Raw genomic sequence first — 57,671 nt, forward strand, 5'->3', positions numbered from 1 at the left:
CGCATGTGGCGACTCAGTATTGTAACAACCCGAACCACTTGTTTGAGGTAACCACCACGACCTGCGATATGGTAGCCGGAGGCGGCAGTTTTGGTGCCGGCGCCGGACAATACTCCGGTGGTGACGGTATGGGCGGTACCGGAGGTGGTGGCGGTGATGGCGAACCCGGAAATGATGATGTACTGACGCCCTCAAATCCTTGTCCGCGTTGTCCTGATTTTACAACGGTGCCGGTGTTGGAAGAGGAAGAAGAAGTACTTTCTAATTGTAAAAAAATCAATAAGCAATTGGCAAAATTTCCGGAATTAAAACAGAAATTAATAAACTTGGCAGGGACTACCTCGGAAAATCATGAAAACGGTATTTTTATAGATAAGAGTGCTACAGCGACTTCTGTAAATCCAATTCAAAACATACCATCAGGAACTGCAGGAATTATTAATATTGATATAAACCCGGCATATAAATATGAAATGCTGGCACATACTCATGATGCTTATGGTCCCGATGGCAATGGCACATATTCTGTTTTTTCTTGGAATGATATTGCTACAATTAGTAGATTAGTGCAAAATAATCATATTGATGCTAATGAATTTGTTTTTTATGTATTTACAGCTGATGGTACGCGATATGCAATGACTATAGATTGTGTCTCTTGTCTAAAAGAATTTCATTATTATCCATTTGATCAACCAGTAGGAACCGTTGTTGATACAAAAAGACTGATGAAAATGAAGATGATAAAAGATAAGTACTATGAAATTGAAGAAGGAAGTATAAAAGTAAATAGTAATCCTAATGACGATAAAAAAGCATTTTTGAATTTTATAAAAGAGGCAAATTTAGGAATATCATTATTTGAAATAAATGCAGATTTTACAACCTTAGAAAAACTGGAGGTTGATTCTAAAGGAGTCGTGAAAAATAAACCATGTACAGATTAAAAAATAATATATTATGAAAAAGATATTAAAATTATTTGTATTGTTGTTTGCTTTACAATTTTGTCATGCACAGCAAGAGAAGATAGTAGAGTTAAAACAATATTATAATCCTAATAATAAAGAAGGGAATTTATTCACATATTATTATAAAGATGTAAATAATTATTTTACCCCATTTATAGGTACATGGATTTATCAAAATGGTAATCAAACTTTTGTATTACAGCTATGGAAGAAAACGAAAGTTGAATATCCGGCAACAAGTACTACAAAAAAAATGTTTCATGATGAATTAAGTGGCCATTACAAAATGATTCAAAATTACGGACAACCTAATGAAACTGTTTTATATACCTCACAAATTAATATAGGTAGCTCTTCGACACCATGGCCAACAATTATTGCTGCTGGAAAAGCATTGGAGAATTATAAGATGACAGGAACAATATTTGATGTTGCTGGGCCATTACACCCTAATTATCAAATGGGGATAGAAGGTAATCTTGTATTTACAATAAATGCGAATTCTAATCCACTTACAGCAAAATGGAAAGTAACTTTACCTATGGGAATGCGGGGGGCAGATGAACCGAGTACATTCACAATTCCAACCGATATAATATTGACTAAAGTGAATTAGTAACGATGGGAATCTATATAGCAATTATTTAAGGGCAGGAATGAGTATAAATATTATGTTGTGAATGGCGTCAAGAAGTTAAAAGTAGGATTGCCTGACAGGAAGCGGTAATGCTACAGCCTCACAGAACAATCTCTTTTGAAGCGATTATACAAAATCGGATAGGTTATAAAAACAAAATCGGGGCAATTGCCCCGATTTTAATATTATTTTACCAACTTCCGCCGGCACCGCCGCCGCTAAATCCGCCACCGCCGAAGCCGCCACCGAATCCACCGCCGCCAAAACCGCCACCGGAGCTTCCTCCTCCAAAACCGCCGCCACCGCCGCGACCCATACTGCTCAGGATAATCATGTCCAGGATGCTTGGTCCGCCGTTAAAGCCGCCGTTTCCACCACCGCCACGATTGTTTTTACTACGGGCAATAATGATAATGATGATGATGACAACGAAAATAAAAAAGAAAATACCACCGATACCGCTGTTCGACTGATCCGGTTTGCGGGTACCTTTATATTTTCCTTTCAGTACCTCAATGATGGTATCTGTTCCTTTGTCTAAACCGTTGTAATAACTACCGGCTTTAAACTCCGGAATAATAACATTACGCGTGATTTCACCCACTATACCGGCTGTTAAGCGGTCTTCTACGCCATAACCCGGAGAAATCCAGATACGGCGCTCCTTTTGAGCCAGCAGGATAAAAACACCATTGTCTTCCTTCGCCTGTCCGATGCCCCATTGCTGTGCCCATTTTGGCGTCAGGATACCGATGTCCTCTCCCTGCAGGGAAGCAATCGTAACCACAACGATTTGTGTGGAAGTAGAATCCGAATACCGAACGAGTTTTTCTTCCAGACTTTGCTTTTCCTGCGGACGCAGCATGTTCGCATAATCGTAAACACTCGTTTGTAAACTCGGTTTTTCCGGGATATTAAATTGTGCAGCAACCGGCTGCAGCAGTAAAAAAAGTACCGGCAGCAACAGGTTTCTGATGATTTTTGAAATAAAATGTGTCATTTATCCTTTGGATATTTCGTTCGATAATTCATTGGTATCGTCACTTTCAAAAGGAAAATATTTTTTCAAACGTTCTCCGGCTCTTATGATACCATCCACAAGACCTTCTTTGTATCGTTTGTTTTTGAAATGTTCAATTACAATGTCTTTGGTGCAGTTCCAAAAGTCTTCTTCCACCATATTGTGAATGCCTTCATCCCCAATGATAGCAAAAGTATGATCGGATACTCCCACATAAAACAATACACCGTTACGGGCTTTTGTCTGATCCATGCCTAAAGTATAAAAAACCTCCTGAGCCCTTTCGAGCGGAGGTTTTTCAGTATGATTTTCGATATGAACCCTAATCTCGCCGGAAGTGTTTAATTCTGCAAGCTGAATGGCATTTACAATGGCATTCTCCTCATCGGCGGTTAGAAAATCTTCGGTTACAGACATGTGTTAGAATTTTACTTCAACAGGTTTCTCTGCACCTTCAACAGCATTGAAATAAGCTTTTTCCTTAAAGCCGAATATCCCGGCAAAAATGCTGTTAGGGAATGTTTTGATATGGCTGTTATACGCTTTAACCGATTCGTTAAAACGGGTTCTTGCCGTTAGGATCTGATTTTCAGTGCTGGCTAATTCGTCCTGTAATTTCAGGAAGTTTTGGTTTGCTTTTAAATCAGGATACTGCTCTACAGTTACCAGTAAACGGGATAAAGCCGAAGAAACACCGCTTTGCGCTTTGTTGAACTCTGCTAATTGTTCCGGTGTAATGTTGGAAGGATCAATGGTTGTTTTCGTAGCTTCCGAACGTGCTTTGATCACTGCTTCCAATGTGCTTTTTTCGAAATCGGCAGCACCTTTTACTGTGTTAACAAGGTTGCCGATAAGGTCGTTTCTTCTTTGGTAAGAAGTCTGTACATTACCCCATGCTTCTTTGGAAGTCTCATCCAGAGTTACAGCAGTGTTATTGATACCTTTTGCCCAGCTGTATAGAATAACGATGATTACAACAATTATACCTACGGGAATTAACCATTTTTTCATATTTCTCTAAGTTTAAAGTTTTTTATTGTTTTAAGTGATTATTTTTTATTTGTTCCGGCAGATGAAGTCACTACCTCATTTGCCCATTACCCTTTGCCCATTACCCTTTGCCCATTGCCTCTTGCCTTTTACTCATTGCCCCTTGCTTATTACCTTCCCCCAACTACAACTCATTTTTCATATTACCGAGCTGCACTTTGATTGCTTCTAATTTACGAATGATTTCGAATTTATCGAGTGTTTTTTTCTGCCCTTCCTTTAAATGGATTTTAGCGCCTTCCAGTGTAAACCCTCTTTCTTTAACCAGATGGTAAATTAATTGCAGGTTTTTAACGTCTTCCGGGGTAAACATCCGGTTGCCTTTAGCGTTCTTTTTGGGTTTCAGAATATCGAATTCTTTATCCCAAAAACGAATTAGCGACGCATTCACATCAAATGCCTTGGCAAGTTCGCCTATACTGTAATATCTTTTTTCAGGTAAGTCTAAATGCATTAGTCGAGCGATTGATTTTCTTGATTAGCTAATTGTGAAATTAAAACATATTCTTTGGCAGATATCGAACCGTAATAGAAATTTAACGGATTGACCACTTCACCGTTTTTGTGAACCTCATAGTGTAAATGGGGAGCTTCCGAACGTCCGGTACTACCCACATAGCCTATAATATCCCCTCTTTTAACGCGCTGCCCCGGCCGTACATTGTATTTGCTTAAATGGGCATACAGTGTTTCATAGCCATAGCCGTGGGTTACTTCAATATGATTTCCGTAACCGGATAACGAATTGTCTGCTCTTTTTACCACGCCGTCACCGGTAGCAAAAATAGGCGTGCCGGTTTTAGCGGAAAAATCCATTCCGGCGTGAAACTTACGCACTTTTGTAAACGGGTCGCTTCGGTATCCGAAACCGGAAGCCATATGCTTTAAATCTTCATTTTTAACCGGCTGTATGGCAGGAATAGCCGATAATAACTTTTCCTTGTCTTTGGCCAGTTTTAATATTTCATCCAGTGAACGGGACTGAATTACCAATTGTTTGGTAATAACATCTACCCGTTTGGTCGTATTCAGGACCAGTTCCGAATTGTTAAAACCTTCCAGTGCCTTATAGCGGTTAATTCCGCCAAAACCGGCTCTGCGTTGTTCGTCGGGTATCGGCGAGCTGTTAAAATAAACACGATACAAATTGTTGTCACGTTCTTCCAGATCACTTAAAACCTCGTCCAGCTGGTCCATTTTTTTATTTAGAATGGAATAATTAATCTTTAAATTTTCTATTTCCCTTGCCTGTAACTTGTCCTTTGGTGTTTCAAAAAACGGCGTATTGATCAGGACAATAAAACACAAAAAACCGAATAAAGCAGCGGAAACAATAAACAGTCCTGCATACCCTAAACGACGTCCTTTTTTAGGTTTTATTTTCTGATAGGCTAATTTTTCAGAATCGTAATAATATTTTACCTTCGACATTTTCTAAAATATGCTATTTTTGCACCTTATAAAAAGTTAAATGGCAACCTTTTGTAAGGTTAGACGAACAAATTTAATAAATGTTTCATTAAATTGTTTTTTTGTAGGGAAACATTTAGCTTATTTATTGGTAGTTAGGGTAGGGTATGTTAAGTGTAAGTTCATGATAACGAGGATGCCCGGCATGGAAAAGCCTTATTTAACGGTTGTAAATAAATTAATAAAATACGGGCGAAAAGCAATTCGCATCAATAATAAATGCAGTATATGAAATCACAAGACGTCAGAAAACAGTTTCTCGACTTTTTTCAAAGCAAAGGACACTTGATTGTGCCTTCGGCTCCTATCGTTTTAAAAGACGATCCTACTTTGATGTTTAACAATTCCGGAATGGCTCAGTTTAAAGAGTTTTTTCTTGGAAACGGAACACCAAAAAGCGCCCGTATAGCCGATACGCAAAAATGTCTGCGTGTATCCGGCAAGCACAATGACCTGGAAGAGGTGGGTATCGATACATACCACCACACCATGTTTGAGATGTTAGGGAACTGGAGTTTTGGAGATTACTTTAAAAAAGAAGCGATTAACTGGGCTTGGGAATTACTGACAGAAGTTTACAAAATCGATAAAGACATCTTGTATGTTACCGTTTTTGAAGGCAGTAAAGAAGAAAACGTGCCTTTCGACCAGGAAGCGTATGATATCTGGAAAACCTTAATTGCAGAAGACAGGATCTTATTGGGAAATAAGAAAGATAACTTCTGGGAAATGGGAGATCAGGGACCATGCGGACCGTGTACGGAAATTCACGTCGATATCCGTTCGGCGGAAGAAAAAGCATTGGTTCCCGGTAAAGACCTGGTAAATGCCGATCACCCGCAGGTAGTGGAAATCTGGAACAACGTATTCATGGAATTCAACCGTAAAGCGGACGGATCCTTAGAAAAATTACCGGCACAGCACGTGGATACCGGAATGGGATTTGAACGTTTGTGTATGGTATTGCAGAACGTGAAATCCAATTATGATACGGATGTTTTTACGCCGCTTATCCAAAAAATTGAAAGCCTTACCGGTGGAAAATATACAATTAAAGCTAAAGACGAGGAAGAAGAGAAAGTTAATATCGCGATTCGTGTTATTGCCGATCACGTACGTGCGGTAGCGTTTGCAATTGCTGACGGACAATTGCCGTCCAATAACGGAGCCGGTTATGTGATTCGCCGTATTTTACGTCGTGCGATTCGTTATGCCTTTACTTTCCTGAACAAAAAAGAACCGTTCATTTACGAACTGGTAGCGGTATTAAGCGACCAGATGGGGGCTTTCTTTCCGGAAATCACCTCTCAAAAAGGATTGGTTACCAATGTGATTAAAGAAGAAGAAGCTTCTTTCCTGAAAAAGTTGGATCTGGGATTGCAATTATTGGAAAATGTAATTGCAGGAACGGAAGGAATCATCGTTTCCGGAGCAAAAGCATTTGAATTATACGATACTTTTGGTTTCCCGATCGATTTAACAGCCTTGATTTTAAGAGAAAGAGGTTATAATCTTGACGAGGCCGGATTTGATGCAGCCATGCTGGAGCAAAAAACACGTTCCCGTGCCGCTTCAGAAGTTTCAACAGACGACTGGACTATATTAGTAGAAGGTAATATTGAAACATTTGTTGGATATGACCAAACGGAAAATGACGTGAAAATCACCCGTTTCCGTAAAGTAGACAGTAAAAAAGATGGTAAATTATACCAGTTAGTGTTAGATAACACCCCGTTCTATCCGGAAGGAGGAGGACAGGTTGGTGATAAAGGTGTTTTGGTGTCGGCAAACGAAACGATTGAGATCGTGGATACTAAAAAAGAAAACAACCTGATTTTACATTTTGCGACCACACTACCGGAAAATGTGAACGCTACCTTTGTAGCGAAAGTAAACAACGATTTGCGCTTACATTCGGCAAGTAATCACTCGGCAACACACTTGTTGCACCAGGCATTGCGTTCTATATTGGGAACACATGTGGAGCAAAATGGATCGTTGGTAGCGCCAAATTATTTGCGTTTTGACTTTTCACACTTTGCAAAAGTAACCGATGAGGAATTGAAACAGGTTGAAGATTTTGTAAATGCAAGAATTCAGGAGCAACTGCCGTTAATTGAAAGAAGAAACATTCCTTTTGCGCAGGCAATTGAGGAAGGTGCTATGGCTTTGTTCGGTGAAAAATACGGCGATAATGTTCGTGCGATTAAATTTGGCGACAGTATGGAGTTGTGCGGTGGAATCCACGTGAAGAATACGGCAGATATCTGGCAGTTTAAAATTACCAGTGAAGGCGCTGTTGCTGCAGGAATCAGACGTATTGAAGCGATTACAAACGATGCTGTAAAAGCGTTCTATGCTTCACAGGAAAATACGCTGAAAGAGATCAAAGAAAAGTTGAAGAATCCGCAGGATACAATTAAAGCGGTGGTTTCTTTACAGGATGAAAATGCCAAACTGAAAAAACAGGTTGAAGCTTTGTTAAAAGAAAAAGCGAAAAACTTAAAAGGAGAACTAATTTCCGAAATACAGGAAATCAATGGAGTGAAATTCTTGGCAAAACAGGTTGACCTGGATCCGAACGGAGCAAAAGACCTGGCTTATGAATTGGGGAACATCGGAACAAATCTGTTCCTTCTATTGGCTACAGCCGAAGAAGGGAAGCCGATGCTGACCTGTTATATTTCTAAAGAACTGGTTGCCGAAAAAGGATTGAATGCCGGTTTAGTGGTTCGCGAACTTGGAAAATATATCCAGGGCGGCGGCGGCGGACAGCCGTTCTTTGCAACTGCCGGTGGTAAAAATCCGGGAGGAATCAACGAAGCTTTGGAAAAAGCAATTGACTATGTAAAATAGACAGAACCTAAATAAGATAGAGAACCCAAAGTAATTTTGCTTTGGGTTTTTTATTTAAGAAATAATTGTTTTTTTTGTGGGAAAATTAATCCACTGAATTATGAAGAAAATTATTGCCGGAGCACTTACCTGTTTGTTGGTGCTCGCATCTTGTACAAGCGAATCAACAAGTGAATCAACGCCAGAAACACCACAACAAACAGTATTGTTAAAAAAGGTTATCGCAACATATAATAACGGGCAAAGCATCACATTTAACTATACTTATAATGGGAGTAAGCTTGATAAAATTACGGCAACAGATGGTTCTGTTGACAAATATTCGTATGAAGGGGATTTGATAAAGAAAGTCGAGTTTTTTAATCCTGATGGATCTCCTAACAGTACAGAAAGCTATCTGTATAATACCGATAACAAGCTTATTAAGAAAGTTAATTATTCGTATGATGTAAATGCTACACAGGAAACGAGTTATATTTACAATAACGATGGAACGGTTACAAGTGAGCTTCCTTATTCTGCACAAACAATCAGAAGAGAAAAAATGACTTTTCTAAATGGAGAAGTGGTTAGTTTGCAGGAGTATAGTCATCTTGACGGGACACCTTCATTTAGCTGGAATTATAGCTATGATAACGGGAATAAACCAACAAAAGGGATTCGTGGTTTTGATAAAATATTCTTTAAAAGCTTGTCGCTAAAAGGATGTAACAGAAATCTGGTTTCTGCAGTCCGTACAGATGGAGTTAATAGTATTCAGAATGAATATACCTATTATCCGGATGGTTTTGCGAAAACGCAAAAGGAAACGTATAACAGTACCGTAACGAATTATCAGTATTTCTACGAATAAAACCAGTCTGAAAACGGTTTTTGTTCAGTTAAGAATGAATTTGTAAAGAGTAGTAAAACATGCTATGTTATAACAACCCAAAGTAATTTTGCTTTGGGTTTTTTATTTAAAGCGGGACATTCTTCAAATAATAAAATCCCTAAGTTTGTAAAAACAAACGGATCATGCAGTTCAGAACCCAAATACCTGTTTTAAAAAGTAAAAATCCAATAGATTATACTTCCGGAGTAGTGTCTTTGGGTTCCTGTTTTGCGGTCAATATGAGTGAGAAACTCGACTATTTTAAGTTTCAGCATTACTGCAATCCGTTTGGAATACTGTTTCATCCACTGGCCATTGAAAAACTGATTGACGTTGCTGTTTTCAGGAAAGAATTTACAGCGGAAGATGTCTTTTTTCATAACGAACAGTGGCATACATTCGACGGGCATTCCGATTTGAGTGAAACCGATCGGGAAGTGCTGCTTCAGAACCTGAATGCTATTGCCGCAACAGCGCATGATAAAATAGCGGCAGCAACCCACGTTATAATCACTCTGGGAACGGCCTGGGTGTATCGAAAAACAGAAGATGGTAAAATAGTGGCGAATTGTCATAAAGTCCCGCAAAAGCAATTTAATAAAGAATTATTGGGTATTCCGGCTATAAAAGAAAGTCTTGCCGGTATTATCTCGAAAATTCACCGGCTGAATCCGGAGGCGCAGCTCATTTTTACCGTGTCGCCGGTGCGCCATATTAAAGATGGTTTTACGGAAAACCAATGGAGTAAAGCGAATCTGATCACTGCGATTCACCAGACCATAGCCGAATTTTCGGAAGAAGCTGTTTTTATAGACTATTTCCCGAGTTATGAGATCATGATGGACGAACTACGCGATTATCGCTTTTATGCAGAGGATATGATCCATCCCAATGCGGTAGCGATAGAATATATCTGGAAGCGTTTTTCCGAAAGCAGGATTGCCGAAACCGCTTATCCTGTAATGGATGAGGTGGAAAGCATCCGGAAAGGACTGGCACACCGCTCTTTTAATCCCGATTCGGAACAACATGCAAAGTTTTTAAAAAATCTACAGCTAAAGATTGCTACATTAGCAGTACAATATCCCAATATCACTTTTTAATATGGCAAGGAAAACATCGGACGAAACGAGTATCAAAAACATGCTGGTTCCGGTAGTGCAGGCACTGGCGCGTTCCGGAAAAATAATCTACCTGCTGATTTTTGTAATCATCGGGTTTGTGATTTATAAGTTTGTGACTTCCGAAAAAGCAACAACCACTACGGAATACAATACCGATCTGATCCAGCAGCAAATCAGGAATGTGGGGAAACTGGTGGTGACCGAAGGACATTATGCGCAGGTAATGACCTATAAAGACCAGCAGAAATACCTGATGGATTTGCTGACATTTGAAAAGAAAGCGCTGATTATCATCAATGCCGATGTTACGGTAGCCTATGATTTACGGCAGATAAAATATGATATAGACGAAAAAAATAAAACAATTACCATTCTGAATATTCCGAAAGAAGAAATAAAAATCAGTCCCGATATTCAGTTTTATGATGTAGATCAAAGCCGTATGAATCCGTTTACAGGCGATGATTATAACAAGATTAATAAAAAAGTAAAAGCCGATCTGGCTCAGAAAATTGAAAAATCAGCATTAAAAACGAATGCTAAAAACCGCCTGATCAGTGAGCTTTCGAAACTATTGATCCTGACCAATTCGATGGGTTGGAAACTGGAATATGAAAACCGGGTTCTGGATAACGAACAGGCGATAGGAGAGCAGCTTAAATTATAAAAACAAAACCCGCTTTATGCGGGTTTGTTTTTTTATGATAAGCATACATTCGGACGGTCTAACGTAATGACTTCGTCAATGTTGTATTCGTCAAATAAATCCAGTAAGGCATCGGCACCTTCAGTCATTTTGTATTCCATTTCTTCTTTATACAAAGGTACCAGGGCATAAAAGTTAATCAGGTTGCCGTCTTCGGCCTTAAATTGTAAAAACTCCTCATTAAAGCTAACATAAGGCGGAAGTACCATCATGCATCCTAAACGAGTGTTTTCGGCAAAAGGATAGGCCTCTTCTCCGTTCGGAATTGTATGTCCGTAGCCAACCCAGGTGTTGTATTGATGCGGTAAGCGGGCAATCAGTTTTAAAAAATGAACCGGCCAGTAATTTTTGTCATCCTCAAAATCTTCATCACTGATTTTCCAGTCAGCCGGAAGAATAACCATTAATTCGCCATACTGCCAGTTTTCTTTTCCTTCAATTCCATCCGGAAGATGCATCGGTTTGTCGCTCATCCCGGAAGTAACCAGTACATTGTAAGGATAATCCGCTGTAGGTTTGATCCAAAGAACATCTATATGAACAAATTCGGAAATTATTTCGTGAAAAATCAGGTGAACATCCCCGATATGGTTTTCTAAATGTGCTGTGATTTCGTCTAAATAGCGACAGCTGCTGGCCACTCCGGAATCGTCACTTTCCTGGGTATGCCGGTAAATAGGATTGCCTTTTGCATCATAATCTTGTTCCTGGTTCATGAGTTGGTGTTTTAAAAATTATAGCCAACAATATAAGAAAAGTAACAGAAAATGAAAAAAAGATTCGTGTTAAAATAAGGCTGTCCGGATGTTTTTTGTAGTAGCAATGCTGTTACAGTTTGCTGTTCAGACTGCTCCAGCCGCCACCGTTCAGGGCTTCAATGCCGTGCTGTTTTAGGATAGTGGCAGCCTGTGCGCTCCGCATTCCGGAATGGCAGCAGGTAATGACCGGTTTGCCCAGCTTTTTGATATCCTGGATTTTGCCGGCAATAGCATTGAGCGGAATGTTTTTAGCGTTTGTAATATGTCCTTCGGCAAATTCACCGGGAGTTCTCACATCGATGATAATTGCTCCTTTGGCAATAAACGCTTTAATGTTTTCCGATTTGTTTCCAAAACCTAATATATCTAAAAGTCCCATAACTTTAATTTTTATCAAAGGTATGGGACTTGCTAAAATATGGTTGTAACAATTGTTACTGATTTGTATTATTTGTTTACGCTTTCGCTTTCGAAAATAAGCTCCAGTCCGCCGGATATTAAATGGGCAACTTCCGGACGTATCGTTTTTAGTTGTTGCAGATAGGAAACAACAGCCGTTTCCAAAGCGTGATTGTTGTTTTTATGAGCCAGTTCGGCAATTTCTACCGCTAACAGCCAGTCTTTTGGATGATCGGCTTTTAACGTTTCAAATACTGATTGTAAGGTATCCGGAGCATTGTTGTCGCGAATGGCTCTTACGCTATGGTACAACTCTTCCAGTTTAATTCTTTCCGGTGTTTTTTGCGCCTTAATGGTTTTTGAGGTCGGAACATGTGTGATCAGGTCAAAGCTGCGCACATCGGCCGGTCCTGAAAAAGCGGAAATCGCTTCTTTTCCGACAGCCATATCATAAATGCCCCATTCCGGCTGGAATAAAACAGTGTCTTTATGGGTTACGGTACAGTTTTTAAAGCTGATGGTGATGATTTTGCCCTGTAAATTACGGGAACCGGTAATGATTTCCCCGGAAACGGTAATGTCTCCTTCAAATTCCAGGGTAACGGTTTCTCCTTCAAAAATAGCATACGCTCTTAAGTCTCTCGGACTCATGTCCTCAATAGCAAGATTGATGCCTTTTAATTTTCCGATCGGGCTTCCGAAACCTTCGGCATGATAAGCGGTGCTGTGGCCTACTAATTCTTTTTCTCTATAGGAAAGTGCCGTTTGGCCGGTTGTCTGGATATAAACCGGTTTTCCTTCGTGTTCGATGACGTTGGTAAACACTCCTGAAATCTGAATACCGGTGCTTAGTTCTACCGTTCCCAATGCTTTGGAATGGATCAATTTCCGGATTCCGGATAATCCGCCGGTACGCAAGGCCATTTTGTTCGCAAACTCTTCCAGTACAAGGCTCAAAAGTGCAAAATCGGGTGTTACATACAGTTGCGGCTGCGGTTTTGTAATGTCGAAACTTTGGTTGGCTGCAGAGATATCATACGGGATTTTCTTTACATTATCGGTCATACACCAGGCGCTTTCCCCGATAGAGGATAAAAGTCCGGCGCCGTAAATTTTAGGGTTTTCAACAGTTCCGATCAAACCGTATTCCACTGTCCACCAGTGCAGGTTCCGGATCTGTGCCATTTCCGATAATTCGCCCATATCGTTTTGCAGTTCGTCAACACGTTTTTCGGCAGCTTCAATTTCATCCTGAGGAGTACCTTCGGCTTCTTTTAAAATGGAAAGCAGACGAATGGCTTCATACATTTCGTAATCTCTTGCAGAGGAAATGGCTTTAGAGCCTATTTCTCCAAAACGGCGCAGGTATTCTGCATATTCCGGATTGGCGATAATGGGTGCATGTCCGGCTCCTTCGTGGATGATATCCGGTGCCGGGGTATATTCTATATGTTCTAACTGACGGATGTCGGAGGCAATAACCAATACGTTATAAGCCTGAAATTCCATAAAGGCATTTGGCGGAATAAATCCGTCAACAGCTACTGCTGCCCAGCCTATTTCTTTAAGGATACGGTTCATTCCGTACATGTTGGGGATGCTCTCGATGGAAATCCCTGTTTGGCGTAAGCCGTCCAGATAAGAACTGTGGGCTACTTTTCCTAAATAATCCACATTTTTACGCATCACATAGCGCCATACAGCCTGATTAATCGGAGTATATTCGTCATAATCCTGCGGTTTGATAAACTGCTTTAAGTGTTTCGGTAATCTTTCTAGTAACGGATTCGTTTCAAACGATGCATTCATGATTCTTTATTGTTGCTGTTTGCTGTAAAATTACGAAATCTTTAGGGAGTTAGCAATTGGAATTTCAAATCGGCGGTTATATTTGGTTATTTTTAATGTATTCTATTTTATGATGGAACATTTCTGCCATTTTAGCAGCTCTTTGCTTGGCTTTGTCTGCAACAGGTCCGGTAAATAAAGCATCGGTTGTTCCGGTAAAGAGTTGTATCCAGCGGTTAAAATGGTTGCTGCCTACCGGTAAAAAGGCATGCGGCGGAAAAGGCCTGCCGGAATAAGTGTGGTTGTCCAGCAGTACGGTTTCCCAGAACTGATACATTTTTGCCAGATGTTCCGGCCAGCGATCCTGTATTTTTTCATTGAAAACAGGGCCGATCAAAGTATCCTGCTGTACTTTTTGGTAAAAGGTGTCCACCAGCTTTTTGATGTCTTCCAGTGTGCTAATGTCTTTCATGATGTTTGAATAAAAAAAGCCTACGCAAAGGTAGGCTTGTAGTGCTTATGATAAGCCGGTAATTTATTTTTTTTGTGGCGGAAACTGCATCAGGATTTTCGTAACGAATTCATTGATGCGTTCCTCTTTTTTTTCACGGTTCTGAGTCAGTACTCCGGTTCCGGTTCCCTGCCAGATCAATTCATTTTTACGGGCATCGATGATGTCGATATACAGCGTACCTTCGGTGGTGGTACTCACGGAGCTGTAAGTAGGGCCCCAGCCGTATCCCCAGCCCCAGCCACCACCATAACCCCATCCGGCGTTAAATTGGTTTACGCTGACCTGTTCTCTGGATTTGGTAAAAATATTTACCAGAAGTTCCGGCTGGTCACTTTTGCTGAATCCTTTTGCCGAGAGCTGATTGTCTATGGCGCGAAGGATGCGTTTTTTATCTAAATCGGAAATTTCAACTTTGTCAATTCCGTCCTTATGAAAAGCGTATGTTTTGTATTGACTAAAGTCGGTTCGGTTATCAAAATCGGAAGCTACTCTTACGGAGCTGCAGGAGCTGATAACGAAGAGCAGTAGTATCGGAAGGATTTTTATAGCTTTCATAATTAATAGGTTTTATATTTAACTAAAGTAAGGTGTCATCTACGATATTCGGAATTGTCACTTTTAGTAAAGGCTGCGTTTCCATTGCTCTTTTAATTGCAAAAACGGCTCCTTCATTACGTGCCCAGCTTCTTCTGGCAATTCCATTGTTGACGTCCCAGAAAAGCATTGATTCCAAGCGTCTTGAAGCTTCTTTAGTACCATCAAGAACCATACCAAAACCACCGTTTATCACTTCTCCCCAGCCAACGCCGCCACCGTTGTGAATGGAAACCCAGGTAGCGCCACGGAAGCTGTCTCCGATCACGTTATGGATAGCCATATCGGCAGTGAAACGGGAACCGTCATAGATGTTTGAGGTTTCACGATAAGGAGAATCGGTACCGGATACATCATGGTGGTCACGTCCTAAAACAACATAGCCTATTTCGCCTTTGGCAATTGCCTGGTTGAAGGCTTCTGCTATTTTGGCTCTTCCTTCTGCATCGGCATACAGGATACGTGCCTGTGATCCTACGACCAGTTTGTTTTCCTGAGCGCCTTTGATCCAGCGGATATTGTCGGCCATTTGCTGTTGTATTTCTGCCGGGGCGGTTTTCATGATTTCTTCTAAAACCTCGCAGGCAATCGCATCTGTTTTGGCCAGATCTTCCGGTTTTCCGGAGGTACAAACCCAGCGGAAAGGCCCGAATCCATAATCGAAACACATTGGTCCCATAATGTCCTGAACATAGCTCGGGTATTTAAAGTCAATACCGTTTGGCGCCATAACATCGGCACCGGCTCTGGAGCTTTCCAGCAGGAAGGCGTTACCGTAGTCAAAGAAATAGGTTCCTTTTGCGGTGTGTTTGTTAATTGCTGCGGCATGTCTGCGTAATGTTTCCTGAACTTTTTCTTTGAATAATTCCGGATTGTTTGCCATCATGTCGTTTGCTTCTTCAAACGAAATCCCGGCCGGATAATAACCACCTGCCCAGGGGTTGTGTAAGGATGTCTGGTCGGATCCCAGGTCGATATATATGTTTTCGTCATGGAAACGTTCCCAAACGTCTACAACGTTGCCCAGATAGGCAATGGAAACCACTTCTTTATTTTCTTTTGCTATGCGAACACGGGCTACCAAAGCATCAATGTCTTCGATAACTTCGTTAATCCAGCCCTGACTGTGGCGGATATGTGTTATTTTCGGGTTTACTTCGGCACAAACGGTAATGCATCCGGCGATATTACCGGCTTTTGGCTGCGCACCGCTCATGCCTCCCAATCCGGAGGTTACAAACAGTTTTCCTGCCAGATCTTCTCCGTTTTTGGCAATTTTTCTACCGGCATTCAATACGGTAATGGTGGTTCCGTGTACAATTCCCTGCGGACCGATATACATATAGCTGCCGGCTGTCATTTGCCCGTATTGGGTTACGCCTAAAGCGTTGAATTTTTCCCAGTCGTCCGGTTTGGAGTAATTAGGGATCATCATCCCGTTAGTGACAACCACTCGCGGTGCTTCTTTGTGGGAAGGGAATAATCCCATCGGATGTCCGGAATACATCACCAGCGTTTGTTCTTCGGTCATTTCTGCCAGATATTTCATCGTCAGGCGGTATTGTGCCCAGTTGCTGAAAACGGCTCCGTTTCCGCCATAGGTGATTAATTCGTGCGGATGTTGTGCCACAGCATAATCCAGGTTGTTCTGGATCATCAGCATGATGGCTTTTGCCTGCTCCGATTTTCCCGGATATTCCGAAATAGGGCGGGCATACATCCGGTAATCAGGACGCAAACGGTACATGTAAATACGGCCGTATGTTTCTAATTCTTCCGAAAATTCTTTAATTAATTCTGCGTGATGTTTTGGTTCGAAGTAGCGCAGGGCATTTTTTAAAGCCAGCTTTTTTTCTTCGTCACTTAATATTTCTTTACGTTTGGGAGCGTGGTTAATAGTGCTCTCGTATGGTTTAGCCTGTGGTAAAACGGAAGGAATCCCTTCTAAAATTTGTTCTTGAAAAGTCATGATTGTTACTGCTTAGAATTGAAAAATAAATAAATTGAAGCGTTGCCTCGCTAAGGATAACGAATATCTGACCTGTGATAGGATTTATGGATTTTGATTCTGTATTTTAATAAAAGGACGTCCATTTCTATTTGCGTATCGTTCCGGTGTTTTTATTGTAGCCGTATGGACAGTGACGGCAGCCGTTTTTACAGCAATATCCTCTTTTTAAGTGGAATTGTTCGGTAAAAACCTTGTAACCTTCCGGGGTGAGATAATAGTCTTCTCCAGGGATTAATTTATTTTTAGTATTTTGGTTGTCCATACGGACAAATTTAGGAACTTTAAGGTTAATGATCGTACTTGTATTAAAATATTTAACGCCCAAAGGTTTTAGAGGAATCACTTTATTCCCTTTTGTGTTCCTGGCGGATGTAAAAGATAAAAAGGATCCGGTTTTTTTAAACCATGAAAAAATTCATATCAAGCAGCAGTTAGAGCTGCTGATTGTGCCTTTTTTTATCTGGTACGGGCTGGAATATCTGGTTCGTTTGTGCCAGTATCCGGACAAGCATACCGCTTACCGGAATATCAGCTTTGAGCGGGAAGCTTACGGCAATGAAAAAGATCGGGAGTATTTGTCGGGAAGACCGTTTTATGGTTTTGTGCGTTACCTGCGAAAAAAATAAAAGCCCTTGTTCAAACAAGGGCTTTTTTAATAATAGCGTTTTTCAATTTTAGAAAATAGTCTTTCTGTCTACAACAGCACCGTTTTCTAAGGTTATTTTTAAAAGTACTACGCTGGTTGATTTTTTTACATTTTTAAGTGTAATTTCATTTTCATCAGCATTTTTGTACTCATCTATTTTTCTGCCTAATACGTCGAAGGCAACGATGCTTTTAATTCTTTCAGAAGAAGAGTGAACTGCTAATTCATTTCCTCTAAGTATTTTAATTCCGTTTTCATTTGTGAAATCTACGTTTCCTAAATTTCCGTTTGAGAAACGCAATACAAAACGGTCGTTAAATGTTCCTGCAGCAGAAGTAAAGCTGTATGGCGCTGTTCTTAGGTCGTGGATCACATTTAGTGTTTTATCTTCTAGGAAAATCGCATGTGTATCGAATACTCCGTCCAGGTGGTCAATTCCGATCTGGTAAGTATCCTGAGCATTAGCGTTAAATCCTAAAGCTACTTTGTCGTCTTCATTGAATGGTAACGGACGTGCCTGAATGGTTAGGTTCATTTCCGGAATAGTAGAGTAGAATGTTACTCCGTTTCCTCCGAAAGCCTGACCGTCTAATCCTCTGTCGAAGTCTAAACTTGCTCCTTCAGCATATCCTACCAGGATCTGGCTGAACGCTCCGTTAGCATTCGCTAAGTTTAACCAGATGCGGTGTTTTTCAAGTTCACCTGAATTCACGGCCTGTGTTTCCGGGTTAATTTGTGCAGCTCCGCTTTTCAGGAATGTATTGTTAGATCCGCTAACTCTCATACTGTTGATGAATTTAGCATTTCCGTTTGCAATTCCTTTTACAAAGAAAGCCTGACCGGAAGCGATATAACGGCTTGGTTGTGTGCCTCCTGAAATTGCTGTTGCTGTAGCCCCGAATTTGTTTACAGTAGCATAATCGGAAGAGGTATAGTTATAAGAATAGTTTCCGTAAAAAGGATTTGCTGTTCCGGTTTGTATCGGAGTATTGTGTGTCCATACGTATACGGTTCCGTCCAATAATGTTTTATTCGTTGTTTCGTTTAAGAAAGATACCACGTCAATTGCTGAAGCGTAAGGGTTTCCGATAAGGTTCCACTGGTCGTCATCAGCGGTTACTCCATTACCAACGTTTGCATCTGTACCGATAGCGATCGGAATAGTGATGTCGCCATTATTTGGTGTTCCAACAAAAGTTGCCGTATAGGTTGTTTTATTTGCCGGATTTAAATCAAATGATTGCGGTGCTCTCACGATATAGCCCATTCTCGGATCCATAGCTGTTGTGGTTGCATTTACACCAATCCAGTTTCCGTAACCTCCGTTGATTGTTGGCTGCCAACGATAGTATTTGTCAGACAAAGTGTTTGGTGATAAAGCGCTTAAAGTAAAATTAGAAGCCAAGGTTACCGGTGAATTCCAGTACGTAAAGTCATAACGATACATTGGTTGTGTCGTACGTTTGATGTTTACAATTCCGGAATTGGCAACATTATCTGTCTGGATAATACTGGCGCTGTTCGCTAAATTGAAAGTACCGTTGTTTTGTACTGTAATTTTGTTAACCACGTTTACACCGTTTCCTGTTGGAACTTCAAGACGGGCATTTGTTCTTACGGTTAATGTTTTTGCTAAACCTACATAGTTGGTTCCGTTTACATTAGCATAATTTGTAGCCGGTTTGATGATTACACAGTTGTCTGCTGCTGGTACTCCTACAGGAAGCCAGTTGTTAGGATCATTCCAGTTACCGTTGTTACCCTGCCAAACTTTAGATTTGTTTGTAACGTTAACTAATTTTGAAGCAGTACAGCCATTGGTTAATTGTACATTGGCAGTAAACGACCAGTTGTTTACTTCTAACTGAGCAGTAGAAGGTTTGATGTAAACGACGTTTACAGCCTGGTTGGTATATGGTACTGTTCCGGCAGCATCAGTATAGGCATCAATCGTAGCTCCTGTCCAGGTAAAGTTTGATGTTAACGGTCTTGTTCCGCTTAAAACAACATCATCAATAGCCCATCCGTCAGCATAAACTGCGGTATATAGGAATCTTAATTTCAGGTTTGCAACTCCTACATAGCTGTTTAACGGAATAGTTACAGTTGCGAATTTACCAGGTGATCCCTGACTTGAGGTGAATGTTTGTACCGCTGTCCAGGAAGTACCGTTATCCGTTGAAACTTCAACGATAGCCTTGTCTCCGTTTCCATAACAAGAGAAATACTGTCTGTATGTCAATGATAAATCGATGAAATTTGTAGTGTTATAGCTGTTTGTTGTTTGTAATGCTAAATTTCTTGTGTTGGTAATACTATAGTCAGAAGTCGTAAAAGCAAATTTGTTGCCAATCGCTCCGGAGCTGATTGCCGGTTTCCAAACACCGGAAACAGTTTTGTAAACACTGGTTTTTTGCTGCCATTCTGTTGCGGCATCACCATTGGCGATATTTGCTTTTGTAAAAGCGCCAAGTCCTGATGTTTCAAAAGTCTCATTTAATAAATCGACTACTTCTGTACTTCCTGCTGCAGAGATCTGTACTAAATCTTCTTCACCGCATATTTGAGGAGAAGCAGGAGTAATGGTGATATTAGGAACCGGTTTTATTTTTGCGATAATCGGCGTACGAACCAGAGATTCGCATGATCCGTTTAAGGCTGTTACATAATACGTTGTTGTAGCCGATAAGGATGGCGTAGTGTATGATGCTGATGTAGCACCGGCTATAGCTGTTCCTCCGCTTTCGGTAGTGTACCATTTGTATGATGTTACTCCGGAAGTACCGGTTACTGTTAAGGTTACCGTTCCTGTTCCACACTGTTCAACTGTTGGAGCACTTGCTATTTTTGCAGAACAATCCTGAATTACACGTATTGTATAGTCTTCTGTCTCACCATCGGAATTAGATCCGCAGGCAGCAGTAGATTTTGTACGGATACGCATTCTGTAATCGCCAGGAGCTGTTCCTGTTGGTACCACAAAACCAAAAGTATTGGAAATAAAGCTTGTATTGGTAGTAAAAACGATTTCTGAAGCATCTTCAAAAGTGTTGTTTTTGTTCCAGTCTACCCAAACTCTTGCGGTTTGTACTCCTCCGGACAAAACAAGGCTAACATTGATTCCGCCACCCGGAATTTGTTGTGCCGGTGTTAGAGCAGTATAATCGCCATATCCGGAAGTGCTGTATCCTGTTGTATTTGTAGGAGCATCTACTACAGCTCCGGTTGTTTTATAGCTGGAGATATAAAAGGTACTTGATGAAGATGAAGGGATGCAAATTGCAGATGGTGTCCAGGTGTATAATAAGTTTGTATTTGGATATGAACTATTAGAGGAATTTCCTGATCTTGTTCTGTTAGTATCGTTGTTGTTTGTACCATCATTAGTGTTACCCATCCATTTTCCGTTAGAAGGTTGTGATCTGTTGTTGAAGTCGCTGTTTGAACTTCCTCTAAGACCTACCTGAACAGATATAACACTATTGTCTGATGGCTGGCAGCTACCGTATGAAATGTTAACGGTATTGGAAGTTTCGTTTAAACGAATCTGAAAGTTAAAATCTCCGTCTTTAGCATTTCTTTCGGCATCAGTCCATTGTACCACAAAAACGCGGTTAGGAGCATTTCCTATAGTTTTATAGGTTATGGCAGAACCGTTACTTCTTAAATTTACTCCCAATGCACTGATCGCTCCGCTATAGGCAGTTGATGAGGAAATCGGGTTGTATTCGTTATTGTTGGATAATGTGCTCCCGAAAGTTATAAATCCGTTAGTATTTACCGAACAAGTACTATAGTTTGTACCGTTATAGTTGAAGGTAAACCCAATTGCAATATTATTTGGCGTTGTATTATTGTCCCAGCTATCATTAAAAACAATTGAAGCTCCGGTAATTGCGGTATAATTTGAGGTTGATTCAGAAAAAATATAATTGCTAACCTGTGCATAACCGGTATTGTAAATGAACAATGATAAAAAGGCTATCACATTTAAAAAGGAAAGGTTTTTAAGATTAAACGGATTAAAATTAAAAACGTTGATAACTTTAAAAAAGTCATCAGATTTTCTGTTGTTTTGGGGGCTGGTTAACATACTATAAAATCTTTAGGGGTTAATTTTACAGTACGAAAGTATGTACTAAGAATCACACGTGAGGTGCGTTTTGACTGAATTTCGATGAAGGATTCCCTTTAATCGATAAAGTGCATTTTTTGAAAACAATAATTAAAATTCCGGAACCGATTTTATGGTAAAACCGTAATTATGTGTTAAAAATGAATATATTTTTTTACGGAGTGTAAAATTTGACCCTGAAATTGATTTTTTTGTTAAAAAAAATGAGTAAATTTAACTGTGTAATTTGTTATGAATTACAAATGAATGAAACATATATGAAGTGCTAAAAGGGAATCGTTCCCCGGTTTTGTTGTCCCGTTTTAAAGGCTTTATATCCCTTGATGTTTTTTTAAAAATAAAATGTGTATTTTTGTAACTACTTAAAAAACAGAATTTAATGATGATGAAGAAAAGCCTTTTAGTAATTTTTTTATTTGGTGCCGCTTTTTTAAGCCAGGCCCAGATGTATGTGAGCCCAAACAGTTATGTTTTTGTCAATAATGAATTATTGTTTGTCAAACAGGATGTCGTTTTAGCCAGTTTAACCGGTAACGACGGATATGTATATCTTAGAAGAGGAGGCCAGCTTATGCAGGGTGTTGCAGGCAATACCCAGAATAGCGGAGGCGGTAAGATGACCGTTTACCAGGAAGGTACTTCGGATAATTATGATTATAATTACTGGTGTTCACCGGTGGGAACGGTAGCATCCGGTCAGGAAGGTGTTTTAGGAAATTTAAATGGTAATGTAAACAGTTTGTTTTTCAGACCGGTAAGTATTACGAATAGTACCGCTGCAACGATACTGCCATGGGGATCCTGGGACGGACAAGCCAGTCCGTTGTCGATTTCTTCCCGATGGTTATGGAAATTTATCAGTTCAACGGCTTATACCGGCTGGGCACATATCGGAAACGGTCAGCCTTTAGCTGCCGGCGAAGGATTTACGATGAAAGGAACAGCCGGTACCGATTCCAATAATGTGGATGGTACGGTTGCCAACAATCCGGGAGCCAAACAGCGTATCGACTTTAGAGGACGTCCAAACGACGGTGATATTGTTATCCCGACACTTGCGGGACAGCAAACGTTAACCGGAAATCCGTATCCTTCAGCAATTGATTTGAGCTATTTTCTGCTGGATAATCCGGCTTGTGACGGAACGGCTCAGTTTTGGGAGCAGGATAAAACGGTAAATTCGCATTATCTGGCAAACTACCAGGGCGGATACGGTACGTTTACGCCGGCGGCAACTTTAGCACAGGTACTTGCCGGAACAGCAGGTCCGGGGGTTTATACACCGGCAATCTTTTATTCTTATGACGGTTCCGGTAATCAGGGACCGGTGGTTTCGATACCGGGTCAGCATTTTGAGCGACGTTTTTCTCCGGTTGGACAAGGATTTATGGTTATGGGCGTGGGTGCCGGTACCGTTACAATGAAAAATAAATACCGCGTATTTGTAAAAGAAGGAACGGTTACCAACTCTGATTTTGAAAAAAGCGCAAATTCAACAGCTTTTGTCAATAACAGCGACAGTACGGATGAGAATTTCCCGCCTATACAAGCGGTATCCGGTATTGACTATACCAATGGCAGTAAATTGCCAATGCCGCAGATCCGTATCAATACTTTAATTGATAATCAGGGTGTTCGCCAGGGTGTGATTGTTTTTCATCCGGAAGCGACTGACAGTTACGACAGAGGTATGGATGCCTTGTCATCGGATGATGCCTTGCCTTCTGATTCCTTTTTTGTGATAGACAATAAAGAATGTATTATCAGCGCTATTGCTTTTGATGAAGACAAGCGTATTCCGGTAGGTTTTAAAAATGATCAGCCTGCCAATTATAAAATCACCATAAAGGAAATTATCAATTTTGAAGATGTTTCCAATGTTTACCTGCATGATAAAGTAAATAATGTATACCATGATATTAAAAATGGTGTTTACGAATTGAACCTGCCGGCAGGTACCAATAAAACGGATTATGAGATTACATTTAAAGATGATAATATATTGGGTGTTGGTGAAGATATCAAAAACAGCCTGGTAGTTTACCAGAATAATGCTTCGCATAACCTTACCATTAACAACCCGATGCTGTTGGATATCAACACACTGGTTTTGTATGATGTCGTTGGAAAAACCATCTTTACCAAATCAAAACTGGGAAGCAGTGTCTCTTATGAATTTCCGACCTTTAATTTGAGTGATGGTATCTATATTGTAAAAATGGCTACCGCTGACAATCTGGAAATAAGTAAGAAAATCATAATTAAAAATTAAATTTTATTTAAAATATTTAAAAATAGCTTCCATTTGGGAGCTGTTTTTGTTTAAAATGATACTTTTGTAAAGTATGAAAAGCAGTAGTCAGCAATTGCCGTTAATCCTCCCTGATGGAATCTCCGTAACGGTTAAAAGAGAAGATTTAATTCATCCTTTTCTTTCCGGTAATAAATATCGTAAACTGTATTACAATCTTGAAAAAGCCAAAAAAGAAGGATTTACAAGGCTGTTGACTTTTGGCGGTGCTTTTTCAAACCATATAGCTGCGGCTGCGGCTGCCGGATTTCATTTCGGTTTTGAAACGATCGGCATTATCAGGGGAGAAGAACTGAGCGACAAGATTCAGGAAAACCCGACTTTGCGGTTTGCCGAACAGCAAGGCATGAAATTTGATTTCATATCCCGTGAGGCTTACCGGTTAAAAGCGGAAGCAGCATTTGTGGAGGCATTACAGGCAAAATATGGCGCTTTTTACCTGCTGCCGGAAGGCGGAACCAACGAGCTGGCCGTTAAAGGATGTGAGGAGATTTTAGAGGAAGACGATAAAATAAAATATAGCCATATTTGTTGTGCTGTCGGAACGGGAGGAACCATATCCGGATTGATCAATACCAGTGGCAGTACCCAAAAAGTTCTCGGATTTCCGGCGTTAAAAGGTTCGTTTTTATCTGAGGATATTTGTAAGTTTGTGAATAATAGCCGTTGGGAGCTTATTAATGACTATCATTTTGGAGGATATGCGAAAATAAATGAAGCACTGATCCGTTTTATTAATGCGTTCTATGCCGAAACGGGCGTGCCTCTGGATCCGGTTTATACCGGTAAAATGATGTTTGGTGTCATGGACATGATAGCGAAGGGCTATTTTCCTGAAAAGGCACAGATTTTGGTGATCCATACCGGAGGATTACAGGGAATCGAAGGAATGAATAAAATACTGGCACAGAAAAAAATGCCATTGATAATAAACGAATAGCAATTGAATTCTTTTAAAAATAAAAATAATGATTAAGAAGTTTTGTATTCTGCTGACTGTCATTTTTGTTTACAGCTGCGGGTCTTCTTCGAAGATCCGGACGGCATCGTCAAAAAATACCACTACTAAAAAACACACGACCGTAAAAACACATACGGGAGGAACAAAATCAGGAAATGCGGGTGAAAATGCAAAACCTACAGAAGTTTTAGAAGCTACTTCAAAATTGAAAGTAACGACTGAAATAGTTAATGAATATATTTCCAAATTTAAAGAAACGGCTAAGGATAACATGCGAAATCATGGTATTCCGGCGAGTATCACGCTGGCGCAGGGAATCCTGGAATCCGGTGCGGGTGTAGGAACGCTGTGTATCAAAGCAAATAACCATTTCGGGATCAAGTGTCATGCCGGATGGACGGGAGAAAGTGTTCGTCATGATGATGATGCCGAACAGGAATGCTTCCGGAAATACAGTGATCCTGCGGAGTCTTTTCGCGACCACTCCCTGTTCCTGACAACCAGAAGCCGCTATGCCGCTTTGTTCAAATTACCTAAAGGAGATTATACTGCCTGGGCAAAAGGACTTAAAAATGCCGGCTATGCTACCGATCCGAAATATCCGGATAAATTAATCGGACTTATCGAGCGTTATGAATTGTACAAATACGATTCGGAAGTTATCGGTGCCGGTTACAACAAACCGGTAATCAAAAAAGAAACACCGATAGTAACAAATAAAGTTGCTGAAGACGGTACTACTTACCGGGTGTCGCAGGGAGATACCTTATACTCCATTTCTAAGAAATTTAATGTAACGGTTGACGAGTTGATCAAAATAAACAACCTTACCTCAAATGCAATATCAATTGGCCAAATACTAAAAGTAAAATCATAATGTTATATAAAAGAAGCAGCGAGCTGTTTGCTGCAGCATCAGCAGTTTTGCCGGGTGGTGTGAACTCACCGGTTCGTGCATTTAAATCAGTTGGCGGAACGCCAATTTTTGTTAAAGAAGCTAAAGGAGCCTATCTTTATGATGAAGACGGAAACCGTCTGGTAGATTATATAAACTCATGGGGGCCTATGCTGCTGGGACATGCACACGCTCCGGTTGTGGAAGCGGTAATTGAAAAAGCCAGGCTGGGAACCTCATTCGGAATGCCGACAGCTTTGGAAACAGAAATAGCGGCATTGGCCATTTCGATGGTGCCCGGAATAGAAAAAATACGCTTTGTAAACTCCGGCACGGAAGCTTGTATGAGTGCTATCCGTCTGGCAAGAGGTTTTACAAACAGGGATAAGATCATAAAATTTTCAGGTTGTTACCACGGTCATTCCGATTCTTTCCTGATCCAGGCAGGAAGCGGAGCGATAACCTTTGGTTCGCCAAATAGCCCTGGAGTAACACAGGGAACAGCAAAGGATACCTTGTTAGCCCGTTATAACGATCTGGATAACGTGCGTTCATTGTTTGAAGCGAACAAAAATGAAATTGCAGCCATCATTGTGGAGCCGGTAGCCGGAAACATGGGGTGTGTGCCGCCGCAACAAGGCTTTTTAGAAGGATTACGGGCACTTTGTACAGCAAACGGCGCCTTGCTTATTTTTGATGAAGTAATGACTGGATTTCGTCTGGCAAAAGGTGGTGCGCAGGAATTGTTCAACATTACAGCCGATATCGTAACGTTCGGTAAAGTGATCGGTGGCGGATTGCCTGTTGGTGCTTTTGCTGCCAGAAATGAGATCATGAACTATTTGGCACCGTTAGGGCCGGTATATCAGGCGGGAACACTGTCCGGAAATCCACTGGCAATGGCGGCCGGATTAGCCATGCTGAAAGAAATCAATACCAATGCGGGTCTTTTTGAGCGTTTGGAGCAAAAAACGGCTTATCTGGAAGCGGGAATCCGTAAAGAACTGGATGCAGCCGGTATTGTCTACACGATCAACAGAGTGGGCTCGATGATTTCCGTTCATTTTGACGGAAGTCCGGTTGTGGATTTCGATACGGCGAAAAACGGCGATAACGATTCGTTTAAAAAATTCTTCCACGGCTTGTTAAGAGAAGGGGTTTATATCGCACCTTCGGCTTATGAAACCTGGTTTATAACGGATGCACTGACGTATGAAGATCTGGATTTTACAATTGCTGCCGTTGGGAAAGTGGCTCAGGAATTATAACAGAAAAGTATAAAAAGAAAAAAGCGCACTATATAGTGCGCTTTTTTTATTAATGTGTAAGACGGTTAACTAAGTCCGGCTGAGCATTTAACTGCTCTAATTGCGAAGGCGTTAACGGCGCTTTTAAATAATGTTCAACTACTCTGGCCAATTCTTTTTTACGACCATCTGATAAATCTTTAACTGCTAAATTCTGATGTTTCATCACAAAAGCTTTTGTTACTTCCGTCTTCTGAGCTTCCGTAAGCTTGATCTGTGCTGTTAAAACAGTCATGTCATTCTGAACCTTACTGGCTAATTCCTTGCTTAGCTCCTGTGCAGAAGCGCTGACAGAAAAAGCAATAATCATAAAAAATAGGGCCGCTAATTTTTTCATTTGGTAATAAATTATCAGTGTTTGGAAGCCAAAACTAACTTATTTTATGATATTTTACTAAAAAAACTGCTGAAAAATTATTGACGTTCTTTATTTTTAAAGTTTTGCACTCTTTTTTCCATTCTTTCCTGGCGCATATTGTCGCGTTTTTCCCATTTTTCCATCTGGCTGGCATTCAGGATTTTTTTCATTTCGCCTTTAAAGGCAATTTTCTCATCCATACGTTTGTTTTGCATGGCAAAACGTTCGTCGCTGGTCATTTCTTTGTAGTTTTTCTTTACATCACCCTGAGCCGCTTTGACAGCCTCGCGTTTCTGGCTTTGTTCTGTTAAAAGCTTTTCTACATCTTTTTGCTGTTTTGCAGTTAAATCAAGATCAAGGGTCATTCTTTTAACCTGTAATTGTACCTGTTGCTCCGGAGTCATGCGTTCGCGTTCTCCTCTTGTTGCTTTTTCCTGTGCAAATCCAAACATTGTTGCTGTTAGGCAGATTGCTAAAATTAGTTTTTTCATAATACTTTCTTTTGTAAGTTGTTATGTTCCTTTGACAGCCGTTGGAATAAAAGGTTTAAAATCGGGTGTAATAAAAAAAAGTTAAAAAAATATAACATTTATATTGTTTCCATAAAAAGATATAACCATATTTTTTGGAGTTACCGCTTTTGAAGGCTACCTTTGCCGCGTGAAATCAGGAATAGTCATAATCATTTTCTTTGTACTCTTCAAACCGATACTTCCGGTTTTTGAGTATGTTATTAATTATGACTACATCACTACCGTACTTTGTGAAAACAAGGCAAAACCCGAAATGGCCTGTAACGGAAAGTGTCATTTAATGAAAGAATTGGCAAAATCTTCCGAAACGGAAAAGCCGTTATCGACCGATAAGAAAAATGTAAGAGCAGAAGTAGAAGTATTGTTTCTGGAAATTCAGAAAAACTTCGAATTAGCGGTACTGCCATCTGTCGGAAAAACACAAAAAAACTTCAGTTATTCTAATTTGTATACCCATTTGGGTATCAATGCCATTTTTCATCCGCCGGCTTTTATTTCTTAAAATTTAACGGGCGCTCCATCGGAGCAAAACAACACTCTTTTGATGGTATTTTCCATCAGGGGAATGACATGTCGTATATTTTAAAAAATAAAAAATGAAATTTCAATTCTATAAAAAAGTATTGGCAATTGCATGTGCTATTGCTTTAGGGTCATGTAGTAATGATGACGTAATAAATTCAACAGAAGGTAACGGAAGTTTAAAATTAAAATTCGATCACCGTTATGGGGAAACCGATTTTATTATGGGGGCGACCTATGCCACATCGCAGGGTGAAGCCATTAAGGTGGACAACATTAAATATATTGTCAGCAATATTGTATTGACAAAAGATGACGGATCTACCTATACGTATCCGAAAAGTAAAAGCTATTTCATTATAAAAGAGCAAAGTCCGGTTTTGTTTACTGTTGAGCTTGCCGATATTCCGGCCGGAAATTACAAATCGGTTAAATTCGGAATAGGAGTAGACCAGGAGCAGTTTAATTTAGGAGCTGCCGGACAGGGTGACTTCCTGGCTCAGGCTCAGGCAGAAGGGATGATGTGGTCCTGGAGTGCCGGGTATAAGTTTTTAGCTTTCGAAGGAAACTTTACTTCTGCAACGGTTGCGCAGTCAACATTATTTAAGGTACATACAGGACAAACCGGAACGAATTATAACTATACGGAAGTATCACTTAACTTCCCTGATAAAGCTTTGGTGCGGCCAACGATCACGCCACAGGTGCACATCATGGCGGATTTGTCTAAGATCCTTGACGGAGCAAATAAAATAGGGCTTTCACAACAACCCAATATTATGGGTGGAGCGATTTTGGCTTCTATCACGGCTAATGTACAGTCCATGTTTGCTGTAGATCACGTTCATAACGATTAAGCAATTTAAAAAGCTGCCGGTTTTTTTTGGATTGGCAGCTTTTTGAAATACGAAAATTATGAAAGTGAAAATCTTAGTATTGCTCATGCTTCCTTTGTTGTGGAGCTGTTCGAACGATGGTGATTCCGACGAATATCAAAATATTCCGATTGCCTTTAAAGTGCCTTCCAATTTTCCGCCTTTGGCTTATAATCTGCAAAACAATCCCCTTACGGAAAAAGGATTTGAGCTTGGTAAAAAACTGTTTTATGACGGCCGCTTATCCTCAGACGGATTGGTTTCCTGCGGGTTCTGCCATATACAGGAGGATGCTTTTACACATCATGAGCACACCTTTAGCCATGGTGTTGGCGATAATATTGGAACCCGGAATACACCACCTATCCAGAACCTTGCCTTTCAGACGGCTTATATGTGGGATGGCGCTACAACGCACCTGGATTTACAGCCTTTGATCCCGCTGACCAGTGAGATTGAAATGAATGGTAACCTTGCAGAAATTGTGAGTATGATGAAAAGTGATAAGGCCTATCAGAAACTGTTTAAACAGGCATTTTCCGATGGGGCGATCAATTCTGAAAACATGCTGAAAGCCCTGGGGCAGTTTATGGTTATGGTAACCTCTTCCAATTCGCGATTTGATAAGTTCAGGCGAAATGAACCGGGTGGTAATTTAACCCAGGAAGAACTTGACGGTTATACGATTTTTAATCAAAAATGTGCTTCCTGCCATGCGACAGATTTGTTTACGGACAATTCGTACCGTAACAATGGTTTAGCCGTGAATCCGCTTATCAACGATATCGGGCGTTACCGTGTTACCGAATTGCCGGAAGATTACTATAAGTTTAAAGTGCCAAGCCTTCGGAATATTGAAAAAACAGCACCATATATGCATGATGGCCGGTTTTTTACACTGGAAGCGGTCTTGAATCACTATGCGCAGGGTGTGGTGGATTCGCCAACGCTGGATCCGGCTTTAAAGAGTAGTGGTTCTTTAGGGATTCCACTGAGCGGAAATGAAAAAACAAAATTAGTAGCGTTTTTGAAAACGTTAACCGATATGCAATATTTAACCGATAAACGGTTTTCGGAATATTAATGGAAAACAGCGCCTGTTTGAGGTGTGTTTTTGGTTAGAAAGTATTCTAATTTTAAAATGTTTTTATAGCGGTATGGTATTGTGATAAAAGCATTTTTTAGTAAAAAAGTGGACTGTTGCAGGTCCGTAAAAAAGAAATAAAAATGAAAAAATATAGTATAGTACTATTGCTTTTTTTGGCAGCTTTAACACAGGCGGCAGAAAAAGACAGTCTCAATTGGGCGAACCCTTTTAAACGATATTTTCAGCCTCTGGAATATTATGATGACTGCGATGCCTGTGGGTGTTCGGCGAGTGGCGGAAGTCTGGGGTTTTCGTCGATGCTGAACAGTAATTTTGTCGGAGTCCGCTATTTTAACCAGCATTATAAAAGTAATGACGGTTTGTTTTCGGATTCTCCCTGGTATGAAGAAAATTTCAATACCATACAGGTCTGGGCGCGTATTCCGATAGTGAAAAAAGTACAGCTTTCGGTGCTGGCACCCTATCATTTTCACAACAGGGAAACGGTTACGGGAAACCAGCAGATATCCGGATTGGGTGATATTACGGTTTTGGGAATGTACACGGTTTATGAAACCACAAAGGACAGTACGCTGTTCCGGCACACGCTGCAATTGGGTGGTGGTGTTAAGGCGCCAACGGGAAAATATAAGGAATTTAACAGCGGTAGTGTGAATCCGAGTTTCCAGGTAGGAACCGGAAGCTGGGATTATATTTTTGCTTCTGAATATGTTTTAAAGCAGGGCGATTTTGGTTTGAATACTATGGCGAGTTATACGCTGAAAACGGAAAATCAGAAAAATTACCGTTTTGGAAATCAATTTAACTATGCTTCAACATTGTTCTATATGATGGCGGTTAAAACGTTTGCCCTGGTACCGCAAATCGGGATAGCCGGTGAGGTATATGGCAATAATTATCAGTACAAGCAGCAACTTCGCAATACGGCCGGTGATATCCTTTTTGGAAAATTCGGTATTGAAGTGGGTAAAGATAAATTTTCGTTAGGGTTGAATACCATGTTGCCGATCAATCAGAATTTAACCGGAGGAAGGGTGGAAGCCCAATACCGGTGGAGTGTTAATTTGAATTATACGCTGTAAAAAAAAGAAAAGGACTCCGTTGAGTCCTTTTTTTATGGTGCTTTTTGTGCACTGGCCGGATTTTGTGGCTGATGCTGTCCCTGGAAGCGTTTTTTGTAAATAGCATCCCATTTGTCCTGTTGTTCGGCTGTTAGGACAGCTTTCAGGTTTGCTTTTAGTGTTTTCAGGCTTTCGATATATTCTTCTTTTAACGTCTGGTTTTCTTCCGGTTTGGCAGATTGAAGACGCTGCTTGATGTCGCCGGTTTTCCGATTGTTTTCAAGTAAGATCTTTTCCAGCTGTTGCTGCTGGACTGTTGTTAAATCCAGATCGGTTGCCATTCTTTTTACTTCCATTTTGGCTTTTTGCTCGGCGGTCAAAACGGGTTGCTGCTGTGCGTTGCAGGTTAAGGATACAATACCTAAGATTAAAATAAAGAGCTTTTTCATAATCTTATTGGTTTTAAGTTGTTGATTCCGTGAAGTTTTGCTTAAAATTAGCGATTAAAGCGGGGAGCGGATGTTATTTTCTTTTAAGTGTATTTTTTGTCGATTAAATACAGAAAATGCTGGTTGTTAGCGGTTAAATAAAAAAAGGAGCTCCGTGAAGAACTCCTTTTTTGTAAATATGATTGAGGGTAATTACGATTGTAATTCCACTACTTTACTTTCGCCGTTAACAACAACTTTGGTCAGTCCGTGCTGTGATAAGGCCTTCATGGCTTTATCCCATTTTTTACCGCTTAGTCCTGCCTGATTTTTCAATTCGGCTAATTCTAAAGCGTTGTTGCTTTTTTCAAGAATAGCAATGATGGCTTTTTCTTCTGCTTCCAATTCAATCTGGATGGCTTTTTTCTCCGGACGCATCTGAGGGAAGAATAAAACTTCCTGGATGGATGGATTGTTGGTCAGGAACATGATTAAACGGTCCATTCCGATTCCCAAACCGGATGTAGGCGGCATACCGTATTCCAAAGCGCGTAAAAAGTCATTGTCAATAAACATGGCTTCGTCGTCACCTCTTTCGGATAAGGCTAACTGTGCTTCAAAACGCTCTCGCTGATCGATCGGGTCGTTTAACTCAGAATATGCATTAGCGATCTCTTTACCGCAAACCATTAGTTCGAAACGCTCCGTCAGATCCGGATTGTCACGGTGTACTTTAGTAAGCGGGCTCATTTCTTTCGGATAATCCGTGATGAAAGTAGGCTGGATGAAGTTTCCTTCGCATTTCTCTCCGAAAATTTCGTCGATCAGTTTTCCTTTCCCCATTGTTTCGTCTACGGCAATTCCCATTGATTTGGCTGCCTCTCTTAATTCTTCTTCCGTTTTTCCCGAGATATCAAATCCGGTGAACTGTTTGATGGCATCCGTCATGGTCACGCGGGCATAAGGTGCTTTGAAGTCAACAGTATGTTCGCCAAAAGTTGCGCTTGTTGTACCGTTTACCTGAAGGGCGCAATATTCCAGAAGATTTTCGGTGAATTCCATCATCCAGTTGTAGTCTTTGTAGGCTACGTAGATTTCCATTGCGGTAAATTCCGGATTGTGGGTTCTGTCCATACCTTCGTTACGGAAGTTTTTGGAGAACTCATAGACACCGTCAAAACCACCTACGATCAGTCTTTTCAGGTACAATTCGTTAGCAATACGCATGTATAGCGGAATGTCTAAAGAGTTGTGGTGTGTGATAAATGGTCTTGCTGCTGCGCCACCGGGAATGGATTGTAATATTGGTGTTTCTACTTCAAAATAGCCTTTGTCGTTAAAGAACGTACGCATTGCGTTGAAAAGCTTGGTTCTCTTAATGAAAACGTCTTTTACCTGCGGATTTACTACTAAATCCACATAACGCATACGGTAGCGTAATTCCGGATCGGTAAAAGCATCAAAAATATTACCGTCGGCATCTACTTTTGGAAGCGGAAGCGGACGTAATGTTTTGCTTAGTAATGAGATTTTTTTAGCACGCAGGGTTTTTTCGCCAACCTGTGTGGTGAAAAGTTCTCCTTCAATACCGATAAAGTCACCTAAGTCAATTAGTTTTTTGAAAACTTCATTGTATAATGTTTTGTCGTCGTCCGGGCAAATTTCATCACGGTTAATATAAACCTGAATACGTCCTTCGCTGTCCTGAATTTCGGCAAAGGAAGCTTTTCCCTGTATACGGGACGACATTAAACGTCCGGCCACAATTACCTTCTTTCCTTCTTCAAAAGTTTCCTTGACCTGCTTCGACGTATGATCTACGGGAAACAAATTTGCGGGATATGGGTTTATTCCAAGTTCTTTCAACCTGCCCAATTTTTCTCTTCTGATGATTTCTTGTTCTGAAAGTTGCATAATTGTGATTTATTTTAAGCGTGCAAAGATAGGTATAATTTGAGAATGAGTCAATTTCAAATTTTGAAAATGATTATGATGGTTATAAATGCGGAAAGCAGTATCTTTGAATCACATTTTTAATTGATACTATTATGATTGAAAAGGTTCGGATGTTTTTGGTTTTATGCGTTTCGGTAATCGCAACCAGTTGTAATTTTACAGAGAATATTAATTTGAACAGTGACGGAAGCGGAAAGATTTCTTTTGATGTTGATGCTTCGGCAATAATGGAAATGGGCGGTGAAGAGATGATCGGGAAAGGGAAGTCGGAAGTGATCGATTCTACTTTTACATTTAAGGAATTGCTGGCGCAGAAAAAGGACAGTATTGCAAAATTGCCGGCGGCAGAACAGGCAAAACTGAAGAAGATGGAAAATTTTGCCGTGAACATGAAAATCAATGAAAGTGAAAAGACTTTCTTTTTCTCACTTTTCAGTGATTTTAAAAGTACCATGGATCTGGTGGATATGATGACGGTGATGAAATCGATTGATGAATTGAAATCGAAAGGGAAAGGAAGCCAGAGTCCGATTTCAAAAATGGAAGATGGCAACACGGAACTGAAGTTTTCGTTTAACGGAAAAAAATTCTCCAGAACGGTAAAAGTAAAAGATGCCGTGCTGCAAAAACAAATAGTGGACAGTCTGGGTTCGATCCGGCCGATGCTGGCGGCATTTAATTATACGGTGAAATACCATTTCCCGAAAAAAATAAAATCGGTTAGTGCGAAAAATGCGCTTTTTAGTGAAGATAGAAAAACAGTTACGATACAATTCCCGTTTTTGGATTATGTGGAAAAACCGGAATCGATGAGTTTTGATGTTTTTCTGGAAAATAAATAATTACAACAGATGAATAAAAAAGTAGCGCTAAGGGATCTTGGCCTTAAAGATTATAAAGACACCTGGGATTATCAGGAATCATTATTTCAGGGAATATTAGATATTAAAATAAGCAATCGAAGAGAAGATAAGGGAGAGGCAACTCCGAATTATTTTTTATTTGTAGAACATCCGCATGTGTACACTTTGGGTAAAAGCGGTGATTTTTCAAATCTGCTGCTCAATGAAAAGCAGCTGGAGGAAAAAGGAGCGACATTTTATAAAATTAACAGAGGCGGAGATATTACGTATCACGGTCCCGGTCAGATTGTAGGGTATCCTATCCTGGATCTGGAAAATTTCTTTTCGGATATTCATAAATATTTGCGTCTGCTGGAAGAGGCGATTATTCTGACTTTGGCAGAATACGGATTGTCCTGTGAAAGAAGCGAAGGAGAAACAGGAGTATGGTTAGGTGTGGGAACACCTTTTGCAAGAAAAATCTGTGCGATGGGGGTTCGGGCTTCCCGCTGGGTTACGATGCATGGATTTGCATTGAATGTAAATTCGAACCTGGGTTACTTTGATAATATTATTCCGTGCGGGATAAAAGATAAGGCAGTCACTTCTTTAAATGTTGAATTGGGAGTGGATCATGTGGATGAGGCAGAAGTGAAAGCAAAAATCACCAAACATTTTGCGGCTCTTTTTGAGGCGGAAATGGTTTGAGAATTTTAAGACAATTTAGAAAGAAAAATCCTGACAAAATTTTGTCAGGATTTTTTTTGTGTTTACAATTCCAGTTTTAACTGTTCCGGAAGCAGCCGGAATGATTTTCTGTGGTATTTGGTGATGCCGTATTTCTGAATTGCTTCCCGGTGTTCTACTGTTGGATATCCTTTGTTTTGTTTCCAGTTGTACATGGGGAATTCTTCGTGTATTCGGTTCATATATTCATCGCGGTATGTTTTGGCTAAAACGGAAGCGGCGGCGATACTAAGGTATTTGCTGTCGCCTTTAACGATGCAGCTGTAGGGAATGTCGTTAACCGGTTTGAAGCGGTTTCCGTCTACGATAATGTATTCGGGAACAGGGCTGAGCCCGGTAATGCAGTGCTGCATGGCTTTTATGGATGCGTTCAGGATATTGATCTCGTCGATTATTTCCGGTTCAAGATGGATGACTTTGTAGGATAATGCCAGTTCTTCTATTATCGGTTTGAGGCGATCGCGGGTTAATTCGGATAATTTTTTGGAATCGTTGAGTTTTTCTATCAGGCAGTTTTCCGGTAAAATAACGGCTGCGGCGGTAACGGGACCGGCAAGACAGCCTCTTCCGGCTTCATCGGTTCCGGCTTCTAATGTTAACTTTGAGTAATTCGATAAAAGCATTTTTGTTTTTGGTAAAAATATAAAAAAACAACAAATTTTCTGAGTAATCTGCTGTGGATATTAGGACTTTTTTTTGCATACTGTATTTCTTAGGGTGTTTTTTTAACACAAATAAAATGCTACAATTCCTATATTATATTTGTTTATTTAAGAAATTATTAAGAAGTTTGCGGAATAACTAACTCAAATAAATTTAATATGAGATCGAAGTTTAAATGGATTTTTACGCTTTTACTAGCGTTTTCAATGCAGTTTTCGTTCGCACAGGAGAAAACTGTTACAGGTACTGTGACCGAGGGAGGTTTACCATTACCTGGTGTTAGTGTTGTGATCAAAGGAACAACACAAGGCACGCAAACTGATATGGATGGTAATTATTCCATCAAAGCATCACAAGGACAAGTGTTGGTTTTTACATTTGTTGGAATGCAATCATCATCAGTTACTGTTGGTGCTAGTAACAAAGTAAATGTTGCACTGCAAGCCGAAGCAAGACAATTAAATGAAGTTGTTGTTGGTGCTTTAGGTATTAAAAAGAGAGTGGATGCGATAACTTCCGCTAACCAGGTTGTTAAAGCGAAAGAATTGAACCAGGCTTCCAGTCCAAGTGTTGTTCAGGCTTTAACAGGTAAAGTTTCAGGTTTACAAATCAACCAGACAAACAGTGCTGTTGATGCTACAACCAGAATCGTTATCCGTGCTGCAAAATCACTTACTCAAAATAACCAAGCTTTGGTTGTAATTGATGGTGTTATTTCATCAGCTGCTGTTTTACAACAGTTGCCACCTGAAACAATTGAGTCAGTAAATACTATTAAAGGTTCTCAAGGTGCTGCTTTGTACGGATCTGATGGTGTTAACGGTGCTTTAATTGTTACAACTAAAAAAGGTTCTGCTCAAGGTCAAAAAATGACAGTTAGTATTAACTCTTCAATTGACTTTTCTAATGTGGCTTACCTTCCAGAAAGACAAACAAGATATGGTCAAGGATGGGATGGACAACATTATTCTTATGAGAATGGTGCTTGGGGTCCTGAGTTTGACGGATCTATCCAGCCTACAGGTTTACCTCAAGCTGATGGTAACTATTATATGTTGCCTTATGAGTCTCAAGGAAGTGATAATATCAAAAAATTCTTTAAAACAGGAATTTTAACTCAAAACGGAGTTACTTTATCTTCTGGTAATGAAGATGGTTACCTTTTCTTCTCAGCTAACAAATTCAGAAATGAGTTCATTGTAAACAGAGACGTTTTAGATAGAACAAACTTCCAATTCAGAGCTGGTAAAAAAGTTGGTAAATTCAATGTAGAAGGTAACGTTGCTTACACTACACAAGTTTCGAATACTACAAGTTCAAGTTTATACTACAACTTACTACAGACACCTACTAACATTCCAATCAAAATGTTTGATAATGCTAGTAACGAGCACGGATATTCTTACTATGGAAGAAATCCTTACTGGGTTGTTGATAACGTAAGAAACCAGGCTTTAGCTGATGTTTTCAACGGTATTGGTAAAGTGTCTTATGAAATTAACAAAAACATCAATGTAGTATATACAGCGAATGTTAGTTTCCAACAAAACAGAGCTTTAGGTTATACTAATGACTATAAAGATCCTTACCAGATTTCTGACGGATCAATTATCTCTAGCTTCAGTACTTCTAACTTGGCAAGAAGAAATATCTATGGTGATTTATTAGTTAACTTTGATTATGATTTAACTAAAGATATCAACTTCAAAGCGAATATTGGTAACAATATCCAAGATAGATTTGCTACTCAAACTTCAGTTTCTGGAACACAGTTAGCGCTTCCTGGATTATACAATATTGGTAACGTTTCAAGTGTACCGAATGCTTCTAATGCAGAAAGCAGAGTTAGAAAATATGCTTATTTCGCAAACGTTGATTTAGCGTATAAAGATTATTTATTCTTGAACTTAACAGGAAGAAACGAGTGGGTATCTTTCTTAGATAAAGATAACAACAGTTATTTCTACCCAAGTGCTGGTATCTCTTTCGTGCCTACTAAAGCTTTCGAAAGTTTAAAAGATAACAAAGTATTATCGTATGCTAAAGTAATGTTCAGTGTTGTAAAAGTTGGTAATGCTGATGTTGCCGCTTATGAAATCAATAACTTATACAGACAATCTACAGGTTATCCATTCAACGGAGTTAACTCTTACGTTCCAAACGTTCAACCTACAATTGCATACAATTCAAGAACAAACCCTTATATCAAACCAGAGTTCTACGTGTCTAAAGAGGCTACAATTAACTTAGGTTTCTTAAATGACAGAATTACTTTAGAAGCTTCTGGTTATATCAGTGATAACACTGACTTGATCACTAGTGTGAGTTCTTCTTATGCTTCTGGTAACCCTAACTATGTTACTAACATTGGTGCTACTAAAGCAAAAGGTATCGAGATTGACTTAGGTATTACACCTATCAAAACTAAAGATTTTACATGGGAAGCAAAATTCAGTTTCTCTAAAACTAAAACTACTGTTGAAAAAGTTTCTGATAACACTAACTCTGTTGCAATTTACTCTCCTTACGGAACTTACGGTATTTTTGCTGAAGAAGGTGAAGAATATCCTATCATCAAAGGTTTTGGATACCAAAGAGATGGTGAAGGACGTATCATTGTTGATGCTAACACAGGAAACCCATTAAAATCTACTGAATTAATGAAGTTAGGTAAAACTACTCCAGATTATATCTTAGGATTAAATACTTCAATTGATTTCAAAGGATTACGTTTAGCTGCAGTAATGGATTACAGAACTGGTCACCAGTATTATTCAGGTACTAAAAATACATTAAGTTCTTTTGGATATTTAGTGGATTCAGCTGAAAACGGAAGAAACGGATTTATTATGCCAAACTCTTCTTATTTAGATACAGCTACTGGTACTTACGTTGCTAATAATTCAGTTGTAACTGGAGGAGGATCTTCAACAGGAATTCAACAATATTATGCTAATACTTACTCTAACATTGATGAGAACTACATTTTAGATGCTACAGCATTCAAAGTTCGTGAGTTAGCTTTAAGTTATGCAATCCCTTCTAAAATGTTAGAAAGAACTGGATTGACTAGTTTAAGAGTAGGTGTAAATGCTAGAAATCCATTTACAGTTCTTGCAAGAGAAAACAGAGGATATGATGATCCAGAAGGATCAATAAATAATGGTAATGCGGTTGGATTGGCTTCAGGTACAAGTAATAGTGGTGCTAATGGTACTAACCAGTATCCAAACACTAGAACTATCGGTTTCAGTCTTAACTTAACATTTTAATTTTAAAGAAGTATGAAAAAGTATAAAGTACATATATTCTCATTAGTTGCGGCACTTGGTTTGTCGTCATGTGATGATTATTTGGATATTAATAACTCACCGACTAACCCAATTTATGAGAGTGTAACTCCAAACTTGGCATTAGGTGGGGCTATTACACAGCCATATAGAACATTTGCAGTTGATCAAAACAGGTTAGGTAACTTGTTTATGAACAGCTGGGGTGGTAACGTAAATTCTTACACAGGTATTTACACTGTTGAGTTCGATTTGAATATTGATAACTCATTCTATTCAAGAACCTGGGAGAATTTATTCCTAACAACCTTAGGTTTAACAAACATTCAAAATTATCCTGCTGATAATTATGATAACCATAAAGCTATTGCTAAGATTGTAAAAGCATTTTACTTTCAGTATTTAGTAGATTTATATGGAAATATGCCATATTCTCAGGCACATAATCCATTGAACACTACTCCTGCTTATGATAATGCTAAGGATATTTACAGATCTTTAGTTGTTGAGTTGGAAACAGCTGTTGCTATGATTCATAATGCTCCTGCTAACACTACAGCTGTTGGTAATGAGGATGCTATTTTCAAAGGAAACATGGTTAACTGGGAGAAATTTGCTAACACACTTAAATTAAGATTGTTAATAAGAGAATCCGGTGTTGCTTCCAGTCAGGCTTACATTACAGCTGAAATGAATGAATTAACGGCTTCTGGTGCTCAGTTCTTAACAGCTGATGCTAAAGTTAATCCAGGTTATTCTAATGCTAATAATGATAAACAAAATCCATTCTACAATACTTATGGATTTAACATTAATGAAACAACGGCTAGAGCTGGTTACCTTTCAACTGTAGCTACTAAAAATGCTATTGAATCTTTAAATGGTGTTAAATACAGTCCTAGTAATCCTTCTCTTGCATTTGATAATCGTTTACCTAGATTATGGAAACAAAATGGTAGTGCTTATGAAGGAGTTATTCAAGGACAAACAGGTATCGAGGCTACTGATAACTTAGCAAACTTCGGACCTGGTATTGTTAAGAATTCTGCTCAGGACGGTTATATATTTACAGCTGCTGAAAGTTATTTCTTACAGTCAGAAGCTGTGCATAAAGGGTATTTAACTGGTGATGCTAAAGCTTTATTCCAAACGGGTATCCAAAAATCTTTTGATTTATTAGGAGCTGCAGGAGGACCAACTTATATTGCTAATACTAACGGCATTGATAAATTAGGTTGGGATGCTACTGCTGATAAAGTTGAGGCTATCATGACTCAAAAATGGATTGCTTTAATGAGCATCAATGGTCTTGAGTCTTGGATTGAATATACAAGAACTAGTTACCCTCAGACAGACCTAGCACTTACTGCTACCAGACCAGCTAAACCGGTAAGATTGATGTATCCTGGATCTGAGTATACTGCTAATGGTAACAACGTTCCAAGTCAATCTCAAAATGATGCATTTACTAACAAGATTTTCTGGAATCTTCCATAAAAAAAATTAAGTTTATGAAAAAAATTAAATTATTATTTTTATTAATCACGGCTACTGCAGCGACAGTATCGTGTGATTTAGGTGATGAAGCACCTTCTTATGGTGATTCTAGAGCTATTGTAGGTTTTCCTAGAACTACTCAAAGTGCTTCAATCGTAACCGATGGTACTGATAAAACGATTAACGCTGCGATTGAATTAATCGGTGGTAATAATGGTTTACCAGTAGATCAGGATGTTGCTGTTACTTATGAAGTAGATGTAGCTAGTACTGCAACTGAAGGGGTGCAATTTAATTTCCCTACAGCTAACCGTACTGTTATTATTCCAGCGGGAAGTAAAACGGTTTTAGTTCCAATTACTGTTCACAGTGGAGCTATCGTTGTTGGTAGTAATAAAAACATCGTTTTGAAAATTACAGGAGCTTCTTCTGCTAGCGCAACTGTTGTTGGATCAAACTTTAGTAAAGTAAGAATTACTTTAGTAGGACAATGTTTCTCTAACTTAGCAGGTAACTATGTTCTTAATTATACATCTGGTCCTCAACCTGTTTTAATTACAGCTGTAGGTATCGGTGAGTACAAGTCAAATATTACACCAGGATTCACTCAGTATGATATGTACTTTAGTGATGTGTGTGGTACATTGAGAATTACAGATTGGACTCACAACGCTACAAATGCAATTTCTGGAGTTGGTCAGGTTCAGTCTAATGGTGATTTAAGATTTACTAATGTTACTATTGTTGGTGTAGCTGGTTATACTAATCTAAGCTGGCTTGTTAAAAAAGTAATCTAACACGATAATAAAATTTCAATATGAAAAAAAATAATAAAAGATATTTAAATTCAGCTTTTGCATTATTGTTGTCGGGATTCGCTTTAGTATCTTGTAATGATAATGAGGTTGATTTTGTTTACAACCAAAAGCCTACTGTATCAGTAGCACAGACTTCTTATACCGTTAATGAAGGTGAATTTGTGTCAATCGTACTAACACCAAGCAGAACTATCAACACTCCGATTCAGGTGAAACTTGAATTGTTGCCAGGTGGTACAGCTACTATCGATGACGATTTCTCATTACCTGGAACACCAATCGGAATTGATGAAGGTTTAGGTGCTGACGGATTTATGGTTACTATCCCTGCAAATGCATCAAGCTATACTGTTAAAATTCCTACAGTTATTGATGATGCAGTTGATGATAACGAAACTTTTGCAATAAGATTAAGCGGAACATTTAATTTAAATGCTGTTATTGATCAGGTTGTAAATGTAACAATCAAAAACGTTGTTAAAGACGAATTAGATTTAACTTTATCTTGGGATAAAACTTTCTCATTCGGAGGTGAGACATATTCTCTTTGTGAAGAAGAGTATGATATTGATATCTTAGTTTTCGATGCTGCTACACTTAATCCTTTTGGAAACGGTGCTCAAACAGCAAATTGCCCTGAGCATTTAAACATGCCATTAAGCGAGTACCCTGATGGTGAGTATATCATTGCTGGTTACCTTTATAACGATATCGGTCTTCCTTCTTTAGGATTACCTGAGTTCAATATTCCAATCACAGTTGATTATCTTAGAGGTGGTTCTAGCACATTGTCTGGATCATTTACACAATCAACAGGAATGTTAACATCTAACTCTCAAGGTGATTCTGGAGCTCCTAATGGAGGTAACGGAGATGGTGACTTAACAGTTATTGTTAGAGTTAAAGTTCAAAATGGTGTATTCACTATTTTAAATGGTAACACTGTTCTTGCTCAAGGTAAGAGTGCTGCTAAAATGATCGATGCTTTCAAAATGAAAAAAGCATTAAAACATAAAAAATAATATTTAACGATATATTTTTAAAGCGCCCCGATCGGGGCGCTTTTTTATTTGTAAGAATACCGGGTTAAAAAAATAAAAGGATAGTATAAAAATTACGCTCATTTTTTAGAATGACCTTATTATTTATAAAATTCTAATACCTTTGCCTTTCTAATATAGAATTATGAAGCATCTTTTTTTGACGGTATTTTTTTTCTGCTCTTTGTCAATGTTAGGCCAGGAACAATTGGATACGATTAAGCCAAGAAAATCATTGAGAGTATCAGATGAGAAAAAACATGTTGCCCCGATTAATCAATATAAAATTATCTCTCTGGAAAAAGATACTACCTATGTAGACACTTCACTAACCATAAAAAAAGAATACGCACTTAATTATCTGCGAAAAGATATTTTTGGATTAATGCCTTTTGCTAATGAAGGACAAACGTATAACACGCTGGATTACGGGTTGACTTCCTATAACGCCTATCCGGAATTTGGTTTCAAAGCAAAGCATTTTGCCTATATGAGAGCTGAGGATATTAAGTATTATTCGATGCCGACGCCAATGACCGAACTGTATTATAAATCGGTGATGGAGCAAGGACAAAATCTGGATGCCTTTCTTTCCCTGAATACGTCTAAAAATTTCAATATGTCGGTTGGCTATAAAGGACTTCGTTCTTTAGGTAAATATGTTAACCAGCTTTCCAGTACCGGGAATTTCAGATTTATTACCAGCTATCATACCACTGATAACCGTTATAATCTAAAAATGCACTTCGCCGTACAGGATATCTTAAATCATGAAAATGGCGGTGTTAAGAACCTGTCGGATTTTGAGAACAGCATCCCGCCTTATGACGACAGGGCACGTTTGGATGTCTATTTTTCGGATGACACAAAATCCTCTCTGGAAGGAAAAAGAATTTTTATTGACCACAGTTTCCGGTTAAATAAGGACAATCCGAATAGTCTTGTTTTCATGCATCAGCTAAATTATGAGTATAAGTTTTTTAATTATGCCCAGCCAACGGCAAATGAACGATTCGGTTCTGCCTATTCCAGCAGTGTCAACAATAAAACAAGATTCAACAGTATTTATAATAAAATAGGAGTAGCCTATTCGAACCAGTTATTCGGTGATTTTCAATTTTACTTAGAAGAGTATAAGTATAATTATTTCTATAATAATACTGTACTGAACAGTGATGGAACAATTGCTGTTCCAAATGCCCAGAATGATAAGATAGATTCATACGGGGCACAATACTCATACTACAAAGGAAAATGGAAAGGAACCTTATTGCTGTCTAACTCGATAACCGATCAGTCACTGGCAAAAGTTGACGGAACGGTTCGTTATACGCTGGATGAAAAGAATATTTTCTCATTCCGTTTCCAGACCATGAATAAATTACCGGACCTGAACTATAATTTATATCAGAGCGGTTATATTGCCTATAACTGGAAAAACAATTTTAAAAACGAAAAAATTAAAAATTTCGAATTTGAAGCCAAAACCAAATGGTTTGATGCTGCTGCGAAATACACAATTTTAGACGATCATCTGTATTTTGTAAATAACAGTCAGAATGAAACCCAGATCCTGGTTACCCCAACGCAGTATAACAACACGATCAATTATTTTTCCGCCAGAATCGGAAGAGAATTTAAGGTTGGTAAATTCGGATTGGACAATACCTTTTTATACCAAAAAGTGGAACAATCGGATCGGATATTGAACGTTCCGGAACTGGTAGCAAGAAATACGCTGTATTTTAACGACTATTACTTTTCAAAAGCATTATACCTGCAAATGGGCGTTACCCTGAACTATTTCTCAAAATACTATGCGAATGATTACCATCCGCTATTGGGCGAATTTTATATTCAGGAGAAAAAACAAATCGGGAACTTTCCACTATTGGACTTCTTTATCAATGCCAAAATCAGACAAACCAGAATTTACCTGAAAGCAGAACATTTCAATTCCAGCTTTACCGGTTATAACTTCTATTCGGACACGAATAATCCGTATCATGATTTTATGATTCGTTTCGGTCTGGTTTGGAATTTCTTCAGTTAAGACAAGACACTCTTAAATATCAATATCTTTGTAATAATTTAGTTTATAGTATATAAACGACTTTTTTAGAAACAATAAAATAATGAAATACGCAAAAAACATATTGGAAACTATTGGAAATACTCCTTTAGTGCAATTAAATAAAGTTACCCAGGAAGTAAATGCCTTAGTGCTGGCTAAAGTGGAAACATTCAATCCCGGAAACTCGGTTAAAGACCGTATGGCGGTAAAAATGATTGAAGATGCAGAAGCGGATGGGCGATTAAAACCGGGCGGAACGATTATTGAAGGGACATCCGGAAATACCGGTATGGGCTTAGCCTTAGCAGCTATTGTGAAAGGTTACAAACTAATCTGTGTGATCTCGGATAAACAATCCAAAGAAAAAATGGATATCCTGCGTGCTGTAGGGGCGAAAGTTGTGGTTTGTCCGACAGATGTTGAACCTACCGATCCACGTTCCTATTATTCCGTTTCCAAACGCCTGGCAGAAGAAACACCGAATGCCTGGTATGTAAACCAATATGATAATCCTTCCAATGCGATTGCACATTATGAGCAGACCGGACCGGAAATCTGGGAACAGACAGATGGTAAAATTACACACTTTGTTGTTGGAGTGGGAACAGGAGGAACGATTTCGGGTGTGGCAAAATACCTGAAAGAGAAAAACCCGAATATCAAAATCTGGGGAATCGATACGTATGGTTCGGTATTTAAAAAATACCACGAAACCGGTATTTTCGATGAGAATGAAATTTACTCCTATATTACAGAAGGAATCGGAGAGGACATCTTACCTAAAAATGTGGACTTTTCATTAATTGACGGTTTTACAAAAGTTACCGATAAGGATGCGGCAGTTTACACGCGAAGAATTGCTTTGGAAGAAGGGATCTTTGTAGGTAATTCAGCCGGAGCAGCTGTAAAAGGACTGATTCAGTTAAAAGAACATTTCAAACCGGAAGACGTAGTGGTGGTTTTATTCCATGACAGCGGTAGCCGTTATGTGGGAAAAATGTTTAATGACGACTGGATGCGTGAAAGAGGATTCCTGGAAGAAGAAATAACCAAAGCAGAAGATCTGATCAAAGAACATATCGACAAACCGTTGGTGGTAGTAAGAACAGAAGAATTGGTTTCCCATGCTATTGAGCGTATGCGCAAACACAAAATATCACAAATCCCGGTAATTGATGTAACCGGATTTGTAGGCTCTGTTGATGAAACCGATTTATTCCAGAGTTACGTTGCCGATAAAAATGTTGCCGACAAACCTATCCGCGAAGTAATGGGAGCGGCTTTCCCGGTTGTAAAATTAGGAACACCAATTGATGAAGTTTCCAAATTGATCAATAAAGACAATCAGGCAGTTTTGGTTGACTTAGGAAATGGGAAACACCATATTATCACGAAACACGATATTATCAACTCGATTAAATAGTTTTAGAATACATAAAAAAGCCCCTTTCGCACGAAAGGGGCTTTTTTTATTCACCAATTAAAATTCCGGAAACATTCCAGGAACTAAAACTTCCTCCTTCGGGAGCACCCTGCGGAATACGGATGCGGATAGTATGATTTCCGGCTTTTAGATTACCAAGATCAATCAGGATAGGATTGGTAACCGTTCCCGGGCACCAGTTGGAACGACTGTAGTCAGATGAAGACAGGCCGTTATTAAAATTTCCAGAGGCAGGATTAAACAACCGGTAGGAACCACAATCCTGACGCCACGGAGTAAAAGCAAAAATTTCTTTTTGATCCAAAAAGATGCTGTTCTTTTTAGGGACAAATTCATCACCGTTTTCCCAGCCGCCATGACCAGTTGTGATATAACGCAGTTTAGCATTGTGAACGTCTTTTGACAGGGTAAAGGATACTTCCAGCCCTTTTTCGGAATTGAACATCGTAGCATATTCCTGTTCCGCCATTTCCATTACATTGGTCGTATTGAACAGCGGTAAAACAAACGTATTTTTTGGAGATTGCTTTTCCTCGTTATGAATGGTAATATTCAGGCTTATCTGATGGCCGCCTTTATCATAATTTCCGATAAACGTACCAATCCAGATTTCCTGATCGCTCAATGCCGTTTGTAATTCTGAAATATCCTGACGATACGGAACGGCATCATGCCATTTTTTATCCTTTAACTCAATATGATTGTATTGCTTGATCCCAAAAGGAGTGAAGAAACGCATCAATTCCAATAACGGTGCATAATCATTGGTGCGGACAACCCCCTGATATTGTTTTCCGTTTCCGTTGTCATAAAGTGGAAGTGTTTTGGCGCCGTTTTTTAAACCGTCAAGAAAAGACGTTTTCTGATCCGTCGGAATAACAAAAACCGATCCCGTCCGGTCGTAGGCATCACCATTGGATTGTTCCAGTAAATCAACAAAAACCTGGCTGCCCGGTATAATTTTCGGGAAACGTACTTTCTTTAGAACGATGGTACCGTTTGCAAACCGGATAATGCTGTCATTGGACTTCGATTCGCCGGAAAAATTAATAAGCTCGTTTTCAAAAACTTTTATAGTTGTAAAACGGCTTTTCCAGAGTAGGTCGCGGTAGCTGAGCAAATCAACATTTTTGCCTTTAAACGAATTAAAAGCCATCCCTCTTGGGGCTATTTTTTGCAGCTTTTCAACCTTAGTAGCCGTGATTACAAAATTATTATTGCGGTTCATTTCCAAAACCAGTCCGAGATTCTGCCCCAAAACAGTGGGAGCGCCCTTTTCCTGGACAGCATTGGTAAACCAAAGTTCAATAGTGTTCGAATTAATGATTGTTTTTGCTTTTTTACAGGGATAGCCCAAAATGGTTTTGGTATCGCCTGTAATCTCAAACTGCTGTTTTGCTAAAGCCACACTATCTTTTGTACTGATCCAATCGTTGGCACTTAGCCTGGAAAATTGTGTATAGCTGTTTGCCGGATGATCAATAAAAGTCTGTTCGTAAGGAAGCGGAGCTTTATGAGTCAGAATGTTTTCGGTGGTGAGTAGTGTTTCTTTACCGGTTGCAAAAACCAGTATCGGATCCTGATTTTCGATGCGTTTTCCGTTGGAGCTTTTCAGGTAGGTTATTTTTAATCCTTTTGAAGGGTTTACGGCAACCTGGCCGAAAGTAAGACTAAAGAAAAAAAGGAGTAGTGCTGTGTAACGTTTTCTCATTGTTAGTGTATAGAATAACAAAGATAAATTTTTCTTATATTAGTGTTATATTTTATACGCCATGCAGGAAATTTTTTTACACCATATCTGGCAATACAAGAAATTTGCCATATCCGAACTGAAAACAGAAGAAGGAACGGCACTTCAAATACTTCATTCCGGCCAGTATCTGCAACATGAAGGTCCGGATTTTTTCAATGCCCAGATTATTATCGACAATCAGAAATGGGTCGGGAATGTTGAAATACACATCCGCTCGTCAGACTGGTATTTACACCGCCATGAAACAAATGAGCAATACGATAACGTCATACTGCACGTGGTCTGGGAACACGATATGGAAGTGTTCCGGAAAGACAATACGGAAATTCCGGTATTGGTCCTGAAGAAATATGTTCCTGAAACGCTGCTTTCCGGTTATTATGATCTGATAGCCGATAAAAGCTGGATATATTGTGAAAAACAATTAAAAGAAATCAATCAGATTGTACTGCTCAAATGGAAAGAGCGTCTTTTTTTTGAAAGACTCGAAAAGAAGATTTTACCAATTGTACAATTGCTGAAAGAAAATAAAAATGACTGGGAAACCACATTGTTTTGTGCCATTGCCAGAAATTTTGGATTGAATGTAAACGGGGAGGCTTTTTTTCAGATTGCAAAATCAATTCCTTTCACGGTAATCCGGAAAGAACAGTATGAATATGAAAATCTTGAAGCATTATTTCTGGGAAGAGGCGGATTGTTAACGGTACCCAAAGAGGATTCCTATTATAAACAGCTGAAAAAAAGATGGTTTTATTTACAGGATAAATACCCGTTACCCAGACGGTTTGTTCAGCCATTACAGTTTTACAAGTTAAGACCCGGTAATTTTCCGACCATCAGGTTGGTGCAGTTAGCACAGCTATACCATGAACAGGCTAATTTGTTTGATGTTGTAATAAAAGGAGATACGATAAAAACCTTTTACAAAATGTTTAACCTGAAAGTTTCCGGATATTGGCAGACACACTATCTTTTTGATAAAGAAAGTGCGATGAAACCAAAAAGGATAAGCAAATCTTTTATTGATTTGGTATTTATCAATACCATTTTGCCGTTACAATTTTTATATGCACAGCATTCGGGGCAGGATATCGTAGAAAAACTAATGGATGTATTGCGGGAAATACCGCCTGAAAAAAATACTGTAATTGAAAAATTCAGACATTTCGGAATAATGGCGGAAAATGCTTTTGATAGTCAGGCCCTGCTGCATCTCAAAAAAGAATATTGTGATGCTAAAAGATGCCTTAATTGTGAAATAGGGCAGCAGTTATTATTGTAATGAATATTTATGGATTATTTTTGGAACGAAATTAAAACTACGTATTATGGGATTAATAACGAACATTCGTCATTTTTTCGAGAAACATGGATTTGAAGTGTCTTCACGGCTGGCAGACAGGCTGGGAATGAGAGCGACCAGCGTCCGGCTTTTTTTTATCTACCTTTCTTTTTTTACAGTGGGTTTGTGGTTCGGAGTTTATCTTACGCTGGCTTTCTGGCTGAAATTGAAAGACATGGTATATACGAAACGAAGTTCTGTATTTGACCTATAAAAGATATAGCCATGAACAATAATAAATTCTACTTAAAGTTTACCCGGGAACAGCGTAGTGGAATTTTTGTGTTGTTGTTCCTGATTGTATTGATTCAGATACTGTATTATGTTGTGTTGTCAAAGGATTATGCTTCGGATCCTCCAGATCCGGAAGAAGAAAAATGGCTGGCATTGCAGTCCAGGATAGACAGTCTGAAAGTCATAAAGGATAACGAAACACTAAAGATCTATCCTTTTAACCCCAATTTTATTTCCGATTATAAAGGATATACCCTGGGGATGACAACGGAAGAAATTGACCGGTTGCACGCCTTCCGGAAGCAGCATAAATTTATAAACTCTCCAAAAGAATTCCAGGACATCACAAAAGTTTCGGATGAAAAGTTAGCCGAAATCGCACCCTATTTTAAGTTCCCGGAATGGGTAAACAGCCCGGGACCAGCCCGGAATTATGGGAGTACTTTTAAAGAACATGCCCGGTCAAAAGAAAAAGACTTCATTATAGACATTAATAAAGCAACAAAAGAAGACCTGATGAAGGTTTACGGTATCGGCCCTGCCTTATCGGAACGCATACTGGCTGAAAAAGAAAAACTGGGTGCTTTTGTCAGTACACAACAATTTCAATACATCTGGGGATTGTCTCCGGAAGTTGTACAACAGCTCATCGTGCATTTTCCGGTGTTGCAGCAACCACCGCTTCAAAAAATTGACATCAACAATAGTTCTTTAAAAGATCTGGCGCAATTTCCCTACTTCCGGTTTGCGCTGGCCAAAGAGATTGTTACTTACCGGAGTATGAATGGCGGGATTAAATCAAAAGAAGACTTAACAAAAATTAAAGATTTTCCAGTAGAAAAAGTTGATATAATTGCCTTATATTTGGATTTTTAAACAAACAAACAACAAAATGAATTTTGATTATAATGAAACGCAGGCGATGATTGCCCAATCAATCAGAGACTTTGCAGAACAACACATTCGTCCTAATATTATGGAATGGGATGAAGCACAAACATTTCCTGTTGATTTATTTAAGAAATTAGGTGAAATGGGATTCATGGGAGTTTTAGTTCCTGAAGAATTAGGAGGTTCAGGTCTTGGATATCATGAATATATTACGATTGTTGAAGAAATTTCAAAAGTAGACCCTTCTATCGGGCTTTCGGTAGCGGCTCATAATTCTCTTTGTACAAATCATATCCTGACTTTCGGAAATGAGGAGCAAAAAAAGAGATGGATTCCAAAATTAGCTACTGCAGAGTGGATTGGAGCATGGGGACTAACGGAGCACAATACCGGTTCTGATGCCGGAGGAATGAACACCACAGCGGTTAAAGATGGTGAGGAATGGGTACTGAATGGTGCTAAAAACTTTATCACACATGCTAAATCGGGGAACGTTGCAGTAGTAATTGTTCGTACCGGAGAAAAAGGAGATTCCAGAGGAATGACAGCTTTTGTTGTAGAACACGGAACACCTGGTTTTACAAGCGGAAGAAAAGAAAATAAATTAGGAATGCGTGCAAGTGAAACAGCAGAATTAATTTTCGACAATTGCCGTATTTCCGATGCAAACCGTTTGGGTGAAGTTGGAGAAGGATTTATCCAGGCCATGAAAATTCTGGACGGAGGACGTATTTCCATTGGTGCTTTATCATTAGGAATTGCAAAAGGAGCTTATGAAGCTGCTTTAAAATATTCAAAAGAACGTCACCAGTTTGGAAAACCAATCAGTGATTTCCAGGGGATTTCTTTCAAATTAGCAGATATGGCTACAGAGATTGAAGCTTCAGAATTGTTATTACACAAAGCAGCGTTCTTAAAGAACAATCACAGACCGGTAACGACACTTGGTGCTATGGCAAAAATGTATAGTTCGGAAGTTTGTGTGAAAGTTGCCAATGAAGCGGTACAAATTCACGGAGGTTATGGATATACAAAAGATTTCCCTGTTGAGAAATTCTACAGAGATTCTAAATTGTGTACAATTGGTGAAGGAACTACCGAAATTCAGAAATTAGTAATTTCAAGAAATATACTAAAAGGATAAAAAGTAATTACTTTTAAATATCAAAAACCTGTTCAGCTTGCTGAACAGGTTTTTTTATTTACCGCAAATCCAATAATGGGTAGCCGGTTTTAATTTTTAATGATTTTTGTTGTAAGGGTTTGTTCTCCGGAAACGATCCGGACAATATAGATCCCGTCAGCTTTATCCTGAATGTCTATTTTCAGGTCTTCGGATTCTTTCTTAAAGCGGTTGCTGTATACCGTTGCCCCGATCAGATTGGTGATTTGGATAGTGCCTTCCGCCATATCTTTAATGTTGATATAGAAAATACCGTTGTTCGGATTGGGAACAATCTGGATTTTGTCGTCAGATAGAACGGCCTTCTTTTCAGGAAGATTATAAATAGTCTCGTAACTGATTACGGGTTCATCTCCTTGTTTGGCTACATAATTGCCGGAGCATCCCTCAATATAGGATCGGAAAACAGCACCGTTAACAGCGGTAAAACCGTTAGTAAGTATTACGGTTTCTCCTGCATGGTATATTCCGGTAGCCCCACTGCCAATCGTATTGCTTGCAGTAATGGACGAAGAAGCTTGTCTGGTGTCTGTTGCAGGAGCAGTTACATTGGTCGTTAGTGTTAGATTTGTAACACATGGACTTGGCGTTATCAATAAAGCCTGATAGGCATTTACAAGCCCGTATCCCATTTCACTATGCCAGGTTCCATTAGGTCTTCCTCCAATAGTGGAATAGCTATACAGGTCTGGTCTTACTTTCTGAGCAGATTGTTCGATAATGTTATTTACCTGCACGGCAGTTAAGTTCGGGTTTTTGGATAAAATCAGAGCGGCTACACCGGCAACAACCGGACATGCGGAAGAAGTTCCGTTAAAAGCCTGCATGTAATTTGAAACATCATACCCGGCAGATCCCTGGCGATCGGTAGTCGGCATTTTCACACCGGGAGCCATAATGTCCAACTGGGAACCATAACAACTGCCCCAGGTGGTTTCCCCGTCACAGGATGAAAGGCTTTTTCGTTGCCCGCACGGACTCATGGCACCAACAACAAGAATGTTAGGGAAATAATTGCCGGGATAACGAATATTAGTATTGTTTTCATTACCCGCTGCAAAAACAACAACACATCCTTTTCCGCCACGTCCCAATGTCAGGGCATTATTGATCGCATCTGTTATAATGTTTGACGGAGCATAACCTCCCCATGAATTACTGATTACATCAATACCATTGGTTCTTGCCCAGTTAAAACCACGTGCTAACTCTATAGGAGTGTCGGAAGATAGTAAGTTGATACTGATAGAGACCAGTTGGGTGTTCGGCGCAACGCCGCTGATACCTAAATTATTATTTTGCACGGCTCCGGTTATACCGGCACATGGCGTTCCATGAGGACCTCTTACCTGTGCAGGTGATGTTCCGGTTTTTGCGTCATAACCGGTACCGAAAACATTGGCCGCTAAATCCGGATGATTCATTTCAAAACCATGATCATAGATGGCTGTTTTTATGCCTGTTCCGGTTGCAATTCCCCAGGCCTGCTCTGCTTTAATGTCTATTCCGGCATAAGCAGCGCCGTATTGACCGGTGTTTTTTAGTCCCCATTGATTGTTGAAATAGGGATCTGCCGAAGCTTCTAAATTATGATAGATAAAGGCAGGTTCCGTACTTTCAAACAAACCGGATTCCTGGAAAATGTTAGCAAATTCCAAAGCATTTTTGTCGTTTGTTCTGGCACAGCTTACAACAAACCAAAGCGGCATATATTGATCATGACCTAAAATTTCCAGATTGTAATTTTTTGCTGTATCATATAATAAATTGACGTCTGCCTCACTTCTTAGTTTGACATAGAAGTTATTGGAAAGGCCTATTTTTTTACCATCGCTGGTTTTGAAACTTGGCGAGGCTTTTACGATTGCATTGATCGTGTTAAAGTTGTTGAGTAAGGCAAAATAATTGCTGGTTTCAAGGCCTTGAGGGTATTGTATCTCAAAATAATAGGTCTTGATGTTTTGGTTCATTTTTGCCAATTCATCAACAGCAATAACACTTCCTCTGGTATAGTCTTCGGTAAGTGTGCCTAAGGAAGCATTGTCGCTTAAATAAGGTTCTATAAACGCGGTAGTGTTTTCTTTTGTGTTGATTGCCATATTTTGCGTATCTAATTCCAAAAAAAACTTTTCACCGTTATAATAGTAGAAATAGTTTGACTGCCCATAACTTCCACCGGAAATAAGGAGTGTCAGGATACCGAGTATTAATTTTATATTTTTCATAATTTAATATTTTTAAAGATTAAACTATGACAATTACTTCTGGTTGATTTTAGCTTCTAAAGCCTCAATTCGTTTTTCCTGATTAATCAGATACAATACTAACTCTTCAATTTTTTCCTGTTGTATTTTTGAGATTTCACCAAGACTAAGTCCTTCTTCGGCTACTTGTTTTTCGGATGGAACATTCGGAAGGTGTTTGTTTTTAGCAATAAAGGCAGCTACTTCGGCCAATGGTTTTAGAGTATAATCATCGGCAAATACATAATCGGCCCAGCCGGTTCTTACTCTTACTTCATCTGTAAGAATACCGCCTTTTACAAATAAATTATAGCTGCTTATGTTTGCGCCGCCTATGGTTGTCGGGAAATTTTTGGTTCCTATTCCTGTTTTATTACTGAAATACCCTTTGCCTTCAAAATATCCGCCATAGGTTGAGGAACCGTTAATTTCATCGATACCGATGACAGCACCGGCATAACCACTGCTTAAAGTACCGTTCCAGGCACCTTTTAAGTTTCCGAAAACACCGCCGATATTAAAAGGATTACTTCCGGAGATCCCATCTATTTTTGTAGTGAATTTTCCACCAAGTGTTTGTGAGGTGCCAAATGGCGATCTTGCCTGGGTTACATCAACGTTGCAGCTTATTCCCAGAGTCGTACTTTGAGCAGACCAGTTGGAGTTGTAACCGATGATTCCGGTAGTCAGTGAATTTGTAGTGCTGTAAATGGAACCGGAACTGAATCGCTGTGCAATGATATCGCCTTTATTCCCGTTTCGGACTCCACCGTCAATATCTAATTTTATATTGGTATCCGTTCCAAAGGCAACCGGAGGGGCGGCAATACCGATACCAACGTTTGTACCATTATCATTTACCTGTGCATAAACACCGGATGTAATACCTAAACTAAATACTACGGCTAAAAAAGTAATGTTTTTTTTCATGATTAATTGTAATTTAATGTTCCCTACTCTGTAAGCTTTTCGGGTTCCGCTTATTTTTTAATAAATTGAACAGATACTGGTTTTTCATACTCCATTTCCAGAATTAAAAGGTAATGGCCGGGAAGTAAATTCGTTAAATCCATATTGATTTCATGTGCTGATTTTGTTATCTTAGAGGTATGGAGAATGCTGCTGGTATCATAGATGCTGTAACTGGTTATGGGAAAAGCAGGGGATTTTACCGTTAAAAAATCACTGGCAGGGTTGGGATACAGAATGATTTCAGGATAATATGTTTTTCCCGGACCGCCGGTACTGGTCCGGATAACCGTAGTACCGCCGTTATGCTGGTTTTTTGGAGCTGATGCCGTGACTGGGCAAATATGAATGGTGGTGTCTGGGATAGGGGTAATATTGACACTTGTTTCGGAAACGTATTCCCCGCTCATTTTAATGTTTTGGGTATTGGAAATTATTAAAGCCGAAATTTCATAGACATTCGCATTTTCATAATCGGAAGAAATAGTTAAGTATATATTGTTTTTTTTTTCGGCTGCTACCTGTCCGTTCACAATCGTAAAATGTAGAAGTGCTGAGAGTAAAAACAAGAGGCTTTTTTTCATGATTGCTAAAGTTTATACTTCAAATCTATTTGGTATTTAGGATACAAAAAATACCATAAAAAGGGTATTTTTTGTATATTTCAAACAGTTTGAATTTTCTTATATGCTATACAAAAAAATATATGAAGAGCAGAATATTTTTGTTAACCATCTCATTTCTGGCAGTATTTAATTCTGGTGTTTTGTGTGGTCAGCATAATGATAGATTGGTGATAAAGCATATTGATAATTATGCAAGGACACTCTCGTCCCAGCCGGATTCCGCCTTTTATTATATAAGAATGGCTACTGCTGAAAGTGAGAAAAACAACGATCCGTTTTTACTGTCCAGGTGTTATTATAATCTGGGATACTACTATTACCTTCAAAAACAACTGGAAAAATCAAAAGCATATACCTGTAAATCTTTTCCGTATGCAGGGAAAGCCCGAAACTATACCATTACCGCACTTGGGTATAATCAATTGGGATTAATAGACAGGGATCAGGGCAATTATAGCAGCGCATTGCAAAATTTCCTAAAATCATTAGATATCGCCGAAAAGCACGGGTTGATGCGAAACCAGAGTGTGGCACTAAATAATTTAGGTTACCTGTACGATTTGCAAAATGATACTGTTAAGGCATTAAAAGCCTATACGGAAAGTCAGCAAATTGCTTACGGAAATAACTTAAAGTTTGAGCTGTTGGCAACGTATAATAACATTGCGATTCTTGAAAAAAAGAGGAATGCTAAAAAAGCAATCGATAATTATAAAAAAGCTTATGCGATAGCGGTTGCTTTAAATGATAAATACGAACAGTTTAATATACTGATCAATTTAAGTGACAGTTATGCCGCTACTGTTGCCGGAAGGCAAACCGGTTTCCGGTATCTGATGCAGGCGAAAAAAATCGCGGAAGAATTAAAAGATCAGAACTTGCTTTTCTATTTGTATTTTAATTTAGGGGGATATTACCGGACATTAAAAACGTATGATGAGGCAATTAAAAATTACCATACAGCACTGCAATTTTCCGAAAAAGGAATTTCCCAGGACCAAAAATGGAGTTTGTTACAGGCCATCGAACAGGTTTATAGCGAATCGGGAAATTTTAAACAGGCCTATTTTTATAAGGAGGCATGTAATAGGTTGAAGGATAGTGTTTTTACGATTGAAAAAAATAAAGCATTTCACGAGATACAAACAAAATATGAAGTTGATAAAAAGAATTTAAGGATACAGCTGCTGACAAAAGAGAAGATCATTCAGCAAAACCGGAAGGAGCTGATATTAATCGTTGGGCTTATACTGGTGGTTGCATTACTGATCGCGTTGTGGGTTTATAAAAATCGGATCAGGACACAAAAAATCATCAATGAAAAAGAAAGTGAAATCCATAAAAAGGAAATTGTGAGGCTGGAACAGGAAAAAGAGTTAAAAAGAATTACCGGTGTTGTACAGGGGCAGGACCAGGAAAGAAACAGGATTGCCAAAGAAATCCATGACGGAATAGGCGGAACACTGGCCGGAGTAAAATTGCAACTGTCTCAGGCGAATACTATAATGAAGAATAAGGGAATTGATATTATCATTGAGCAGATGACACTTGTTTGCAGGAACCTGAGAAGCATTTCTCATAATTTAAGCCTGAATTATTTAAAGGATAAGGATCTTGAAGTATTGTTAAACGAGCTTAAAGAAGAGTATCAATACCGGGAGGAGTTTCAGATAGAAGCAGTTGTTTATCCGGAGGGAGCTTTAAATTCCTTTTCTGAATCGGTCAAACATCAGGCCTATCGGATTGTACAGGAGCTGGTTGCTAATATTTCGAAACATGCCGCAGCTACCGATGTTATGTTGAATGTTACAAGGCATAATGACCTGTTGAATATAATTGTGGAAGATAATGGGAGGGGATTTGATAATACAATATCAAAAGGAATCGGTTTAAAGAATGTTGAAGAAAGACTTTCGGCTATAAATGGCAGTATGATTATAGAAAGTCAGTTGGGAAGAGGTACAACGGTAATTATTGATATTCCAATTTAGCACATACAATATAATATGATAACTATTGCAGTTGTAGATGATCATCAAATGTTTCTGGACGGTATGATAGCTGTTTTGTCCGGTCAGAGTAACTTTGAAATTTTATTTGTCGAAAATAGAGCACAGGCGGCATTGATAAAAATGAGAGAAAT

At 39.2% G+C, this 57,671-nt stretch carries 51 protein-coding genes (1 of these 51 running past the window's edge); 29 read left to right on the forward strand and 22 right to left on the reverse strand.

Features of this window, described 5'->3' with window-relative positions:
- Both B3394_RS04355 and B3394_RS04360 read left to right on the forward strand, forming a co-directional pair.
- Nucleotides 1-947, forward strand: a 947-nt coding sequence (locus B3394_RS04355; RefSeq protein ID WP_286913407.1) for a hypothetical protein, incomplete at its 5' end; no start/stop codon positions are given.
- Between the two features lie 13 nt (nt 948-960).
- Nucleotides 961-1,587 (forward strand): DUF6705 family protein, encoded by a 627-nt coding sequence (locus B3394_RS04360; RefSeq protein ID WP_286913409.1) that lies wholly within the window; start codon nt 961-963, stop codon nt 1,585-1,587.
- A gap of 211 nt (nt 1,588-1,798) precedes the next feature.
- Here the strand turns inward: B3394_RS04360 and B3394_RS04365 are convergent, their stop codons facing one another.
- The 5 genes from B3394_RS04365 to B3394_RS04385 form a co-directional block, all read right to left on the reverse strand.
- On the reverse strand, nt 1,799-2,608 hold the full coding sequence (locus B3394_RS04365) for a TPM domain-containing protein (protein WP_177729939.1): 810 nt from the start codon (nt 2,606-2,608) through the stop codon (nt 1,799-1,801).
- A complete protein-coding gene (locus B3394_RS04370; protein WP_177729938.1) occupies nt 2,609-3,046 on the reverse strand; it encodes a TPM domain-containing protein in 438 nt (145 codons plus the stop codon).
- 3 nt (nt 3,047-3,049) lie between these two features.
- A complete protein-coding gene (locus B3394_RS04375) occupies nt 3,050-3,640 on the reverse strand; it encodes a LemA family protein (RefSeq protein WP_177729937.1) in 591 nt (196 codons plus the stop codon).
- A 163-nt stretch (nt 3,641-3,803) separates the two neighbouring features.
- A complete protein-coding gene (locus tag B3394_RS04380; protein ID WP_177729936.1) occupies nt 3,804-4,133 on the reverse strand; it encodes a MerR family transcriptional regulator in 330 nt (109 codons plus the stop codon).
- On the reverse strand, nt 4,133-5,110 hold the full coding sequence (locus B3394_RS04385) for a M23 family metallopeptidase (protein ID WP_177729935.1): 978 nt from the start codon (nt 5,108-5,110) through the stop codon (nt 4,133-4,135). The genes B3394_RS04380 and B3394_RS04385 overlap by 1 nt, the downstream gene beginning before the upstream one ends.
- Nucleotides 5,111-5,377: 267 nt before the next feature.
- Here B3394_RS04385 and alaS point away from each other — a divergent pair, with 267 nt between their 5' ends.
- The 4 genes from alaS (at nt 5,378) to B3394_RS04405 (ending at nt 10,670) form a co-directional block, all read left to right on the forward strand.
- Complete coding sequence (gene alaS / locus B3394_RS04390) at nt 5,378-8,005, forward strand: alanine--tRNA ligase (RefSeq protein WP_273244112.1); 2,628 nt, start codon at nt 5,378-5,380, stop codon at nt 8,003-8,005.
- A gap of 100 nt (nt 8,006-8,105) precedes the next feature.
- Nucleotides 8,106-8,858: a hypothetical protein gene (locus B3394_RS04395; protein WP_177729933.1), complete on the forward strand. Its 753-nt coding sequence runs from the start codon at nt 8,106-8,108 to the stop codon at nt 8,856-8,858.
- 164 nt (nt 8,859-9,022) lie between these two features.
- On the forward strand, nt 9,023-9,982 hold the full coding sequence (locus B3394_RS04400; protein WP_286913415.1) for a GSCFA domain-containing protein: 960 nt from the start codon (nt 9,023-9,025) through the stop codon (nt 9,980-9,982).
- 40 nt (nt 9,983-10,022) lie between these two features.
- Complete coding sequence (locus B3394_RS04405) at nt 10,023-10,670, forward strand: DUF4230 domain-containing protein (RefSeq protein ID WP_286913590.1); 648 nt, start codon at nt 10,023-10,025, stop codon at nt 10,668-10,670.
- 32 nt (nt 10,671-10,702) lie between these two features.
- On the opposite strand, the gene B3394_RS04410 is transcribed toward B3394_RS04405, so the two are convergent.
- The 7 genes from B3394_RS04410 to B3394_RS04440 form a co-directional block, all read right to left on the reverse strand.
- Nucleotides 10,703-11,425, reverse strand: coding sequence for a suppressor of fused domain protein (locus B3394_RS04410; protein ID WP_286913423.1), 723 nt, complete (start codon nt 11,423-11,425; stop codon nt 10,703-10,705).
- 112 nt (nt 11,426-11,537) lie between these two features.
- Nucleotides 11,538-11,846 (reverse strand): rhodanese-like domain-containing protein, encoded by a 309-nt coding sequence (locus B3394_RS04415; RefSeq protein ID WP_177729930.1) that lies wholly within the window; start codon nt 11,844-11,846, stop codon nt 11,538-11,540.
- 68 nt (nt 11,847-11,914) lie between these two features.
- Nucleotides 11,915-13,675, reverse strand: a complete 1,761-nt coding sequence (locus tag B3394_RS04420) for an aromatic amino acid hydroxylase (RefSeq protein WP_286913426.1) — start codon at nt 13,673-13,675, stop codon at nt 11,915-11,917.
- A 76-nt stretch (nt 13,676-13,751) separates the two neighbouring features.
- A complete protein-coding gene (locus B3394_RS04425) occupies nt 13,752-14,129 on the reverse strand; it encodes a group III truncated hemoglobin (RefSeq protein WP_286913591.1) in 378 nt (125 codons plus the stop codon).
- 60 nt (nt 14,130-14,189) lie between these two features.
- Entirely contained in the window at nt 14,190-14,723 is a 534-nt protein-coding gene (locus B3394_RS04430; RefSeq protein ID WP_273244104.1) for a DUF4136 domain-containing protein, read from the reverse strand.
- A 22-nt stretch (nt 14,724-14,745) separates the two neighbouring features.
- Entirely contained in the window at nt 14,746-16,731 is a 1,986-nt protein-coding gene (locus tag B3394_RS04435) for a urocanate hydratase (protein WP_273244103.1), read from the reverse strand.
- 127 nt (nt 16,732-16,858) lie between these two features.
- Nucleotides 16,859-17,035 (reverse strand): DUF5522 domain-containing protein, encoded by a 177-nt coding sequence (locus B3394_RS04440; protein WP_177729925.1) that lies wholly within the window; start codon nt 17,033-17,035, stop codon nt 16,859-16,861.
- Nucleotides 17,036-17,063: 28 nt separating this feature from the next.
- Here B3394_RS04440 and B3394_RS04445 point away from each other — a divergent pair, with 28 nt between their 5' ends.
- The gene (locus B3394_RS04445) at nt 17,064-17,399 is read left to right on the forward strand and encodes a hypothetical protein (protein WP_286913429.1); all 336 of its coding nucleotides are present in this window, start codon (nt 17,064-17,066) and stop codon (nt 17,397-17,399) included.
- Between the two features lie 48 nt (nt 17,400-17,447).
- Here the strand turns inward: B3394_RS04445 and B3394_RS04450 are convergent, their stop codons facing one another.
- Nucleotides 17,448-21,512, reverse strand: a complete 4,065-nt coding sequence (locus tag B3394_RS04450; RefSeq protein ID WP_286913435.1) for a GEVED domain-containing protein — start codon at nt 21,510-21,512, stop codon at nt 17,448-17,450.
- Nucleotides 21,513-21,933: 421 nt separating this feature from the next.
- On the opposite strand from B3394_RS04450, the gene B3394_RS04455 reads away from it, so the two are divergent.
- The 4 genes from B3394_RS04455 (at nt 21,934) to hemL (ending at nt 26,989) form a co-directional block, all read left to right on the forward strand.
- Complete coding sequence (locus B3394_RS04455; RefSeq protein ID WP_286913437.1) at nt 21,934-23,826, forward strand: T9SS type A sorting domain-containing protein; 1,893 nt, start codon at nt 21,934-21,936, stop codon at nt 23,824-23,826.
- Nucleotides 23,827-23,899: 73 nt separating this feature from the next.
- Entirely contained in the window at nt 23,900-24,805 is a 906-nt protein-coding gene (locus tag B3394_RS04460) for a 1-aminocyclopropane-1-carboxylate deaminase/D-cysteine desulfhydrase (RefSeq protein ID WP_286913440.1), read from the forward strand.
- 28 nt (nt 24,806-24,833) lie between these two features.
- Complete coding sequence (locus tag B3394_RS04465; protein WP_286913445.1) at nt 24,834-25,703, forward strand: glucosaminidase domain-containing protein; 870 nt, start codon at nt 24,834-24,836, stop codon at nt 25,701-25,703.
- Nucleotides 25,703-26,989 carry a glutamate-1-semialdehyde 2,1-aminomutase gene (gene hemL, locus B3394_RS04470; protein ID WP_286913448.1) on the forward strand — a complete coding sequence of 429 codons (1,287 nt, stop codon included), beginning with the start codon at nt 25,703-25,705 and terminating at the stop codon, nt 26,987-26,989. The genes B3394_RS04465 and hemL overlap by 1 nt, the downstream gene beginning before the upstream one ends.
- 49 nt (nt 26,990-27,038) lie before the next feature.
- Here hemL and B3394_RS04475 read toward each other — a convergent pair whose 3' ends face one another.
- Both B3394_RS04475 and B3394_RS04480 read right to left on the reverse strand, forming a co-directional pair.
- Nucleotides 27,039-27,365, reverse strand: coding sequence for a hypothetical protein (locus tag B3394_RS04475; protein ID WP_177729918.1), 327 nt, complete (start codon nt 27,363-27,365; stop codon nt 27,039-27,041).
- Nucleotides 27,366-27,442: 77 nt separating this feature from the next.
- Nucleotides 27,443-27,877: a hypothetical protein gene (locus tag B3394_RS04480; RefSeq protein WP_286913455.1), complete on the reverse strand. Its 435-nt coding sequence runs from the start codon at nt 27,875-27,877 to the stop codon at nt 27,443-27,445.
- Nucleotides 27,878-28,046: 169 nt separating this feature from the next.
- On the opposite strand from B3394_RS04480, the gene B3394_RS04485 reads away from it, so the two are divergent.
- From B3394_RS04485 to B3394_RS04500, 4 genes are all read left to right on the forward strand, one after another.
- The gene (locus B3394_RS04485) at nt 28,047-28,421 is read left to right on the forward strand and encodes a hypothetical protein (RefSeq protein ID WP_286913457.1); all 375 of its coding nucleotides are present in this window, start codon (nt 28,047-28,049) and stop codon (nt 28,419-28,421) included.
- 94 nt (nt 28,422-28,515) lie between these two features.
- Complete coding sequence (locus tag B3394_RS04490) at nt 28,516-29,298, forward strand: MbnP family protein (protein ID WP_286913460.1); 783 nt, start codon at nt 28,516-28,518, stop codon at nt 29,296-29,298.
- 58 nt (nt 29,299-29,356) lie between these two features.
- A complete protein-coding gene (locus B3394_RS04495) occupies nt 29,357-30,400 on the forward strand; it encodes a cytochrome-c peroxidase (RefSeq protein WP_286913465.1) in 1,044 nt (347 codons plus the stop codon).
- 143 nt (nt 30,401-30,543) lie between these two features.
- Nucleotides 30,544-31,506, forward strand: a complete 963-nt coding sequence (locus tag B3394_RS04500; protein WP_286913468.1) for a transporter — start codon at nt 30,544-30,546, stop codon at nt 31,504-31,506.
- 32 nt (nt 31,507-31,538) lie between these two features.
- On the opposite strand, the gene B3394_RS04505 is transcribed toward B3394_RS04500, so the two are convergent.
- Together B3394_RS04505 and lysS are read right to left on the reverse strand one after the other, a co-directional pair.
- The gene (locus B3394_RS04505) at nt 31,539-31,934 is read right to left on the reverse strand and encodes a hypothetical protein (RefSeq protein WP_177729913.1); all 396 of its coding nucleotides are present in this window, start codon (nt 31,932-31,934) and stop codon (nt 31,539-31,541) included.
- 192 nt (nt 31,935-32,126) lie between these two features.
- Nucleotides 32,127-33,827 (reverse strand): lysine--tRNA ligase, encoded by a 1,701-nt coding sequence (lysS, locus tag B3394_RS04510; protein ID WP_286913470.1) that lies wholly within the window; start codon nt 33,825-33,827, stop codon nt 32,127-32,129.
- A 134-nt stretch (nt 33,828-33,961) separates the two neighbouring features.
- Between lysS and B3394_RS04515 the strand changes: the two genes are divergently transcribed.
- Both B3394_RS04515 and lipB read left to right on the forward strand, forming a co-directional pair.
- Nucleotides 33,962-34,711 (forward strand): hypothetical protein, encoded by a 750-nt coding sequence (locus B3394_RS04515; RefSeq protein ID WP_273244078.1) that lies wholly within the window; start codon nt 33,962-33,964, stop codon nt 34,709-34,711.
- A 9-nt stretch (nt 34,712-34,720) separates the two neighbouring features.
- Nucleotides 34,721-35,419 carry a lipoyl(octanoyl) transferase LipB gene (gene lipB / locus B3394_RS04520; RefSeq protein ID WP_286913477.1) on the forward strand — a complete coding sequence of 233 codons (699 nt, stop codon included), beginning with the start codon at nt 34,721-34,723 and terminating at the stop codon, nt 35,417-35,419.
- Between the two features lie 62 nt (nt 35,420-35,481).
- Here the strand turns inward: lipB and B3394_RS04525 are convergent, their stop codons facing one another.
- Nucleotides 35,482-36,081, reverse strand: coding sequence for a ribonuclease HII (locus tag B3394_RS04525; protein WP_286913480.1), 600 nt, complete (start codon nt 36,079-36,081; stop codon nt 35,482-35,484).
- Nucleotides 36,082-36,279: 198 nt separating this feature from the next.
- On the opposite strand from B3394_RS04525, the gene B3394_RS04530 reads away from it, so the two are divergent.
- The 6 genes from B3394_RS04530 (at nt 36,280) to B3394_RS04555 (ending at nt 46,263) form a co-directional block, all read left to right on the forward strand.
- On the forward strand, nt 36,280-39,393 hold the full coding sequence (locus B3394_RS04530) for a SusC/RagA family TonB-linked outer membrane protein (protein WP_286913482.1): 3,114 nt from the start codon (nt 36,280-36,282) through the stop codon (nt 39,391-39,393).
- Nucleotides 39,394-39,405: 12 nt separating this feature from the next.
- The gene (locus tag B3394_RS04535; protein ID WP_177729905.1) at nt 39,406-40,908 is read left to right on the forward strand and encodes a SusD/RagB family nutrient-binding outer membrane lipoprotein; all 1,503 of its coding nucleotides are present in this window, start codon (nt 39,406-39,408) and stop codon (nt 40,906-40,908) included.
- Between the two features lie 14 nt (nt 40,909-40,922).
- Nucleotides 40,923-41,705, forward strand: a complete 783-nt coding sequence (locus tag B3394_RS04540; RefSeq protein ID WP_286913491.1) for a hypothetical protein — start codon at nt 40,923-40,925, stop codon at nt 41,703-41,705.
- 20 nt (nt 41,706-41,725) lie between these two features.
- Nucleotides 41,726-42,748 (forward strand): hypothetical protein, encoded by a 1,023-nt coding sequence (locus tag B3394_RS04545; protein ID WP_286913494.1) that lies wholly within the window; start codon nt 41,726-41,728, stop codon nt 42,746-42,748.
- 163 nt (nt 42,749-42,911) lie between these two features.
- Nucleotides 42,912-44,819, forward strand: a complete 1,908-nt coding sequence (locus tag B3394_RS04550; RefSeq protein WP_286913496.1) for a putative porin — start codon at nt 42,912-42,914, stop codon at nt 44,817-44,819.
- Nucleotides 44,820-44,901: 82 nt separating this feature from the next.
- Nucleotides 44,902-46,263, forward strand: coding sequence for a pyridoxal-phosphate dependent enzyme (locus B3394_RS04555; RefSeq protein WP_273244064.1), 1,362 nt, complete (start codon nt 44,902-44,904; stop codon nt 46,261-46,263).
- 46 nt (nt 46,264-46,309) lie between these two features.
- Here the strand turns inward: B3394_RS04555 and B3394_RS04560 are convergent, their stop codons facing one another.
- Nucleotides 46,310-47,995: a GLPGLI family protein gene (locus B3394_RS04560; protein WP_286913502.1), complete on the reverse strand. Its 1,686-nt coding sequence runs from the start codon at nt 47,993-47,995 to the stop codon at nt 46,310-46,312.
- Nucleotides 47,996-48,056: 61 nt separating this feature from the next.
- On the opposite strand from B3394_RS04560, the gene B3394_RS04565 reads away from it, so the two are divergent.
- Genes B3394_RS04565 through B3394_RS04580 form a run of 4 tightly spaced genes read left to right on the forward strand, consistent with a single transcriptional unit; the run spans nt 48,057 to nt 51,651 of the window.
- Entirely contained in the window at nt 48,057-49,322 is a 1,266-nt protein-coding gene (locus B3394_RS04565) for a DUF2851 family protein (protein WP_286913506.1), read from the forward strand.
- 46 nt (nt 49,323-49,368) lie between these two features.
- Nucleotides 49,369-49,596 (forward strand): PspC domain-containing protein, encoded by a 228-nt coding sequence (locus B3394_RS04570; protein ID WP_177729891.1) that lies wholly within the window; start codon nt 49,369-49,371, stop codon nt 49,594-49,596.
- 11 nt (nt 49,597-49,607) lie between these two features.
- Nucleotides 49,608-50,492 carry a ComEA family DNA-binding protein gene (locus tag B3394_RS04575; protein WP_286913507.1) on the forward strand — a complete coding sequence of 295 codons (885 nt, stop codon included), beginning with the start codon at nt 49,608-49,610 and terminating at the stop codon, nt 50,490-50,492.
- Nucleotides 50,493-50,508: 16 nt separating this feature from the next.
- A complete protein-coding gene (locus B3394_RS04580) occupies nt 50,509-51,651 on the forward strand; it encodes an acyl-CoA dehydrogenase family protein (protein WP_177729887.1) in 1,143 nt (380 codons plus the stop codon).
- An 89-nt stretch (nt 51,652-51,740) separates the two neighbouring features.
- Here the strand turns inward: B3394_RS04580 and B3394_RS04585 are convergent, their stop codons facing one another.
- From B3394_RS04585 to B3394_RS04595, 3 genes are read right to left on the reverse strand one after another with little or no spacing between them, the layout of a single operon-like run.
- Nucleotides 51,741-53,915 carry a S8 family serine peptidase gene (locus tag B3394_RS04585; protein ID WP_286913511.1) on the reverse strand — a complete coding sequence of 725 codons (2,175 nt, stop codon included), beginning with the start codon at nt 53,913-53,915 and terminating at the stop codon, nt 51,741-51,743.
- Nucleotides 53,916-53,948: 33 nt separating this feature from the next.
- Complete coding sequence (locus B3394_RS04590) at nt 53,949-54,863, reverse strand: hypothetical protein (protein ID WP_273244054.1); 915 nt, start codon at nt 54,861-54,863, stop codon at nt 53,949-53,951.
- 50 nt (nt 54,864-54,913) lie between these two features.
- Nucleotides 54,914-55,486 (reverse strand): T9SS type A sorting domain-containing protein, encoded by a 573-nt coding sequence (locus tag B3394_RS04595; protein WP_273244052.1) that lies wholly within the window; start codon nt 55,484-55,486, stop codon nt 54,914-54,916.
- A 122-nt stretch (nt 55,487-55,608) separates the two neighbouring features.
- On the opposite strand from B3394_RS04595, the gene B3394_RS04600 reads away from it, so the two are divergent.
- Nucleotides 55,609-57,519, forward strand: coding sequence for a tetratricopeptide repeat-containing sensor histidine kinase (locus B3394_RS04600; protein ID WP_286913518.1), 1,911 nt, complete (start codon nt 55,609-55,611; stop codon nt 57,517-57,519).
- Between the two features lie 15 nt (nt 57,520-57,534).
- Nucleotides 57,535-57,671: the 5' portion of a response regulator transcription factor gene (locus B3394_RS04605; RefSeq protein ID WP_286913524.1), read on the forward strand. It continues 463 nt past the right edge of the window; only the first 137 of its 600 coding nucleotides appear in the window; it begins with the start codon at nt 57,535-57,537; the stop codon falls past the right edge of the window.

The sequence above is a fragment of the Flavobacterium sp. UBA4197 genome (genome assembly GCF_002379575.1).
GTDB lineage: Bacteria > Bacteroidota > Bacteroidia > Flavobacteriales > Flavobacteriaceae > Flavobacterium > Flavobacterium inviolabile.

What these genes read in the sequence shown, in the direction of transcription:
- B3394_RS04360 (WP_286913409.1), top strand. Translation starts at nt 961, where the DNA reads ATGAAAAAGATATTAAAATTATTTGTATTGTTGTTTGCTTTACAATTT.
- B3394_RS04365 (WP_177729939.1), bottom strand. Translation starts at nt 2,608, where the DNA reads ATGACACATTTTATTTCAAAAATCATCAGAAACCTGTTGCTGCCGGTA.
- B3394_RS04370 (WP_177729938.1), bottom strand. Translation starts at nt 3,046, where the DNA reads ATGTCTGTAACCGAAGATTTTCTAACCGCCGATGAGGAGAATGCCATT.
- B3394_RS04375 (WP_177729937.1), bottom strand. Translation starts at nt 3,640, where the DNA reads ATGAAAAAATGGTTAATTCCCGTAGGTATAATTGTTGTAATCATCGTT.
- B3394_RS04380 (WP_177729936.1), bottom strand. Translation starts at nt 4,133, where the DNA reads ATGCATTTAGACTTACCTGAAAAAAGATATTACAGTATAGGCGAACTT.
- B3394_RS04385 (WP_177729935.1), bottom strand. Translation starts at nt 5,110, where the DNA reads ATGTCGAAGGTAAAATATTATTACGATTCTGAAAAATTAGCCTATCAG.
- alaS (WP_273244112.1), top strand. Translation starts at nt 5,378, where the DNA reads ATGAAATCACAAGACGTCAGAAAACAGTTTCTCGACTTTTTTCAAAGC.
- B3394_RS04395 (WP_177729933.1), top strand. Translation starts at nt 8,106, where the DNA reads ATGAAGAAAATTATTGCCGGAGCACTTACCTGTTTGTTGGTGCTCGCA.
- B3394_RS04400 (WP_286913415.1), top strand. Translation starts at nt 9,023, where the DNA reads ATGCAGTTCAGAACCCAAATACCTGTTTTAAAAAGTAAAAATCCAATA.
- B3394_RS04405 (WP_286913590.1), top strand. Translation starts at nt 10,023, where the DNA reads ATGCTGGTTCCGGTAGTGCAGGCACTGGCGCGTTCCGGAAAAATAATC.
- B3394_RS04410 (WP_286913423.1), bottom strand. Translation starts at nt 11,425, where the DNA reads ATGAACCAGGAACAAGATTATGATGCAAAAGGCAATCCTATTTACCGG.
- B3394_RS04415 (WP_177729930.1), bottom strand. Translation starts at nt 11,846, where the DNA reads ATGGGACTTTTAGATATATTAGGTTTTGGAAACAAATCGGAAAACATT.
- B3394_RS04420 (WP_286913426.1), bottom strand. Translation starts at nt 13,675, where the DNA reads ATGAATGCATCGTTTGAAACGAATCCGTTACTAGAAAGATTACCGAAA.
- B3394_RS04430 (WP_273244104.1), bottom strand. Translation starts at nt 14,723, where the DNA reads ATGAAAGCTATAAAAATCCTTCCGATACTACTGCTCTTCGTTATCAGC.
- B3394_RS04435 (WP_273244103.1), bottom strand. Translation starts at nt 16,731, where the DNA reads ATGACTTTTCAAGAACAAATTTTAGAAGGGATTCCTTCCGTTTTACCA.
- B3394_RS04440 (WP_177729925.1), bottom strand. Translation starts at nt 17,035, where the DNA reads ATGGACAACCAAAATACTAAAAATAAATTAATCCCTGGAGAAGACTAT.
- B3394_RS04445 (WP_286913429.1), top strand. Translation starts at nt 17,064, where the DNA reads ATGATCGTACTTGTATTAAAATATTTAACGCCCAAAGGTTTTAGAGGA.
- B3394_RS04450 (WP_286913435.1), bottom strand. Translation starts at nt 21,512, where the DNA reads ATGTTAACCAGCCCCCAAAACAACAGAAAATCTGATGACTTTTTTAAA.
- B3394_RS04455 (WP_286913437.1), top strand. Translation starts at nt 21,934, where the DNA reads ATGATGATGAAGAAAAGCCTTTTAGTAATTTTTTTATTTGGTGCCGCT.
- B3394_RS04460 (WP_286913440.1), top strand. Translation starts at nt 23,900, where the DNA reads ATGAAAAGCAGTAGTCAGCAATTGCCGTTAATCCTCCCTGATGGAATC.
- B3394_RS04465 (WP_286913445.1), top strand. Translation starts at nt 24,834, where the DNA reads ATGATTAAGAAGTTTTGTATTCTGCTGACTGTCATTTTTGTTTACAGC.
- hemL (WP_286913448.1), top strand. Translation starts at nt 25,703, where the DNA reads ATGTTATATAAAAGAAGCAGCGAGCTGTTTGCTGCAGCATCAGCAGTT.
- B3394_RS04475 (WP_177729918.1), bottom strand. Translation starts at nt 27,365, where the DNA reads ATGAAAAAATTAGCGGCCCTATTTTTTATGATTATTGCTTTTTCTGTC.
- B3394_RS04480 (WP_286913455.1), bottom strand. Translation starts at nt 27,877, where the DNA reads ATGAAAAAACTAATTTTAGCAATCTGCCTAACAGCAACAATGTTTGGA.
- B3394_RS04490 (WP_286913460.1), top strand. Translation starts at nt 28,516, where the DNA reads ATGAAATTTCAATTCTATAAAAAAGTATTGGCAATTGCATGTGCTATT.
- B3394_RS04495 (WP_286913465.1), top strand. Translation starts at nt 29,357, where the DNA reads ATGAAAGTGAAAATCTTAGTATTGCTCATGCTTCCTTTGTTGTGGAGC.
- B3394_RS04500 (WP_286913468.1), top strand. Translation starts at nt 30,544, where the DNA reads ATGAAAAAATATAGTATAGTACTATTGCTTTTTTTGGCAGCTTTAACA.
- B3394_RS04505 (WP_177729913.1), bottom strand. Translation starts at nt 31,934, where the DNA reads ATGAAAAAGCTCTTTATTTTAATCTTAGGTATTGTATCCTTAACCTGC.
- lysS (WP_286913470.1), bottom strand. Translation starts at nt 33,827, where the DNA reads ATGCAACTTTCAGAACAAGAAATCATCAGAAGAGAAAAATTGGGCAGG.
- B3394_RS04515 (WP_273244078.1), top strand. Translation starts at nt 33,962, where the DNA reads ATGATTGAAAAGGTTCGGATGTTTTTGGTTTTATGCGTTTCGGTAATC.
- lipB (WP_286913477.1), top strand. Translation starts at nt 34,721, where the DNA reads ATGAATAAAAAAGTAGCGCTAAGGGATCTTGGCCTTAAAGATTATAAA.
- B3394_RS04525 (WP_286913480.1), bottom strand. Translation starts at nt 36,081, where the DNA reads ATGCTTTTATCGAATTACTCAAAGTTAACATTAGAAGCCGGAACCGAT.
- B3394_RS04530 (WP_286913482.1), top strand. Translation starts at nt 36,280, where the DNA reads ATGAGATCGAAGTTTAAATGGATTTTTACGCTTTTACTAGCGTTTTCA.
- B3394_RS04535 (WP_177729905.1), top strand. Translation starts at nt 39,406, where the DNA reads ATGAAAAAGTATAAAGTACATATATTCTCATTAGTTGCGGCACTTGGT.
- B3394_RS04540 (WP_286913491.1), top strand. Translation starts at nt 40,923, where the DNA reads ATGAAAAAAATTAAATTATTATTTTTATTAATCACGGCTACTGCAGCG.
- B3394_RS04545 (WP_286913494.1), top strand. Translation starts at nt 41,726, where the DNA reads ATGAAAAAAAATAATAAAAGATATTTAAATTCAGCTTTTGCATTATTG.
- B3394_RS04550 (WP_286913496.1), top strand. Translation starts at nt 42,912, where the DNA reads ATGAAGCATCTTTTTTTGACGGTATTTTTTTTCTGCTCTTTGTCAATG.
- B3394_RS04555 (WP_273244064.1), top strand. Translation starts at nt 44,902, where the DNA reads ATGAAATACGCAAAAAACATATTGGAAACTATTGGAAATACTCCTTTA.
- B3394_RS04560 (WP_286913502.1), bottom strand. Translation starts at nt 47,995, where the DNA reads ATGAGAAAACGTTACACAGCACTACTCCTTTTTTTCTTTAGTCTTACT.
- B3394_RS04565 (WP_286913506.1), top strand. Translation starts at nt 48,057, where the DNA reads ATGCAGGAAATTTTTTTACACCATATCTGGCAATACAAGAAATTTGCC.
- B3394_RS04570 (WP_177729891.1), top strand. Translation starts at nt 49,369, where the DNA reads ATGGGATTAATAACGAACATTCGTCATTTTTTCGAGAAACATGGATTT.
- B3394_RS04575 (WP_286913507.1), top strand. Translation starts at nt 49,608, where the DNA reads ATGAACAATAATAAATTCTACTTAAAGTTTACCCGGGAACAGCGTAGT.
- B3394_RS04580 (WP_177729887.1), top strand. Translation starts at nt 50,509, where the DNA reads ATGAATTTTGATTATAATGAAACGCAGGCGATGATTGCCCAATCAATC.
- B3394_RS04585 (WP_286913511.1), bottom strand. Translation starts at nt 53,915, where the DNA reads ATGAAAAATATAAAATTAATACTCGGTATCCTGACACTCCTTATTTCC.
- B3394_RS04590 (WP_273244054.1), bottom strand. Translation starts at nt 54,863, where the DNA reads ATGAAAAAAAACATTACTTTTTTAGCCGTAGTATTTAGTTTAGGTATT.
- B3394_RS04595 (WP_273244052.1), bottom strand. Translation starts at nt 55,486, where the DNA reads ATGAAAAAAAGCCTCTTGTTTTTACTCTCAGCACTTCTACATTTTACG.
- B3394_RS04600 (WP_286913518.1), top strand. Translation starts at nt 55,609, where the DNA reads ATGAAGAGCAGAATATTTTTGTTAACCATCTCATTTCTGGCAGTATTT.